Here is a 54,294-nt window from a genome sequence, read left to right as displayed (position 1 = left end):
AGTTTCCCGTGACGGCCTTTACCTGGGCACGGGTGTAGGTGGTCAGGAGCGCCAGGCGCACGTAGCCAAGGCCAAGCAAGTCTTCGAGAATGGCCGGGCTGTAGGTCACCGGCTGACCGTTTTCGTCCGCCAGGTCGTCAAGGGAGACGATGATCTCGCGCAGGAAGGCTTTCACATCTTCGGTGGTGGCCAGGTCAAACGCATCGCGGTCCGTGTCGGAGAGCACGCTATAGGTCGCCTTCAGGCTCTCTTCTTTGAAGCTGTCCCCGGAAGGGACAGAGACGGGCACATCGCGGGTAAAGGTGGGTTTGGTTACGACGTTAAACACTGGGAGCGCTCCTTTGGGGCTAGGTCAGGATGAGGGACCACTGGGCGTTTTCAGTGGCGGGGCGGGGCACCAGGCTCAACGGCCATTCCTTGATGTCCTGGCTTTGCGAGAGACTGGGCCGCTGCATCTGCGCTGTTGGCAGGTTAAGCGTGACGATCTTTCCGGCTTGGGTGCCATGAACCAATTCGACCGGCACCTGGGTCATGGACAGGGCCTTTTGAAACGGGTTGTAATCAGCCAAGGGCTTGGCCTCGACGGTGGTTTCAAACAGTTCCGATTTATCCACGATCAACACGCGTTCAGCCCCGACCAGGAACCGGGTTTCCACCTTGTTCCCGAGGTTCAGCTTGGCGGTCTTCATCACAAAACCCACGCCATCGATGGTGAAGGTCGGCGTGTTCTGATGGGAGACAACCAGCGGCTCGACCCAGCTCACCAGATCGACGGCTGGCGCGGCCACGTCGGTCGGTAGAGTGAACAGCCCGGTGAAATCAAACTTGATCTTGGGCGTCGCCTGGGCATCGAGCATCAGCTCGGCCTTGCCCCGCGCGCCCCGGATCACATAACGGGTGCCGGAAATGTTGAGGTGGAAGGTTCCGGCCTCGTGGTCTTTGCCGACCGGCGTATAAGCAACCGAGGTGGCCGGAGTGATGGTCTCCGCAACTCCGCAGGCGCGCAGCAGCGGCCCCCAAGCGGGGGCGATCCCTGCCGCGCCAGAGGCGCTTAAGTCGGTGGTGAAGGACAGCGTGGAGTGAACTTCTGTCGGAATGGAACCGTTGGCTCCCATGCCGGGCTGCTCCTGGTCGCGCTCCTGGTCCTGGCCTTCCATCGGCTTCAAGGTGACTTCCTGAGCCAGGATCGCATTGGCCGCGCCGGTGGGGCCGGGGTCAACGCCATATGTGGCCTCAATGCCAAACAGCAGGCGCTTGTCTTTCCAGTAGAGGGGAGCGGACATTTATGCCTCCTGTTCTTTGGCGGGTTGCGGTGCGGCCGCAGCGGGTTTGCGGTCTTCCTGGGTAGGCTTTTCAACCTGCTTCAGGCCGCCGTTCTTCTGGCGCTCAAAGCTGCCGCCGCCGGTGGGTGGGGAAAGTTTGGTCATGATGCGGTCCTCAGACTTGCTTCAATTGAGAAGGCCAGCTCGTAAAAGGCGCGGCCGTTATGGATGGACAGGAGCTTGCGGCGCTCAAAGATCAGGACGCCTGGGCCGGGTTCCGGCGACCAGCCCACCAAAGCGAGCGTCACTTCGGTCAACAAAGGATGCAGTCTCCCCAGGGCTTTGCGCCCCGTGGGGTCATTGGCATCGAGAACCAGATAAACGCCGATGCGCTCGGTGATCGCCTGGCGGTAAGCCCCGGTGCCGGTGTCTGCCTTGCCCCCTTTGGCATCCAGGGGAACGACCAAAGCAGTGGCGTTTTGCGGCAAGCGCCCGTCCCGCATCAGTTTGGCCATCTCAATGACTGGCTCGACCCGTCTATTCAGGTCGGGAACGTCGTCCTTCAGCTTTTGAATGATAGCGTCCAGCATCAGATAAACCCGGTGGTGCTTTTGGCTGTGATGGGGCGCTCCCGCTTAGTGAAGCGGACGTCATTGGCCGATTTGGTGGCCGGTTCGTTTCCGGCAATAGGCAGGCCGATCTTCCCTTCGCCGATCTGGGCGAGGGTCTTACGGGCAGATTTTTCGGCACTTTCGATTTTCTCGGGGGTCTCGTAGACGTGCAGGTCATAGATGACCAAGGCCTCGGACAGGCTCGAGATCAGCTCCGGCACTTCGTCGAGGGGCAGGGCGTAGTGATTGACCAGGAAGCCGTCGATCAGAGCCTGGGCCGAGGCGATGGCGCTGTCCACGATCTGCGTATCGATCTCCCCAGTCGGGGCGTCGGCGCGGTCTGTGAGGTCCACCAAAAGACGTTTGCCGAACCGGGTCACAAGCTGATCTTGAGAAGTGTAAGGCATCGTGCCCCCTAGTCAGACGGTGGAGATTTGGGCCGCGCCAGAGGGGCGCGGCCGCTTGGCTTAGCCGATGGAGACGATAAGCTCGGGGTCGTCTTCCAAGGCCTTCAGCTCGCCGTCGCCCAGCTCGTCGCGGGGGATTTCAACCGCTTCGCGGGTGAAGTGCCGACCAATCCGCCAGCGCCCCCGTTCCGGGCCTTTGACGACAACCAGGTCAACCCGATCTGCTTCGCCATTTTCAGCCGCGTCGGCTTTTGCTTTGGCGTCCGCGTCGGCTTTTGCTTTGGCGTCCGCGTCGGCTTTTGCTTTGGCATCCGCGTCGGCTTTTGCCTTCACTTCGGCTTCCGTTTCAGCAATCTTTGCCTTCAGCTTGTCGTCGCCAATATTGGCCGGGTGGGCGATGTTGAGTTCCTTGGCGCGGGCCAGGAGGGTTTCACGTTCGTTCATGGGATCTGCTCCTTAGGCCAGACGCGAAACCATCAGCACTTCTGCAGTGCCTTTCCACTCGTTGTCCGAGCCGTCGATCTGGTCGTTTTTCATCAGACGGTTGGCGGCACCTTCCAGAGCAGGGGGCACCATCAGCACGTCGGGGGAGAGGTTCAGCGGCTCGCCATAGTCGCCCTTCATGGACTGCACAGCGACGCGGGCAGCTTCATAATTGGCGGCGGTCAGGGGCTGGCGAGACACGAAGGCGGTTTGCCAGAAGCCAAAGCCGACGTTGCAACGACCGTCTGTCCCATAGAGGAACTTCTTGTTGTTGAAGACGTTCGGGTCATTCGGGTTGTCCAGGGCCACGAAGTCAAAAGCTTCGCGTTCCTGGTAGATGATCGGCTTGATCACTTCGCTGGTGCACAGCAGATACCAGGGTGTGCCAGCGCCGCCACCGTCGTTTGACACGGTGTAAACTTCGCCATCGGCGTCCAGAACCGGGTGGTCAGTATCGAAGAAGTTCTGGCCGTCATAGCACTTCTGGTTTGCGCCGTCCTTCAGGAGGCCAAAGACCAGCTTGTCGGGATGAGCGGCAACCTTGCGCCCAAAACCTTCAAAGACGGGCTTATAGACGCCGATATTGTCGTCTTTGATTTTGTTGCGTTCGACACCGATGGTCAGCTCATAGTCTTTGTTCTTGATGGCGTAGTCGTGTTCTTTCAGGCCGTGAACATGGCGTTCGCCGATCCATTCGCGAACTTCGGGCATTTCCCCGAGCCAGCCATAGGTTTCTTCACTGGCCGAGGACAGAACCGTAGTGGCGATCCGCCCGTAGCGGGTTTTCTCCTGGCCGATGCCGCTTTGAAAATGGGCTTTAAACCCCTTTCGAAGAGCGTTCAGCGCTGGTGATGTGATAAGCATGGCGGGGTTCCTTAGCTCGCGTTGGTCAGCGCTTCGTCGAAGCGGACCCAGACGCCCTGGGCGTCAACATTGTCGATAAAGCCTGCGCGGGAGCGGGTGCCGGTTCCGTCGGTCTTGGCGACAGTCTGGTCATCCACCACATAGGCGAGAGAGCCGATATCCGCTGCGGTGATCTCGTCACCGGCTGCAGAGTTGGCATAGCGGAACAAGCCCGCGTTGAAGGGCACGTCCAGGTCGCCATCAACGCCCAGGCGGTTGTCCACGTGGTCGCCAGCGCGGCCTACTGCCACCAGGCCAACAGCAGTCTGGCCTTTGGTCAAAAGCCCGGCTGCGTTGCGCATGACGATTGCCCCGGCAAAGATCCGAACCCCGGCGACTGCCTTGCCAACCCGGTTGTCACCGATGGATTGCGGGGTGTTACGGTTGTCGGTCAGAGCAGTCATTTGCTTGCCTCCGATTTCCCGGCCATTTCCTCGTCGGTAAGGCCCAGAAGGGTTGCAACGCTGGCTTCTTCAGCATTGAGAGAGGTTGCCCCGTCGCCACTGGCGGGCGGGACAATGGCGGTGTGGGTTGCGTCGAGCTGGGGCAGTTTGCCGATCAGCGTCTCGGTGCCCTCCGGGTCCCGCTGGTGCAGCGTGATAAAGTGATCCCGGCTTGCCGAGACGCCGACGCGTTTTTCTTTGATGGCGGAATCGACAAAGGTTTCGGCAGCGGACAGCTTGGTCCCGGCCTGCAGGCTGGTGACCGTGGCAGAGAGTTCGGTGACGGTGGACTGCAGGGCCGTGATCGTGGCCTGTTCATCCATGCCCGCGCTTTGGGCCGCTGTGACGATTGTGGCCGCGTCGGCGTCGCTGGGGCAGCCGAGGGCCGTGGCGATCTCGCCTAGCTGGGACTGCAGCGCATCTTCGCTGGTCTCAAGTCGGGCGTTCAACGCAGTGGTGATATCGCTTTCGCTGGCCCCGGCGGCGAGGCCGAGCAGCTTGGCGATGGTTTGCTGAAACATGGGGTCTGTCTCCTGGTTGAGGGAAGTCATCCCGCGCAGGTTTGGCCGGTTGACCAGGCTGGCACGGCGAATGATGACGATGGCCTTGTCCGAAGTGGAACGGTGGCCAATGACCGGGGAAATTCCGCTATAGGCGCGGTCTTCCAAAAGGGCGCGCCCGGTGGGGGTCCACTCGACGCGGCCATAAATCCCGTCTTCGCGGGCTTGCATTTCAACGATCCAACCGCGCGCCGGGGCCGGGCGGCCTTCCTTTGCAGCCAGATCCATTGCGTGGTCCTGGTCGATGGGCAGTTTGTCCGCCTCGGCAAAGCTGTTTTGGATGATCAGTTCTGGGTCGGCTACATGGTAAGGACCTCGCGCATCAAAGGTCTGCACCGCGCCGCTCGATGTTGGAAGAAGCTGCACCCATTCCGGGACTACCGCTTCCTGGGAAGAGGGCAGCTCGGCATGTACGGCGTTAATTGAAGTGAGAAGGTGCTTGTCCATGACAGGCAACATCGCAAAGCTCGCAAACAAAAAATGCCCGCAACGATTTGCGGGCATGTGTCAGGGCTATGGTTCGGGCAGGTTGCCGGGGTCTGGCTTGCGGGTCAACCCCGACTATCTGCAGCGCGTTCCAGCCATTCTTCCAGCTCGAGCGCTAGGTTGGTTTCGTCTTCTTCGGAGATCCCGATGAAAGGCCGGGCCGGGATATTCCCCCAGGGGATTGAAGACCCATTGGAAGCGGTGCCAAACGCGCCCTTGGCCGCACCGAATTGCATCACCGCCGATTGGATTGCGTTTGAGCCGTACTCAACACTGTCTTTGTCGGCCTCATAATGCAGGTGGTTCCTCATGTCGCCAGTGACGTTTAGAGGGGCACCGAAGCTCAGCCCGAGCTTGGCGTAGCGTTTTAGCGTCGCGGGGGATCTCGGCGCGAAGGATGCCCCGTCTGGTTGCTGCCCGCGCAAAACTCGGTCTTGGGTGGAGGAAAGCAGGAGTTCGCCCGCGTCTTGCATGAAGCCTGTCATATCGCCGGTCGCCTCTAGGAGGGCGAGCAGCAATGGGTCAAGGGTGTCTGTGTTGAAAACTAGGCCGTTCATGGCTATCTTCTCCTTGCAGGCGTGACGCGGTGATATTCTCCCGGCCGTAGCACAGGTCTTTGGCCTGGAGCGCTATGCGGGGTTTCCGGTTTCGACCGGGTGGGAGGCCCCGCCGCCTGCGTTACCTTCCCTTTTTTTCCAAGCGCAATAATTCGCGGTCCCGTTTGGCGGCTTCTCGGCTTAGCCGCCTAAAGCTGGTGACAAAGAGGCCTTGGCCGGTTTGCGTTGCTTTCACGATTAGGACGTGGCCCCCATCTGTGGCTTCGCGGACGAAAATCAAATTCTGAGGGCCGTCTTGAATTCTCCGCGTGGCTTGGGAGACCGTTGCCTGAGCCTGCGCATAGTCTGCAGGTAGCAGCTCCGGGTGCTCCCTGATTTGTTTTGCGGCTGTTTGGGGCGAGACGTCCGCGACCAGGCGTTGCGAACCGATTGCCTTGGCGTCTTCCTGGCGGAGGCGGACCAAGGGGAAATTTCCTTTTGGATCTTTGAACCAGGTCTCGAAAGGCCCTCCGGTGATCCAGCTTTGAATGAGGTCAGAGGACGGACGATCGTTCAAGGCTTCAAGTTTGTCGCGGAGCTGAAGAACGGTTTCGCTGACGGAATTGCCCGGAGCGTAGGCCCAACCTTTGCCAACCCCAGGAGGGGTGCCGGTTTTAGGATCCGGCTCGTTCCAGTTTGGCTGCAGCTTCACCGAGGGCTTGCCGCCGCGACGGATCGCAGCCTTTAGGGAACGCGCGCCGAAGACCCGGCAGGAGCAGCCCCATTCGTTGGGCGGGTAGTGCGTTTGCCAGAACAGGTGAGCCGCTTCCAGAATGAGGCCGTCCCAGGCCAGATGCTGCGGGCGTGGGTCAGCGGATCCGCCGTGGCGGTAGACCCAAAGAGGAAAATTGCCGTCGCGCAATTGCGCCAGGCGACCCGCCATGTAGCTGGTGCGCATGTTGGTTCGGTAGATGGTGCGCATCCGCCAGGCTTCGCCTTTGGGAGTGCCTTCGCCCGTCCAGCCGTGCCAGCCGTGCTTTTCCACAACGGCTCTAAAATCCCGTTTGAAGGCTTCCAGGCCCGTGCCTTCAGAAATGGCTTTATCAACGGCGTTTGCCAGATCCTGCAAAAGATCCGCCTTGGTGGCCCCTGCAACCATGAAGGCCCGGTCGTGGGCGCTGTGGAGTAAATCATCCCAGGCGCTGGTCGGTACCAGATCACCAAGTCGCAAACGAAACGCCGCAACCTGCTCGGCAAAGGGTTTGCGAAACGTGGCAGCGAAGGCATCAGCCATCGGCTTCTTCCTCGACTGCGGCGCGGCCGCCGGCGGAAGCCGCAAGGATCGCGGCGGCCATGACACCGGGCAATTCCGGGGTGTTCAGTTCCGGGAAGGCAGACAGGAGGTTTTCGCGCAGCTCTTCCAATGAGGTGGAGGCGTTGACCATGACTTCGACGCTCCCCAGGAGTTTGTGCATTTCCGGCAGGGCGCTTGCTTCAAAACGGGCCGTCAGCGCTTCAATTGGCGAAATCGCCTCAGAGGGGGGCTGTGGCGCTGTTTCGGCCTGTAGTGCGGCAACGGGCGCGGGATCGGCCTTGACCCCCTTTAACCCCCCTTTAAATTCAGTCTCAGAGGTGTTCTCGTCAGTATCCGGGGCAGCATTCGTCTCTTCGGGGGGCTTCTCAGAGGAAATGCCCACAATCACGTCCCCTTTTTTGGGTGAAGACAATCCCAACTTATTGAGGACTTCATCCTGGGAAACCCGCAGCCCGGCTTGAACCCATGGAACCGTAGCGTCGCTCCATGCTTTCAAGTCTTCTGCCTCGGGCCGGGCGATGACCAGCTTGGGGTAGGTTCTTTGCGGCCCGAAGTTCATGATCACGAAAGGACGAACCAGGCTCTGGTTCAAGATGGCCGAAAGCAACCGGCCGTCTGCGCGCTCGATGTCTTCCTGGACTTCTCGGTGCTCCTTGCCAGAACCCATGCCCCCGGTTTCTGCGTCCGTGGTGGCGGTTTGTCCCAGGACGGCCTTGGAGGTCTGCTGATCCAACCAGACGCAGCGCTCTTTGTAGTGGTCGGTGGAGGATCCGACGTTGTCGGCTGAGATGAATTCAATGGCCATGCTGGCGGGGATGATCGCGGCGCAATCCCCTGCGATATCGGCGACAGCGTTGAACAGGGTGTCTTTCTCGGCTTCAGACGTCCCCGGACCATATTTTCCGACCCGGATAGGTTGCCCGTAGGTTTGCGTGAAAATTGCCCAGTCCCGCTGGGTGTAGGCTTTGAACAACCAGGTCCAGGTTGCGACGCGGGCCAGGCCGGAGCGCAGGTAGAGGCCAGACTTTGCTTTCATAGGGGCAAAGATGAACTTGAAGTCGGGCAGGGGTTCTTCTTGCCCGCTGGCGGATAGCATGACGGGTGTCTTCAGATCCTCCCGCTTGAAACGGAACCAGCGTGGGTCTCGCCATTCCAGGCGGCTCGGGTAGGTGAGGCCTCCGTCCACATCCCAAACCATTTCTGTGAAGCTGTAGCCCTTGCCGACCGCGTCTAGGATCTCGAACAGCTCGGCCGTCAACTCATCCCGCTTCAACCAATCCCGGAGCATATCGGCGTGGCGTACCTCCTCGGGGCTTTCGCCGCCGGGCTCGACGGTGATCTCAAGTTGGCTGACCGCTCTTTTGCGGGTGCCCAGGACTGCGAGGTAGTGAGGGTCTCGTTCTTCGATCTGTTCTGCCAGTTCCAAATAGGCCACCGGATCGCCCTGGTCAGCCTGGCGCAGGATATTGGCCAGGCTGACCGGATCAAGCCCGTCTGCTGGATAGGCCGAAATTGGAGAGCGAACCGTGCCGATCTGGGCGGCAGAAATTTCTTCCTTCAGGAGAGAGACTTCAACAGGGGCACCGCTCGGGCCGAGAACCTTGGTTGTTCGTTTCATCAGATCTTTCCTCTCAGCCGTGCGCCCAAGGGCTGACGCCAGGCGCTTCGCTTTTTGTCCGCTGCGCGGTTACGGTTCAGTCGGTCCTGCGCGGTCAGCGCCGGTCGGGTTGAAGCCTCAGGGGATTTGACCGCCCGGTAGTCGGTTTCGGAGTAGTCCTGGCGGCTGGCAAAATAGCCGAGCGCGCTGGCGACCGCGCTGTCACCGTGACGGTTCAGCCCGTCGGTGCCTTTCATGCGGAAGTCTTTGGGAACCTTGATCACGCCGTCCACGAACTGGAGGGACTGATGATCCTGGACAACATCCTCATGAGCACAAAGGACAATGGTTTTGTCGCCAAAGGCCTCGATGTAAGCGGCCATCTCGCGGGCGTACCATTCGCGGCTCAAGCTCACCTCGATGATGCGCTCGCCGTACCGCTGGGCCGCGACTTCGGCGAGGTAGGCGCCATTGCCTGTTTTGTCCAAAGCCCCTTTGATGAAATTCGGCACCCGGTCGCAGATGTAGTAGAGAATATCGCGCTGCTGATCGAAGGGGATATTGCGCAGCTCGACCAGGAGCTTGGTTTCGCGCACCAGGGTCGGCGTGATCTCCATAATCACGATGTCCGTGGCATCGCCGTTGCGCGCAAAATCTTCTCCCATGATGTGCTTGGCGTTCTCATCCAGCTTGTCCAAGACCGGCTTTAGGTGCTTTTCGCACCATTCAATTGCGGTGCGCTTGCGGATCTCGTCACTTGCGTTCTTGAACTCGTCCGGCTGGTGCCAGCGATGGAAGGGGATGCCTTGCTTGGTGCAGGCTTCAATTTGAACTCGGGTCAGGGCCGCGCCTTCTGCCTCGGCCGCGACGGCGTCCAGCTCCTGACGCATGGCTGCTGTGCGTGAACCATAGGCCCCCCGGATCTGGGCTTCCCATTCGTCCTGGGCCTCCTGGCTCCATTCCATTTCTCGCATCAGACAGACGCGGCGATAGAGGCCGTTCTTGACCGCGTCTCCGAATGGAATGTGGTGGACTTCGTAGGGGGTCTTTTTTGCTCTAGCTTCCCGGATCAGCTCGTTGAACGGGTTGAGAACCCCGTTATGGGTGGAGATGATCCGAACCTTGCCGCCCCAGATCAGCATGGCGTTCACAGCGTCAATGACCTCGCGGACGTCCTTGTGGAAGGCCGCCTCGTCAATGACAACAATGCCCTGCAGGCCGCGAATGTTGGCGGGATTTGAAGACAGGGCTTCAACCCGAAACCCGCTGGCGAACCGGGCGCGATAGGCGCTGATGTGCTTGGTGGTGCCGTCTGGTTGCTTGTCCTCAAAGAGATACTCTTCAACCTCGACCAACTCTCCAGCGACCGCCTTTGCAAAATGCGCTACGTAGCCAATGAACTCGCGACCCTTTTCCTTGGTGTCACCGATGTAGAAGACATTGTCGCCGCCTGCGGATTTCTTGCTGGCCGCGATGATCGTGTCGCCGAGTGCTTCGGCAAATGTGATCCCGGTACGGCGGCCCTTTTCGGCGATCTTCAAATCGCTAGTGTCTTCCAGCCAGGTCTTTTGATGTTCCATCAAAATCCCGTCTGCCAGAGGGTTGAGATCCTCCGGCAGATCGGTGCCCAGGTTCAGGGTTTCTGGTAGCTTTTCCGGGTCACGAGAGAGGACCGGCGTTTTTGGGGCGACGTCAGTTTTTTCGCTCACCTCTCAAACTCCAGACCAGGCGCGTTCGTAACGCGATTGAAGCGTATCAGAGGCCGGGGCGCCGCCTCTTAGATCTGGACAAAAGTCGTGCTCGCCCAAACGCCAGAGATGACGGATTGTCTTGTTGTTCACGACGCGGCTTTGCGGGGGGTAAACTTCAATCGCAGCGGTCTCGCTCCCCCACACCTGGTTCTTGATCTCTTGAAGCTTATCCCAAGAAATTGAGCCGTCGTGTTCGACCCAGAGGTGGCCAAGGGTTTCGTCCACGTGGACCCGGTAGCTTTCGAATAAGAAATTCCTGATGATGTGACCGCTCATTTTCGCATTCCCAAGATCTTTTTGCGCAGGAAGTCGGCGGCTTCGGGCGACAGCCCGGCCTCTTCTGTGGCCGCTTCTAGGTTCTCGGCCATCTCAGCGGCTGCAGCTTTGCGGGCGGCGGCTTCAATACGACCCCGCTCGTCTTCCATGAGTTTTTCGCGGATGCCCGAGCTGGCCATCACGTCTTTCATCAACTTGCCAATGAAGTGCAGGTCTTTGGGGTCAATTTCTTCGCCGCCCTTGGCCATCTGGCTCCGCATGACCTTGAAGGCGAGCGTGGTGATCATTTGGAACAGCACGTTGTGGCGCTGCGCTTCCTCTTCCAGACCGTTGTCGTTCATCCACCCTGCTGCCCAGGCGCTGGCTTCGTCCTGGTGTTTGACGAACTCGGCATACTCGGTGCCGTAACTATGGATTGCAGATTTCTTGATCCGAAGCTCGTAGCCTTCTTCTTCCAGGCGGAAATTCAGATCCTCGGCCAGATCCTCATAGCCTGCGAAGCCACGTTCTTTCAGAGCGTCTTGCAGCCATTTCTTCAGCTCAGCGGGGAGCAGGTCAACCTTGCGGGGGGGAGGCATGATCAGGAACCTGGCCGGGGGCGCCGGACGCCTGCATTGCGGGCCTTGCCTGTGGCAATGTCAACGCCCCGGCTGGTGATGGTCGCCACGCGGAAGGAGCCGTTGTCTTCAAAGGTCGCCAGGCCTTGTTCCTGAAGCCAATCGAGCTCTCCCATGACTTGGTCGCGGGAAGACGCTATGCCGAAGTCATTGCAAACATGCTCCAGAATGGAGGCATTGGATGTGTATCCTGGGCTGTCTGCTAGAAATTTAAGGATGGTGAGGCGGCGGTGCTGGGAAATTCTGTCGATGTATTTGGTCATCTGCTCTTAGCCCCCGATAAGGTGGTCTTCGTGGCGGCTGACAATGGTTTCAAGCCGCGCCATTATCTTGGCGTTGCCTTCCATCACAGCACGCATTTCTGCTAGCGAGCCGGTCTGTTTGACCAGCTCCAGTTGCAGGGCGTGGATGTCACCGGTTCCGGGCATGGCCTGCACGGTTTGTTCCAGGGCAACAATCCGCATGTCGTGTCGGTCCATCCGCTTTGAACCGTCCTTGAACCGTTCGTCGGTGTCTTTTCTGCGACTGGATATGAACGCAAAAATGATCGCTCCAACGGACAGCAGGAAACTTGCAAGCTTCAGCCCTGTATCTAGATCTAGGGCCACTCTTTGCCCTCCTGCCACTCGGTCACAGCGGGGTTTTCGCTTTGCTCTGTGGCGGATTGGGTCAGGCCCGCGTCAGTGCCCGTATCGGCGGCTCCGGGGCTGTCGTGGCGCAGAGCGCGGATCTCCTCAATCCTGTTCAACACTTGAGGCACCATGGCGGTTCCCTCAGCCAAGGATTGTCGGAATTGCTGCGATTTGGCCTGGAACCGACCGCCAAAATAGAAAGCGACAATTGTGCCGGCCAACCACCAGAGAGGCTCAGGAACCAAGATTAATCCCTGCATCCGTTCGGCGAACCAAAGAGGGTCAAACATGGCGCTGGCAAACAGCGCAAAAACAGCGATGACGATCAGGGGGCGGGGCAGGCGGTTCAACCCATCCATGAAGCGGTCAAACCAGCCGTTGCGGGCCACTTGGAATTCGGCTGTGAATTGGCCGAGGGTAGCCTGGTTGTAGTCTGCCCGGCGCTGCGCGCTCGCCTCGGAATTTTCCCGAAACACTTCGGCGGTTTCAACGATTGCGTTACCGCCACCGCCACCGAAAATTAGGCCAAGCAACTTTGCTAGTTTGCCCATTTTGAAATCCTTCCCTGAAACTCTGCGTCGCTCATGTGAAAGCGCGGCGAGATGAACTCCTCGGCGCGCTTGATCCAGCCGCCTTTGCCGCCTGCACGGGTGCGGGCATACTTGCGGGACGCGCGGCGGCGATCAGCGAGGCGGAAGTAATAGTTGCGCCGGGCAATGCCGTAGGCATCGACGAAATAGTCGCCGGCCTTTTTGAACGCGCGGTGCACCGCCTGCGCGGTCTTCGGGCCAAGTGCCCCGTCGACTGCCACAGGTTCTTGAAAATCAGCCAATAGCTTTTGCAGGATCTTAACCGCATTGCCTCCGGCGTTGACGTACATATCAAAGACGGAGGCTTGCAGCGTGGCCGGCAGCAGGTTGATCCGGGGCTTTTCAAAGTAGTGACGAATGAAGATTTCAACGGCCTGGGCGCGGGTCAGTTTGCGGACGTCCTGCGTATCGATGTCGCCGTCGCGGTCCAGGTCCAACCCGAGGCGGCGCATGGTGTGGATTGTCACGCCGTAGTTGGTGGCCCCGCCCGGATCGTCGGGGTCATTCACATAGCCGCCTTCACGGGCGACAATCTCTTCTGCAATTTGCTGAACTGACTTCATCGCGTGGCCCTTCTGAAAACCCGTTTCGGTGGGGTTCAGATTGCCGGGGTTTGCACAAAAAAAATGCCCGCAAGCATTTGCGGGCGTTTGGTCAAAAGAGGGGCATCTGGTCGGGGTCGTCCGGCGGCTTTGGCATTTCGCGCAAATAGTTTCTGACCATAACGTCGGTGACGCCAAGTCTGGTGGCAATCTGAGAAATTTTCAAGCCCTGCGAACGGTAGACCTGGGCGCGCCACTTTTTGGCCAGTGGAACGCGGCGCTGAAGGCGCGCAGAAATCTCCGACAGCATCCGCGCTTTGGGATAGCCGACACAGGCCGCAACACGGGAACGGTAGGAGGGGTGGCTTGCGATATAGATCTCATTGCCGCCAAAGGTCTCTAAGAACTTCAAGGTGTCTTCCAGGCCGAGCGCCTCAAAGTAGGGCGCGACCTGGGCGGTGGGTTTGGGGTGGGGCAGAGAGGGTGAAGCAGGATCAGGCTTTGCCATTTCGCTTGCCCTTTCCAGACTTCTTCCGGTTCCTACGAACAGGCAACACCGTGACCACGGTGCGATTGCGGATCCGGTAAAGATATCCCCCGTGGAAGACACCGCGCGCGTCGGGGAATTCGTCTCCCAGGGCTACCGCCTTACCGATCTTGCGACGAACGGCGTTGATGTTGATGCCCTGGACCCGCTCTAGGTAGCGCAGGATGGCATGGTCTGAGATTTCGCAACGCGGGTTGTTCATTGCTGATGGTCCCCCCACTCGAAGTCGATATCCACGCGCTGGCCCCAGCTCTTGAGAGCTTGAATGACCTGGTCGATCTCGGCGTGGTCGCGCATCATATCCACGTCAGCGGGCACGTTGCTCCAAGCGTTCTCAAATCTGGCGCGGATGAACTTGTTCAACCCTTTGCGGCTGGGGTCGCGTAGCTGACCGGCATCGCCAAGTTTCGTCCAAAGAACGTGGACCAGGCGCAGATCGGCGCGGGATGCCTTGGCGCGCTTTTTCTTGCCAGATCTGGCCTTGAAACCGCTGTCTTGAAGGCGCTTTAAAACCACCTTTAAGTCGGCTTCACTCATGTCCTTCATGGACGCTTTGCCGGTCGCCGCAAGCTGGAGATCCCGGCGGGCGTCACTGTCTAGGCCAAGCTTGCGGCACCCGACGTGGATCTTTTGTTGCAGGGCGCGGCTCATCACGAGACCTCCTGCAGGAAAGATGTTACCGGGTGGCAGATCTGGACGTTGGCTCGCATACGCCGGTCGGCCACTTCCATTTCTTCCCGCGCAACCTGGTCAAAGCGGCCGTCTGGAAGTTTGGCCAGGTCAGCCTCCTGGCGAAGGACTGCGAGCCGGTTGCCCAGCACCAGATTGGCGCGGTGCAACCTGGTTGCGTAGAGGCTCATTCCCTCTTTGAGGCTGGCGCGGATTTCATCTTCGGTCAGTTCCATGATCGCAGCCTCCTACGCCTTTGAAAGATCAATGGTGATCGCTTCCCATGCGGCGGTCTGAGAGGCCCGCTCGTAGAAGCGGACATAGGTTTTGGAACCGACCACCCGCATGGCGTCGCGGATAGCCTGCATGGCCCGCTTCCAGCGCTCGTCGGCGATGTCCAGGTTCAGGAGCATGAAGATTTCAGAGCGGTTGATTTGCCCCTCTTTGTCGGTGTTGAACGCCTTGGTCACGATGGCGCGCAGCTCAGGGCCAGAGTCTGCGGCCCACTCATTCAGGCACTCGTCCACCAGCCCTTTGGCGATCTGCAATTCAGGGCCAAAATCAAAGGACTCGGCGATCTGCACCTGGACCTTGTACAACCCGTCATAGCTGAACAGGGTCTTGTTGCCTTTCTTGCCACCGACAGTGGCGTCGTATTCTTGGGCCAGCAGCGCTTCGAATGCGCTGATATCGTTGAATGTATGGGCCTTGAACCGGGCAATCTGTTCGCTAAGGGCCTTGCCATAGCCGATCATCTTGCGGACCGTCTCGTCCTGGAGCGCGTCCTGGGCTTTCACCAGCTCAGCGGGCACCAAAGAGCCTTTGGCATTGGTGCGGTATTTTTTGCCTTTAATCTCGACGACCCCATCGGGGATCTTTGCGGGCCTTGAGGTTGTTTCGGGAGTCGGATTCTGGGCGTGTGTCATGAGTGGTTTCTTTCGAAAATCGGGGCGTTTGGCTGCTCATCAGACCAGGACCGCCACGCCCTGGTGACCGCGCCCGGCTAGACCGGGCGGGTTTCGCGTTGTTGGTTTAGGCGTTCAGCTCATCCTTCACCGCCTGCGCCTGCTTGAAGCCCAGGGAGGACGAGGCCGCGATGTCGATAGCCTCGCCGGTCGCTGGGTTGCGGCCCTTGCGAGCCGAATTCTCTTTGCGCTTGAACGTGCCAAAGCCGGAAAGGGTGACGTCGTCCCCATTCTTGACGGTCTGGATGATTTTGTGGGTCAGCGCCGAAAGGGTCTTGTCCACCGCGTCCTGGCTTTGGCCGGTTTCCTCGGCAACGGCGCGAATGAGTTCTGCTTTGGTCAGTTTAGGCATGGTTCAGCTCCTATGGCTGGTTGGTGCGCTTACTGGCGCGGGTTGATCAGGCTCCGGTCGGGTCCAGCCGGTCGGCTAGACTGCGGAGCCAGATGGCGAGTTTGGTTTTCCGGGGCAGGATCACTCTTCGGCCTCCGGCTTGAACTTGGGGCAGGCCCGGCAGGCGTGAAACATCATCACGCGCATGGGGCTTGAAGACGTGAGATCTTCAGCCCGGCGCCGCCAGGTGAGGCAGGTCGCGCTTTCAATCTCGCCGCCCAGGGCACCGCACTGCACGGGTGCGTTCATGAAGGTTTCGCGAACAATGGTTTCCACATTGGCCATGTTGCCTTTGTATTGGTTGCGAATGGTCTGGCTGACCAGTGCCGAGCTGACGTTCAGCTTTTTGGCCACGGTCGCCTGGGAAGATTGGTCGCATTCGGTGACAAGAACGGTCACCCAATCGGGAACGCTGCCGTTCCAGCCGTCATCGGCGAGGATTGCTCGGTTGCTCATTATACTTGCCCTAGTGGTGAGTAAGAAATTCTGTCTTCGTTGGGGTCAACAATCACGGTCACGCGCTGAGAGTGAGGGGGGAGCGGGCCGGTGTTGTTGACCAGATTGAACGGAGTTTCACAGGAGATCTTCTTGGTTGGCTTCGGGGGCTTGATGTAGCCCGCCTTGTTGAGGGTACGGCAGTACCGGGTCACCTCGTCTTGGCTGAGTTCGGGGCGCGTTGGGAGAAGGGCCTGGTGCAGCTCAAGGGGGCGGAAACGGCGCTTGATGCGGATCGCGGACCAGATTGCGCCCTCGGTGCTGCTGCGCAGGTCTTTTGCCGCTACACGCTGCTCTTTGGGGGAGTGAACCGTATAGAAGGCCGTCGCCTTTTCACGCCCCCAGAATTTGACCACTTTTGCCGCGCGCAGCGCGCGCAGAAAGCCCATCGTCTCAAGCGGGTTCTCTGGAAAGGCTGCCATGACATCGCCGTTGGTGAAGTGGCGGTGTGCAGAGATGAATTGCCAAATCTTGCGCTCGTGGTCTGTGCCGGGTTTCGAGGTGGGGATATCAACCGAAACGCCCTCTGCTGCTGCCCCTTCGATCAGCTCAAGCAGGTAGGAGCGGGCGCGTTTTGCTGTGAGTTCACCAGCTTTGTCCATGGCGTCGATCTTGGCCGCTTCCTGTGGCCCCCAGGCGGTGAGGTAGCGAAGGCCGCCCGAGACGCCACAGGGAACCACCGCGCCAATGTCCCGCAGCCGTTCCATAAAGCGGGACATTGCTTCCGGCCTGGCAGAGCAATGGGCGGAAATGTCCATTTCGACAAAGCGAAGCTGGGAACGGATGAACTCCAGCATTTCCCGTTCCGGGCCTTTTTTTACGGGGACCTGCATCATTTCAGGTCACCCCGCGGTACAGGCGCAGTATCGCGCAGGAACTCAAGGCCGCCCCAGCTTTGTTTGGTGATTTCGCTGGTGGCGTTGAACCGGGCCTGTTTGCAAATGTGGGAGACTTCTTTGACGATCCAGCGGGCGTTTCCAGTGTGGCGGGCGCGCACTTCCTCCAGGATCTCGTCATCAATTCTGATGCCTTCGGGGGACACCATGTCTGCCAGTTCTCGCGTGTCTTTGAGATCGGCCGGCAGCGCTTCTGCGTAGGCAAAAATTCGGCTGTCGAATTGAGTGAACCGCCGGAGCTTTTGGGGCAGATCTTCTTCACCGACCAAAAGGATAGGCGTTTGAGACCCGTCGTGCAGGTCACGGACAATGCCGGTCAGCCCTTTGGCGACGAGGTAGTCGGCTTCGTCAATGATCAGCGGGCGGCTCTCAATGGCCAGAGCTTGTGTCGCGGCTTGCACAAGTTCTGGAACGGTTCCTTTACCAGAGTGCCCGAGTTCGCGCAGGAGTTGCTGGAGGAAGAATTTCTTGCTCCACTCGCTTTGCACAAGCAGGTGAATTGCATCCAGCTCAACCGCGCAAAAGATCGCGCCGAAGGTCTTTCCGTAGCCTGGAGGGCCATGGAACACCCCAAAGCCGGGGGCACCAAAGACGCGGCCTTTCAGCTCATCGAGAAGCCCAGCCATTCTGGCCACATTGGTCAGAGGCCTAACAGCGTTGCCGATTTCAGAAAGATATGCCATGCTCACTCCTATCAAGTCTTATGCCGTCGCCTTGGGGTCCAGCCAGGCGGCGGCTTTTTCGTTTGGTGCTATCCGGCGGTGTCGCCGCCAAAGCGTCGTTTCACGGCCAAAAGGCCCTTGTATTCGGGGTGGTCCACAAAGCCTTCCATCCAGCTCCGTTCCCGGTCACCGACTGGTTCGCCCGCGTTGATTTTCCGCCGGATCTCGGCAACCTGGTCAAAGCGCCCGTCGGGGGTGCCGGCCACCTGAAACTCGGTGGGAGTGGCCTTGGCCTTCGGCTTGGATTTCATCTGCAGGACCAGAGCGTCCCGTGCCGCAGCCGCGTCGGGATCTGGCCGAGACGAGGCAACACGGGGTTGTGGCTTCGGAAAGACCGGCGAAACCACCTTTGCTTCCATCAGGGCAGGGGGTTCTTTGCGTCCAGCGTTCATGTCCGCGCCGAGCCGTTCCGGTGCAAATGGAGCATGAAGCTCAGCGAGCTTCTTCTGAGCCTTGGTAATTTGGCTGCGGCGGCGAGCTTTTGAACGCGCGCCTTCTAGGTCGAAGAACCCGACCTTTTGCTGGCATTCCGCAAAGCCCATGTATTCGCCGCTCAAAGCATAGATATGGACGCCGCTGTGCAGATCCTCAGGGTCGAAGCGGGCAATGACCTTTGCTCCCGCCTCCTGGCTCATCCAGTCGCAGTGATAGACGTTGCCATGCAGCTTCAAACCACCATTTTCCTTGTGCAGCTTTGCAGGGGCCTGGCCCATCAGCCAAAGACGGCGCTGGTCTTCGGTTGCTTTGCGGATCGGAGCGGTCGCGTAGCTCTCTTCAAAGGTCTGGTCGAAGGAGCGCCCGTTGGCGGTTGCGGAGCGGCGACCAGGGCGCGCGTTGTGCTCTGCAATACCCTCGGCCAGAATTTCCACGAAATCAGCCGCCTTGATGGCACGGCTGCCGTAGTTTTCAGGTTTCGCATCGGGCCGATTGCCGACATAGGCCCCGGCAAAGCGCGGATCTTTCGCCACGTCACTGGCGAGATCCCGAAAGGCCCGCTCGATGGGCTTGGCCTGGCCATGGGCCGGGGTGGCCCAGTGCATCTGAATTCCAAGGTGGGGCAAGACCCCGATTGGGTCGTCTTCGCGGATCTTGAACCGGAACCGGGTTGGCGCGCCGGCGGTCATCCACTTGTTGGCAAATTCCCGGCCATTGTCGAAGAGGCAGCGCTTGGGAATACCCCAGTTTTCGACCAGTTCACCAAAGGCGGCCATGACCATGACCTTGTTGGGGTCGTGATCGACGCGCCAGGACAGGATCTTGTTAGAGTAGAGGTCCTGAAACGCCACGATCTGGGGGCGGTTTATAGTGCCGTCTGGCCATTCCACAAAGACGTCGATCTTGTGGCAGTCAGCGTTGACCGCTTCCAGGGCAGACAGGCATGAGCGGTCGCGGATCTGGGCAGGAAAGCAGCGCATGAGGCCGTTGGCCCCCTCCCGCTTGAAGACCTGCACGGTACGGGGCACTTCTGCGTCGACCCAGCGTTTCGCGGTCTTCTCTGGGGGCGTCGGCCATCCTTTACGCTGGGCCTCAGAACTTGCCGAGCGGTAGCTCTGGGCAAAGGTCGGGCGTTCCAGGCGGAGGTATGCGCTTTTCAGCCAGTCCAGGAACGGGGCAAACTGCGCCCGGTCTTCGGCCTTGGTGCGTTTCTTAGGCGGGCGCGGTGCAAGATAGGCCAAACGATCCTCAGGCGCGACGCTCTCAACCAAGGCGATCCAGTTATAGACCGTGCGAGGGCTGACGCCCTTTTCCTTAGCGACAGCCTCAACCGCGACCACATGGATGGCGCCGCTGGTGTGTAACAATCCAACCTTATCCAGGGCGTCCAGCCGGTCGGCTGCGGTGTCTTTCGCCTTCTGGCTCAGTGCCTCATATCCGGCCCAGGCTTGGCCTCGGTCCTGGTGTTCTTCGGGGCTGGCCTCTTTGTGCTGCGCTTCCCGTTCAATCAGCTTTAAACGGGCGTTAAAGGGCAACACGGACCAGTGGTAGAACAACCCGCCACCGCGCCCAGGCTTGCGCATGATAGCACCGGGGGTGGCGCGCCAGTTTTCCCGCAGGGCAAAAGCATTCACCCCCCGCGCGGACCCCGGAAGGCCGGGCAGGCAAGCCTCTGCAATCTGCTCGGCAGACCACCACTCTTGGGATGGGGCTATGTCGCCGCTCATTGGGCTGCCTCCCGTTTGCTGGCAAACGAGACCACCTCGGCGGCGTCCTCTTCCTCGGCGCTGATTTCATGGATCAGTTCAATCAGCTCGTCACAATGCAGCCGGACGAACTCCCGGCGGGCGCTTTTCTGAGCGCGGGAATAGGCGTCTTTGAGCTTCGCAATCTGCTGATCAAGCGGCGACAGAACCGCCGCGCCTGGAGCCTTTTTGCGGTCCAGAACTTCCTTTGCGGTTTTGGCTTCACCCGCTCCCAGGGCGGCACAGATTGCACTGCGGTCGGCTTGTGCGCCGCATTTGGCGATGTGTTCCAGGTCTTTGAACTGCACCCGGTTTGGCGCTTTGCGCAGGAGGGCGATTTCAGCTTTGGACAGCTTTTCGCCGACGCTGATCAGGCGGCGAATGTGGCGGTCGCCTTTGCCAAATACCTCAGCAGCATTGGCAGCAAATGATTGTACGGACATAATGTCCGTACATTCGCCACGGCGCACTTGGTTGGCTTTGAAAGCCCTCTTCGCCTCGGGGTGATCCCGCTCGTACAGCTCTTTGTGAGCGGCCAAAAATACCGCCATATCCAAAGGTGTGAGCGGTGCGCCGGCCACGTTGGCGTCAACCTCAATCCTGATGGCCTGGTCATTGGTGCATTCGCTAACCTTGACCGGCACTTCTTCCAGGCCGACCTGCTTCGCTGCGGTCAGGCGGTGCAGCCCGTCCATCAGGCGATAGCCGGTTTTGACCCGGCGCACCAACAAGGGTTGCAGGATGCTGCCGACTTCCTGAATGGATGAAACGATACTGGCGACTGCCGTGTCGGAGGCGATGCGCAGGCGCTCTTCTATTTCAATTTCTGCGACCGGCAGGGATTGAACATTCTGCCAATTTGGAGGGGTCATTGTGGATGCTCCAGTTAACTTGGGTTCAGTTGAAGAAGGCCCGCCGTTCTGTGCGGCGTGACCGGAAAATTCGGCGCGCTCCGGGGCCTGAAAACGGCCCTCGATGATTTGCGCGCCGGGCATCAGGTTTCGGCCCGGTCTTGGGTTGAAACAAAGGCATAGAAATTGGTGAGGGCACCTGTGGACTGCAGGGTAACCATCAGGTTGGCGACCTTCTCTTGTGCTGCGCCCATGGCTTCGACTGCTGCATCAGATTTTGCCGAAATTTCGTCTAGGTTGGGGGCGTCCCACAGGCGGGCACTGCACAGATCCATATGGACGTCTTGGACCTCCTGGCGGTGTTCCGCATACTCAGAGGTCGCTCCCGCTAGTGCGGCGGCTATGGGGGCCAGGGACGTGCGCCGGGTTTTAAATTCTTCGGTCACTTCATAAACTCCAGAAACAAAAGAAGCAGGGGGAAGATGCAGACGCAAAGTCCGCCAATGAGGTCGTCCCAAAACTCAGAAAAGTTTGCCCAGGGCAGGTGGATAATGTGGCCCCAGATCAGCCAAAATAAGGCTGCGCCGGGGCCGGTCTTCGCCGTGAGCGGGCGTGGGGTGTCAAAAGCCCCCAGCGACGCATCCACGGCATCGCTGGGGTAGTGGCTCAACCGCATACAGGCCTCGGATGAAGCACGGTTGAGCGTGGGAGGGTCCAAGTTCCTCGCCATTTTAAGTTCCCTCAGCCAAACTGGCTCGAAACTCTTCGAGCTGTTCTAGGCGCTCAAATGCGGCGTGGATTTTTCGTAGCTTTTGGGCTGAGGGAAACATGAATTGCCCCGCAATCCAGTGGCCATAGTAGGAGGGTTCTAGCCCGGCCTCTTTAGAGAAACCCCGCAAAGAAATTTCCAGCTTCTGACGGCGCTTTTCGCAAGATGCGACCATGCGCTCGCGCTCGACTTCGTTTTTCTTTTGCTCTGTCATGGCGTTCCTAAACCGCATATATTCGACTTATAGTGAGCATTATCGCGATTAAAATCGCATTGTCAATTCGACTAATAAGTCGTACTGTCGCGCTTAATGCTGCTTGGTTTGAGAAACGATGGAAGAAGACTGGCGTACTAGGTTGAAAGCTGAACTTGCCGCTAAGAAGGCGGCTGGGGCTTTCTATGTGACTCAGCTATCTGAGGACCTAGGGTGGAGTCGGGATCGGGTATCCCGGATGACGAAGCCGGGTAGCAATCCAGGTATGCAAGACGTGATTGTCTTGTGCGAAGCTGCTGGAATTTCAATATCTTACGTTCTAACGGGGCGTCGAGAGGAACCCATATATGATGGGGTTATCAATGAGATGTCGAAGCTGACCCAGGAGGAACTGAAGTTTCTCCACAAGCATTTACAGGCCCAGCCTTTGTCTTCCGAGAGCGGCGAAGAATCTGACAAGTAATGACGACCCGAGCAGCGTCTCGCGGGCTTCTATTCAGAATTTTGATGGCCAAGTCATAGAGTGGATCGTTGTTCATATTCGGTACTTTTTCGAGAAATTTGTATAATATTGGAACATTTGCATGAATTCTGGAACATGGCAACAACTCAAGGGAGAGCTAACTTCCTATGGTGAACGTGTAGCTAGTCATGGGTTCACCGCAGGCTTTGATTTCATTCAAGGTATTCCAAGCGAGATCATCACGACATTCCCAAACAGTTGGTTGGAAGAGTACCAGGGCAATAGCTACATTCTCAGCGATCCCGTGGTCATATGGGGGAGCCAATATGAGGGATTCAAAAATTGGGATGAGCTGCTAGAACTCTATCCGGCTAACATGCCTGATGTAATTTCGGCAGCTAGGTCCTCAGGGATGGTGAACGGTTCTGTGCTTTCGATATCGGTAAACAGAAGCCGAGCAATCATTGGCATAACCCACTATGAAAGATCGCTTTCTGAGACCGACCGGCTTGAGCTCTTCGGGTTGCTGGCAAAGATGTGTATTGAGTGCGAAAAGAGGAAGGCTGGCCCCGAGATCTCAGAGCTAGGTCGCAGGTATCTACAGCAAGTCTCTGAAGGGTTGACCGATAAAGAGATTGCAGAGCGCCAGGGGGTCTCCCAACGCGCAGTTAGCGCTTTGCGTGAAAGGGTCATGGCCAAGCTCTCCGCTCCGACCTTAGCGACAGCGTTGCTCTCGGCATATAAGTACCGAATTATAGACTAATAAATCACTCACAGACCCTACGTGAAACGCGCATAGTCTGCCGCGTAAACACGTTGGAGCTGAACATGATCAATGCAATTGTCGTCGATGAAAAGAACTCTGGTCTTTATGGAGGGCTTTTGCAGGCCCAGTTTCGGAGGCGATATGAACTCTTCGCTGAGAACTTGGGGTGGGATATCCCCCGTTCCACAAGAATTGAGAGGGACCAGTATGATCGTGCTGAGACGGTCTACATCCTTTTGGAGGAAGATGGAGTTCTTTCCGGCTATGCTAGGCTTTTGCCGACCACCGCCCAAACGCGATATGGAACAGCGGGATTTAGTTACCTGGTCAAAGATGCCGAGGCGGGTCTTCTTCCTGGCATTCCAACAGGCATCCTGAGCGGTGCGGCTGCGCCAGTGTCATCAGAAGTTTGGGAAATGACGAGGGTTGAGGCTAATGATCGCCGTAACCTTGAGGCTCTCTTTAAGGTCGCCAATAGATACCTCAAGTCCGTTGGAGCAAGATCTACAATAACCTTTACCCGGAAAAGCTTCGCAGGGATCCTCAATCGTTTGGGATATGCGACCGAGATCTTGGGGCCGGACTGCAGCTATGCTGGTAAGCCTTACTGTGCAATGGCCACGCAGTTGCAGCTTGGGCAGTAAGCGGCCTCTTGTGTGTCTGTTCCTAGTTCTAAACATAGTGGGAAGAGAAGCACCTGTCCCAAAACGAGGGGAGGGTGCCTGTGGCGAGAGGGGATCAAGGACCGCTCCCAGCCCAAAGCAGACCGGTGCGAAGCGGGGTTGGTTGCTGTTGCCGCACATGCACAAATCGCGCCTCGACTTCCTGAAAGCGGACATTCAAGCTGTCAAACGCGGATTTTTGCCCTCAATGTCCGCTAGGAGCCCATTGCAGCCATCTTATATTTCTGAGAAATGCTCAACGCATGATCGAAATTCAGCTACCTCCGTCCTTTGCAGCGCTCTGCAATACCTGCGAGACAATTTGCGAAAAGGAATGTTGCGGTATCGGAGCATTCAACTTCTCCCCGTTCAACATCATCTACCACCTCACTAAGTGGGAAGCGCGCATCCGTGACAGCGATGTTGAAGCGCTCCGCACGGAACTGTCTGATTTGGCTAGGGACCTTCGGAATTCAGATCAGCGTGCTGAGAAGGTGGTTCTGGCTGAACTCAATGCGATACTGACCAACGAACAGATGCTTGCTCTAATCAGCGAGATCAATTCTGCTCTCGCCGAAGGTTGCGCCATCTATGCCGGTCAGGAAAGTCGGATCGACGAGAGATATCGGAACTTCTTGCGGATCATCGAAGTGCCAAAATGACTGCAAAGTCCGCTAAGCCGACCTTGATCTCCGGTCTCAGTGTCAGTTTGGTATGCTTGCGCGGCGAACGGCAGCTGTGAGCCCATTTCAACCAATGCTGCACAGCGCATGAGCGGCCGCTTTGAACAATCTCACGGACAATCGAGATCAAGGTTTCTTGGAAATTCTATGGGCAGGCCGATAAGAGCTTGTAGTTCTTCAAATCGGGCAATCAGTTTAGATTGTGCCTCTGCATACTGTTTTGGATTTGTTGGCTGAAAACCGCGTCTGTCCATATCCATGTCAACTTCGTCCCAATCCGAGAATCCACGTTGATACCAAGTTCGGACTGGTAACTGGGGTTCGATACCAAGCCACAATTCCCCATCCAAATCATATTCAAAAACGATGTTTCGCACTTCGTTATCATTTCCACATGGCGGAAGAGCAAAACGGATAAGCGGCCTTGTTTGATCAGGAAGATAACTCTGTCGAATGATCAGGTTTTGGCCACCCAAGTTGCGTTTTGGGATTGCCGAAAGCCTTTCACGAATAAAGCGGTAGTCGTCATTTGGAGAGCTGTCACTTGCTTCGATAGCGACCCTTTCAAAGATACCTTGGAAAAACGAATAGGGCGAATTTATTGAACACAAGCTGAACTGCTGCCAGTACATATATGCACCCACATGGCGTTCCAGCAAAACTTCAAACCTTAGAGGGTCGCCCAGAAGGAGTTCCTTGATAGGCTCCATTGTCTCATGGAGGACGACGGGGCTCATAAATTGCGCAACGACAGCAGCCCGCATTTGCGGTGTGAACGTCGGACCGAGTTCTCGGTCAAGGAAAGATAACGTGAAAAGCATATCGTCATAGCGGGCTTGTGCAAATGGCGCACGCCATGCCGTGCCATTGAGCGCGTCCTCGATTTGGGTACGTAGAATATCCGCTAATATGTCGGACAGATTGCCAAGAACCTCGTCCTCCTGTGCAGACCTAACTACTCTTCCGTCGGTACTATAGTTGGCTATGCAAGCATGTTGAGCCTGAACAGTTTGTGGAGCTGTCAGTGCTGCGAGAGCAATGAAAGCCAGTCCAAGAACGTTCGCAAAATTCATCTTAATTTCCAAACCGGTGTTATGGACGGGACGAGTCGCCTGCCTGAGTTCAATTGCCGAATATCGCCCACGTTTGTACCATGGCCAAACTTCAGTAGCCACGCCCGGCACCCAAGGCATTTCAGCAAACCGGACATTCCAGTTGCCGCAGCGAACGGCAGCGAAGTCCCGCATGGCCGTCATCTAGGCCAATTTTTCGCTGCAAAGATCTCCAATGTCCGGTGTTGACGCGGCGTTGCAGCGCGTTTGCGCTGAATTTTCAGGGTGTGGGCCAGACTTTGCAAACTCCGTTATCTGCACATTACTGCCGTTCGCCGCGCCAGCGTACCAAACCGGGACTGAGGCAGTAGGCCAAGGTCGGCTGAGCGGGACTTTGCTACCTTTCACCGCAAATGATTCAACGGCCGCTTTGCCAGAAATCGAGAAACAACCGTCACTCCGTTGTCATTCGCGTCTAGCTGTGAGCAGCTGGTCGGTGGCCAACTTGATTTGGTTCAAGTAGCTTTCATGCCCGTCGACAACTGACATTTCTAAGTCCGGTGCCCCTGTCCGTCCTGCAAGTGCAATCTGGGCGCAGAACCAATTGAGAACCGCGCCGCGCGGCAATGTCTCAGCAGGTGGAAAATTCTGCTCAACTGCGGGGGCTTTCGCGATCTCACCTTCGAGCAATTTTCTGGCAAAAGCCGGATCAGCAATAAAGGGACGCCCCATCCCGATCAGGTCTGTCTTTCCGCCTTCAATCGCATCGTTCATGACGTTGGAGGAACGAAACCCGCCGGTGACCATCAGGGGAATGTTCAATGCAGCTTTGATCGCAGCGGCATAATCCAGAAAGTAGGCCTCGCGTATCTGAGTTGATCCGCTTTTCGACGCATGTTGATACGCTGTCGGCTCTTCAAAATTGCCGCCCGAGATTTCGATGAAATCCACGCCCACTGTTTCCAACATGACAGCCACTTGAACTGAATCCGCGTGGTCGAACCCGCCTTTCTGGAAATCGGATGAGTTCAGTTTGACGGCAACGATAAAGCCCGGATCAACGGCTTGCCGAACCGCTTTGACGACCTCGATTGTCAGTCGCGCCCTGTTTTCCAATGCACCACCCCAACGGTCGGTTCGGGTGTTTATCCGAGGCGACAGGGCAGAACTAAGCAGGTATCCATGTGCGGCATGAATCTCGACGCCATCAAACCCAGCCTCCTGTGCAAGCCTTGCAGACCGCACGAATTTTGCGATGATCTGTTCAAATTCAGGCTCGCTTGCTGGGATCGGCTTGCCATAGCCGGGTAAATCTAGCTGGACGTCTGATATCGACGTTGGGTGGGCATTGATTGCTTCAGGGGTTTGCCGTCCGGCGTGGGCAAGTTGAGCAAGGATTTTCGCTCCACCACTCTTGCCCGCTGCGGCAAGTGCTGAAACGCGTTCCATGTCCGAACTTGAGTCTAATACAAAGTTGCCAGCATGTTCGAGATGCATCCGATCAACGGGTGTGTTCCCTGTGATCAAAAGCGCGGCACCACCTTTGCTCCATTGCGCAAAAAGGTCAATCTGGGCTTGCGTGGGATTGTTGTATTCGTCTGCAAGCGCTTCCGACATTGCGGATTTAACGATGCGATTTTTCAGCGTGACACCGTTTGGCAGTATCAGTTGTTGACCGATATTCATTGCTACAGTTCCTCCGCCAGTATTTTCAGTGCTGCTGCGATTGCGTCTTCGTCCCGTCTGTAAAACGTCCATTGCCCATGCCGTTCTGACGTAACAAGCCCAGCGTCTTTGAGCAGGCGCATGTAGGTCGAGATTGTCGATTGTGAGAGGTTTGCCCTCTCCTGAATGTAGCCAACGCAGACCCCGCTAAGGTCAGCGTGTTCCGGCAGAGCTGGTGGAAAATTAGAGCGATCCTTGAGCCATGCCAATATCTGGCGGCGAACCGGGTTGTTGAGGGCCGATAGTGTTTTATCAATATCCATATATCGTCATATCGCGATATGCAGTTTAAGAGTCAAGTGATCTGATTAAGGTTTTTGAAAAAGCAGCCGTTAGCCACGATGCAGCAACGCGGTAGGTGTGGGCTCATAGCTGCCATTCTCCGTGCCGCAGCACGGGAAGGCAAGCCTGAGACCCGTTCCAAAATCTGTTCCTAGTTCGAAGCGCGGCTGCGGCATGCGGATTTTGCTCAACTCTTTGTCATGAAAAGCATAATCCCATTCTAGGAACTGGGCCGCCTCAGTCGGCGCTAATTCCTGGTTCGGAATTGAACATAAACAGCCTTATCGGACTCGAGGCGGCCGTAAGCGCTTGTTTTTAAGGGCTGCAGTGGGGGAGGGGAGTTTGAAAGGCGAAATGTCCGAAAATCGCGTTTTAGCCCTGTATGGGCCATTCTGGCCGGGTTTGAAAGACAAAACCTATTCGCCCTTAAACCCAAGTTAAACAGCGCTGATTGTCAATAATTCTGATGGTCTTGGCGAAACCACCGAGATCCTTATTGTCGGCCAAGATAATCTTGCCCGCACCTCGTTGCGGTTTGAGGCGGGGTATCAAGTTCTGCAGCCCTTGCCTGCAAGCGACCACGTTGGCACAGCTCAGGCGGGCGAGCGAACCTATGGTGCTGACAATATCGGCATACAGGGGCAACACGTAGCGGCCTATGCCACCCCCCTGGATCTTGGCTATGCTGATTGGGTCATTGTGGCCGAACAGGATGTTGCTGAGATCATGGGGCCGGCAACCCAGAAGCGTAATATTTTGTTGATACTTGGAATGGGCATCACGCTGATTTTTTCGCTGTTTGGTTGGATGTTCGCACGTTCGATCACCAAGCCGATTGGCCGGATCTGCCAAAACATGGAGGCGGTTGCTTCAGGGGTCTTGGACACTGATGTTGCTGATGCTGACCGGGGTGACGAAATTGGCCAGATCGGCAAAACACTGGTTTCGATGCAGGGTGACTTGAAGCATGCGCGCAGCGCTGAAGAGGGGCGAGCCAAAGAGCAACGGCACCAGCAACATGTCGTGGAAACTCTCAGCGCCAGTCTATTACGTTTGTCCGAAGGGGATTTCACTAGAACCATCGAAGAGGCTTTCACTGATGAGCATGAAAAGCTGCGGGCGGACTTTAACACCACGGTTCAAACACTGAACGATACACTGGCTCAGGTGGTTGATTCTGCAAACAGTATCGGAAATGGAGCCGCCGAAATCAGCCAGTCGTCGGACGACCTTTCGCACCGTACTGAAAGCCAGGCCGCAACCCTCGAAGAAACGGCCGCGGCTCTGGAAGAGATGACTGTAAGCGTGAAATCCGCAGCTGAGGGAGCCCGTAGCGTAGAACAGATCGTAGGCGAAGCCAAGAAAGAGGCCGAAATCAGCGGCTCTGTGGTGGAGAACGCAGTTGCAGCAATGACGGAGATTGAGAAGTCCTCGACCCATATTTCCCAGATCATTGGTGTGATTGATGACATCGCCTTTCAAACCAACCTTTTGGCGCATAATGCAGGAGTTGAAGCCGCGCGTGCTGGCGAAGCAGGGCGTGGATTTGCGGTGGTGGCCTCTGAAGTGCGGGCTCTAGCACAGCGATCCTCCGACGCAGCAATGGAGATCAAAACCCTGATTGATGATAGTTCCAAGCAAGTGGAGCGGGGCGTTGATTTGGTAGGTCGAGCAGGTGGTGCTCTGCAGAGCATCGTCGATCGGGTCGGTCACATCTCGTCACTGGTGACAGACATTGCCAAAAGTGCGGTTGAACAGTCCACTGGATTGGGTGAAATCAACACTGGCGTCGTCCAGTTGGACCAAGTCACTCAGCAGAATGCCGCAATGGTTGAAGAAGCCACAGCAGCCGGGCATTTGCTCAAGAGTGATGCGTCTCAACTGACAAAGCTGGTGAATAAATTCCAAATCTCCGGACGCTCCATCAAGGCTTCTGAAACTACGGAAAAATCATCCCCCCCCCCGTCGGCGCATGGCGCTGACGACTGGGGCCTAGAAGGGTCTGAACAGCCACAATTTGCAACTGGAACCCATGGCGCAGGCTCCGATACTTGGCAGGATTTTTAAAGCGCTTGTGCGGCCTGAGCCATTGGTCGGGAGCCCCCTCCCAATGGCTCACTATCTCGTCTGTCATGGTTTCTCCACTTCATCCGCACGCGCCGCGATGATGTACAAATGTGCGAATGAACGCAACGTTCCGCGACCCGGACATTGATAGAGCCGGAATGCTGCAAATTCGATCAACGTCCGCTTCAGGGAAGCTGCAGTGCGGCGTTGACAACTGAGATGAACGTCAGAAATGGGCCGGGCTTGTCGTGAAGGGCTGCCATAGTTTGCAGTTTTGCGAGGTCTGCTTCCTGCGCATTACTACCGTTCGCCGCGCCAGCGTACCAAACCGGGACTGAGGCAGTAGTTCAAGGTCGGCTGAGCGGACGAAGCGGGCCTTCATACCCATCTGTCCAAGGTCCGTTTTAGGATTGTCTGCCAACAATAAACTGTGTTCTCTTCTATCAAGTTGGGAGAGGCATCATGGATTTTTCAGCATTTAGAGAAGGCGAACGCAGGGGATGGTCAGCACGGGCACGGCTGTATGGTGACGCTACTGCACGCGTAACACTTCAGACCATTCCGAAGTTGCTAGACCATGCAAGACTTTTCCCCGCCGCGAAGGTGTTGGACGCAGGCTGCGGTCCCGGCTTTGTCGCAGCTAATGCCAAACTTCTTGGCGCTGACGCCGAAGGCATCGACTTTTCGGAAGGGATGGTTGAGCAAGCAAGAGATCAGTTTCCCGACATCAATTTCTCTGTCGCTGACGTTGAAGATTTGCCTGCACCGGACGAAGCGTTTGACGCTGTCCTGAGCAATATCGTTCTGTTCCATGTAACCGACCCGGAACAGGCGATGTCCGAGGCCCGCCGTGTTCTCAAGCGGAATGGAAGATTTGTGTTTAGCCAATGGCTCGGACCTGATCGTTCGGAACTCTACCGGCTCTTGTTCGACGTTCTGGGACGGCATGCAGATATGTCACGTGCGGACCCTGCACCAAATGCATACCTTTTGTCCGATGAGGCCGACGTTTCTGAAATGATGAGACGCACGGGGTTCACTGACATCAAGGCGGAGATTGTCGAGAATGTTCTGCATGCTCCGGGTCCCAGCTTTTTTGACTTCTTCATGAATTTCGGTGTTCGCGTGCCTCTTATTTTGGAACGTCAAGAATCCGATGTGCAGAACAAAATTAGAAATGAAGTCAATGAGGTGACTGCACCGTATCTCTCGGATGGAGTTTACAAGTTGCGTATGCCGAGTGTCGTATTCTCAGGTCAGGCAGTTTAATTTGCCGAGCGTCGTAGCAGACCTTTGTGCACCGCGCAGCATTCTTTATATCGGGTTCTCACCCGCCGTTCGCCTCGCCAGCACACCAAATCGGCACTGAGACCGGAGGTCAAGGTCAGCTGAGCGGATAAAAGCGTGCATTCGCTGCAAGTGCGCCAGTGACAGCTTTTGGGCGGCTGGCCAAAACAAACGATTTCGACGCTGCAAAAAGCTTATGATGTACAGTGCGTGTTGATGGCTACTTCTTTCGTGCGCTTACGACGAAATGTGTCAGCGCATAGAAAAAGCGGCCTTGGGCAGCCAATGTCTTTTGCACCGCCAGCCACGCCGCGGCTTCCTCGGCGGGAACGTGGCTATTGTCGACAGCATATCGGGCCATCAATTGCATCATCATCGTCGCAAGCCCGTCCGGCTTCAGCTCGTGATCACATGTCGTTAGTGGAGCGACACCCTCGACGATAAAGCCTGCGTCTCGCGCGATAGACGGCAAAATTGCCGGAACGTCGCGTTGTGTGAAATGCTGATCCCAAGACGCGATCATGCGGTCCATACGATCCTTCTCGTCGCTGAACCACACCAGACTGTCGAGATGGATGTCGCCGATCACAAGTCTGCCGCCGGGTTTCAGCACTCGGCTAGCTTCAGCGATTGCTCCGGGGATGTCGTCAAGATACTCGAAGACCTGAACCGAGACAGCCTTGTCCATTGTTCCGGTCTCAATTGGCAAACTATTGGCGGTGCCGGTCAGGATTTCAACACAGTCAAACGCCCTACACCGCTCCTTGGCCGGGCCAAGCATGTCGCGACTGGGATCAACTCCGATTGCCTTGCCCCCTGATCCAACCGCTCTGGCAAGCTCTAATGTCAGCAAGCCATTCCCGCAGCCAATGTCGACAATTGTTTCGCCCGCTGCGGGACGAAGAGCGTCGAATGACGCTTGTCGTCTGCGCGTGATATCCGCACCCTGATAGACGATATCCAGAAGCCGCGTCGTTTCCTCGTCAAACCTCAGCATTGGGCACCCGGCGACAAATACACATGGGCTTTTGCTCTATCCATCTTCGGGAACAACTGCATCAACTTCGATCTCGACCAACCATTCCGGGTTCACGAACCTCGTGACCGCCATGATCGTATCGACTGGACGGGCATCGACGCAGTATTTCTTTCGCGCCTCAATGGCCGCCTTCCAGTTATTGATATCCGTCAGAATGACCCGCGTTCTCACAATGTCATGAAGACCAGAGCCCGCCTGTTCGAGAGCGGCCTTGATGATTTCAAAGCACTGGGTGGTCTGGGCGAATACATCTCCGACCCCAACTGTCTTGCCCTGAGCATCTACAGGCGCGGTTCCCCCTACCGCAATGAAAGGACCAACACGAACCGCGCGACTGAAGCCAACGACTTCCTCCATGGGATTTCCGTTTGATATGAGCTGGCGCATTTGGTGAGCCTCCTCCCTACTGGAAAGCATACACGCATCTGATCAATCGTGACAAAGTTTTCGGAATTGCGGACATTCCAGCATCGTGCAGCATCGGTCAAACTGGGCTCACAGCTGCCATTCTCCGCGCCGCAGCAAGTGAAGGCAAGCCTAATGGGAGGGCGATCTGATGATTTTTGAACGCGCACACCTTTCTGGAATGCCGCTACGCGATCCTCACAATGCGCCTTCGGGCCGCGAGGTCGATCATCAACGTCTCGTCCCGCTCGGGCCTCATGGGCATTCCGGCCGCTACGGCATATGCCTCTTCCAAGGCCAGCCGGAAACCGACTTTTCAATACAATCCACCGCAACCGGCCAATAGGTTTTCGCAAGAAATCGGAAACTTTTGTGGATCATTCGCTCACTTTACAAGTGTACAACTTGTTGGCCTTCGCCCAGAGCAGCGCATTCAGACAGTGGCGGAGCGCGTCGTTTCCGGATCTTCATCGCGTTTTGCCAAGAGCATGGCCAAAGTCGCCTTATCTGACACATTCAGCTTGGAATACACGTTGCGCAGGTAGTGCCGTGCGGTCGACGGGGCAAGATTCAACTCTCTCGCGACTTCCTTATATGTGCGTCCGGCGGCAAACAGCCGGGCAACGTCGGCCTCGCGTTTCGTGAGGTCGTCGAACGGGTCCCGCTCGGACAGGCGCAAAAGAAAGAGCTGTGAGACAGCATCAATTTTCACCTGAATATGGGTTCCGACGAAGCGATCATTCTGGCTCAACGCGTCCTCCAGCGTCTTCGGCAGACGTGGCCCTTGCCAGGAAGGCCATTCACGGCGCAGGACGTCACTCAATGCCAGATCGGAGGACAGCACCAGGCCGCGCCGGTCGCAAATGGCGGCGGCCCGAATATTCACCTGTCCATGCAGGCTTTGTAGGTTTTGCTCTAAGCTTCGGCGCCAACTTTGCCCCAACGCATGCAGAAGATGCGGCACCATTACCTGCTTGACCATGCGTTCCTCTTCGTTGAAGGGGTCTTCTTTCCGGTAAAGAGACAAGAACGCATAAAGCCCAAGGTCGCGTTGGCGGGTTGTCGTACACAGGACGTGGCGAATTCCGTAAATCCCGAGGAAGCCTGATATCTCCGGGTAAGGAGCCAAATCTTGTTGGTTGAACCGCACGGTCGCAAATGGCGCGCCCAAAGCCGCACTTGCGATTGGATCACGCTCGCGCACGTTGTCCCAATGCCGCTTATACCCTTCTGGCAGCCCAAACCGAGTGGCTGAGTGAATATCCAGTCCTGTGATAAGCCCCCACCAGGCCGCGTCAAACGACAACACCCCTTGCACCGCACGTAGCGCAGCGTCCTGAAACTGGTCAAAAGGCACCTTTTCGGGCAGTTCGTGGATCTCCATCAAAACGGCACCCACTTGGTCGAGCGTTGGCATGGCCCCTCCACATGAACGGGTTCATCTGAACGATTACCCCGTGCACAGTCAAGCCTAGGCTTTGATTAGGGAACAGGGCCAACCGGCCCGAAAAAAGGAGGAAACCCAACATGAAACGCAATACTGGCTACGTATTTCACGAGTCCTATCTTTGGCACAACACTGGCACCGGAGCCGCCTTGCTCCCCTCGGGCGGGCCGATCCAGCCCGACCAGCCGCATGCTGAAAATTCGGAAACTAAACGGCGCATCGAGAACCTGCTCAGTGTTAGCGGCATCAAGAAGCACCTGCATGTGTTTGACGACATCACCCCCGCGACTCGCGACGAACTTTGTCTGTTTCACACGCCCGAATATGTCGACGGCATCAAGGCGATGAGCGATGCTGGCGGTGGAGACGCAGGCGAGTTGACTCCATTTGCTGTCGGTGGCTATGAAATTGCCTGCTTGTCGGTTGGCGGCGGGCTGACAGCGGGCCGCGCGATCCTGCGCGGTGAGATCGACAACGCCTATGTGCTGAACCGCCCGCCGGGGCACCACGCGGAGGCTGACATTGGCCGGGGTTTTTGCATCTTTGGCAACGGAGTGGTTACCGCAAAAGCACTGCGCCGCGAATTTGGACTAAAGCGGATCGCCATCGTCGATTATGACGTGCATCACGGGAACGGTGCCCAAAAAGCCTTTTACAACGATCCGGATACGATGGTGATTTCGATGCACCAAATCCAGTTCTATCCGGCGGATTCTGGCTTTGTCGAAGAATCCGGCGAGGGTGCGGGCAAAGGATACAACATCAATATCCCGCTGCCCCCGGGATCCGGCCATGGCGCCTACCTTCATGCAATGGACACAGTCGTCGTGCCAGCATTGGAGCGCTTCGAACCTGAACTTATCATCGTGTTGTCGGGCTTTGATGCCGGTGGGATTGACCCACTGGGCCGAAACATGGCCCATACCGACACCTACCGCGAGATGGTCGGCAAGATGCAGCGTCAGGCTGAGAAGCATTGTGATGGCCACATGTTGGTGCTTCACGAAGGTGGCTACTCTGCAGCCTATGCTCCGTTCTGCGGCTTGGCAGTTGTCGAGACCCTGAGCGGCATCAGCAGCGGCATCGAGGACCCGTTCCTGCCCTTCCTCGCCGGCATGGGCATGCAGGATCTGCAGCCGCATCAGGCCGAAATGATCGCGCAATCCGCCGAACTTGTTTCCGGTATCGCCCCACCAAAGGTGTTGGAGAAAGCGTGACACTCGACGACCGAAATGCCTCTGTGGGGCCGCATACTTTGAGAACGAGAAGCAAACGACCGACTAAGACCGGTGCGCTGCCTATCTAAATTGACACTGCCCTGCTACAAAGGCCCCGCCGCAATTGGCGGGGCCTTTTCGTTATTTGCCCTGCGGGCAGCAGCCTTTCACTGGCAATACAGGAGGGCGGTTGCAGGACAATCCGCGTTGAGGCAGAAGTTTCTTGAAATCCACCAAAGTCCGCTTTGAATCGGGACCAGTCCCCCCAACAGTCATTTGATCGAACGACCGGAAGTCCTGCAGATTCGACCTCTTGTTGCCCAAAATGCTGCGTGATGGGGCTAGCCGCGCGGCTGGTTTGAGGCTGCGGGGGAGGTTTGGGACACTTCCCGTTTCAAACTCCAAAAATCCGCCGCCCAAACCGTTTAAACCGTCGGGCGGCGGAGATCTTTAAAGGGTGTTTAAAGGCTTTTGAAGGTGCTCGGCGTCCAGCTCATCAGGGGCATCTTTCAAGGCCTCCCAGCATTCGGGTTTGAGTGCTGCCCTCAGAACGGCATCGACTTCCGGTAGGAACGAGCACCACATGGGCGCACCCTCCATTGTTATGTTTGGTTCGAGGCCTTCTAACCTACACAGAGCGCAGGCGGCGCGCTCCCGGACGGGTTTCACTTTGGGCATGGCTGGGATTTCTTGCCGGGTGTCACCGCTACAGATAGCATCTCAAACTCGATTGGCGCTAGCGTCCGCTGCCAGCCCAAAGCAGACATGGTTCCCGATTCCGTTTCGCTAAAAGCGGACCTTTAGCAGAGGTGCGAAACAATGGTTTTGGGTCTAGTTGCCCAAATGCCTGGCAAATTTCTTTTCATGTGACCCCAAATTCAATGCACTGTTCATCGTCTGATCGGTTCAGAGTTTTCCTTACAAGGATTGCCCCACAGCAGCGAACTGCTATGGAACATGATAAAGCTAAGTAATCTGTAGGCCTGTTTTGCCCTAGCCGGTCTTTATTGCGGCAAGATGGCTTAGGCCTAAGGCATTGATTGTATTGGTCTGCAAAGGAGTCATTGCCGCATTTGCCTCGTCCGCACCGAAGCTTGTTCCGACCACAACCCTCGCCGGACGTGTACCTGCAGACTGTGAAACCAAGCCAGAAACCGCATCGGCGACATCTTGCGGGGCTGGCGCCTCCGGGCCTGAGAGCATGGCCATGAATTGTTCAAACATCTCAGCAGGAATTTTGCCCGTATCCCCGTATTCGCTCACGGTCTTCTGGTCCACAGGTTGCGCCGCACTCGCGTACATTTGGGTGGGGAAAGCGCTAGGTTGTACTAGGCAAACGTCAATGCCGAGCTGGGATAGTTCATAACGATAACTGTCGCTTAGGGCCTCCACAGCAAATTTGCTAGCGCCATAGATACCGAAAAACGGAAAGGTAACACGTCCGAGAATCGAACCGATGTTCACAACGAGACCTTTTCCTTGCTGGCGCATCGATGGGAGGACCGCGCGGGTAACGCGGTGTACCCCTACGACATTTACATTGAACAGCTCTGCCACCTGTTGATCTGAAAAGGCTTCGGACACTCCCGCAGATGCAACGCCGGCATTGTTGACCAACACGTCGATCTGGCCTTGAGTGGATAGGATTCCGGAAACAGCCGCCTCGATGGATTCTGCTTGCGTGACGTCCAGGTCGACAACATTGAGGCCTCGATTGCGCAGAGATTTGGCATGGTCGCGGTTCTTCCCAGCCGTGTCGCGCATTGACGCAAAGACTGTGTGACCAGATCCGGCCAGTGTTTCACAAATGAGCCGTCCAAATCCGCTGGAGGCTCCGGTAACTAAGATGGTTTTGGGCATAGAATACTCGTTTTTTGCTTGGTCGTTTCGGGCGTTGCGAAACTTGGCACCGCCTGCAAGCTTGGTATCATTTGTGATATGGGTGTATTAAGTTCCAAAACTGGAACAAGATTTATGCGGGTTTTGCACAAATGGAAGATCTGAATTTGCTAAGGTTGTTCGTTCAAGTCACGGACCAAGGGAGCTTTTCGGCCGTCGCACGCTCCACACGTACAACACCCTCGGCAATTTCGAGGCAAATCTCACGGCTTGAGGAAAACCTGGGTACGCGTTTGTTGCAACGCACGACACGCCAGCAAGAGTTGACTGAAGCTGGCGAAATCTACTTGCGTCACGCCAGACAGATCATTGAAGATGTTGATGCTGCGCGACATGCCGTAACGCGCCTTAGCGGAGCACCTTCGGGCGTGTTGCGAGTAACAGCCGAAGCAGATTTGGCCCTTACTCTATTGTCTCCGGTATTGCCGGAGTTTCTGGAGACTTACCCAAATCTACGGGTTCACGTTCATACATCCTCAGTCATGGAAGATCTGATCAGCCGGGGGATTGATGTAGCAATTCGCGTGGGGCACCTTGCCGACTCGAGCCTGATAGCAAAGCGCCTGACAATGAGCCGATCTCTGCTTGTGGCAAGTCCAGAGTTTTTAAGACGTGAAGGCGCTCCTCAACATCCAGAAGATCTAGCCAGGTTCTCATGTCTCTCATTCAGAGTTGAAACGGAACAGGCCACTTGGCGTTTCAGGTCAAGCGAAGATGTCGCAGCTGTTTCCGTGACCGGGCCCGTTCAGGCGAGCAGTCTCGTTCTCCTGAAAGAAGCTACCAAATCTTGCCTCGGCATAGCAATGTTACCGATCTGGATGGTGCGCTCCGAGCTGGAAACTGGCACGCTTGTTCCTGTCTTACCTGGCTTTCCTCTAGAACCTCCCGCGACCCCAATTAGTGCAGTCTACCCAAGCGGGAGGAACCTTGCGAGCAAGGTCCGGGTGTTTGTCGATTTTCTCGCAGCCAAGATAGAGCCAGCCTCGACTGACGTGATTGATCCGGATGCACTCTAAAACCAGATATTGATTTGACGTGCGGCTTTTAGAATTTGGGGGGCAGAGTGGTACATCTATCATCCTGAGAAATGACTGCTTTGCGCTGGGTGCCTGGATTTGCAAAGGTCGCAATCTTGCGCATTGCGGCCTTCCATAGTGACATTTGACAGTTGTGGCTCCTGGCCTAGGCCAGGAACTCCTTTTAACTGCTACCCGGCTGAGGGGAGCAGGCGCGGGCTGCTTGCGTTTCGACATCTCTGATCTCCTTTTCGTCGAAGATCAGCAGACTGCAAGTCGTAGCTTATGTCAGTGTCCGAATTTCGAGGAGTAGCTCATCTGCCTGTGTTGCCCAAACATCATACGAAGGCTCCCTGATGCAGAAATCGGCGCGCCTGTTTACATTATCCACCCACAGCCTGTTTGCATTCCTCTCCCACAGAAGGTTAGGTTCAGTATTACGGTCGAAAAATTATCGGTTCTGAGAAAAACGCGGGCTTGTGTGGCCCTTAGGAGTGAGAAAATTCCGCCAAGCCACGCACTCGCAGGGAGGTGACAATGTTTAAGCGAATTATGACACCTGTCGATCTGGCGCATGTCGAGCGGCTTGGCACCGCGCTTGACTGCGCGGCGGATCTGGCAAAACACTATGGTGCGCCGATTGTTTACGTGGGGGTCACGTCGTCTGCCCCAAGTAAACTTGGGCATAACCCGGAAGAGTTTGGCCAAAAGCTTGCAGCCTTCGCCGAGTCAGAGGCGGCAAAGCATGGCATCGAGGCGTTGGCGCATACCGCTGTTTCGCACGATCCAACCGCCGAGATCGACGATGCGCTTATGCGCGCAATCGGTGAAACCGGCGCCGACCTTGTCGTAATGGCGAGCCATGTGCCAAACGTCATGGACTACATCTGGCCGTCAAACGGTGGAAAGCTGGCAGAGCATGCAAAGTGCTCGGTAATGGTTGTGCGCGCGTGATACGCCGGACCGCTAAACGAAAATGACAGGGGGAGTGGAAACTTGGTAGATAACTCAGAAATAGACGAAAACACAGGGATACCGGCGCCCGAGGGCGCCTCAGATATCATCGATACTGATTACGAAATTGGCCAAGACAATATCGAAACGCAGTTCGGGCCCTTTGGCATGGACATCCACAACCCGGTCTTTCTGATTTCCAGTCTGTCGGTGGTGGCCTTCGTGCTCTACGCGCTGCTGGCACCGCAACAGGCGGCTGATTTCTTTGGCTGGCTCCGCCCGGCACTGACATCAACCTTCGACGGATTCTTTTTGTCGGCGGCGAATATCTTTGTTGTGTTCTGTCTTGCCCTCATTGTGTCGCCCTACGGGGCGGTCCGGTTGGGCGGCGCTGACGCGACCCCGGATTATGGCTATGCGGGCTGGTTCGCGATGCTGTTTGCAGCCGGTATGGGCATCGGGCTAATGTTCTTTGGCGTTTTGGAGCCGGCCTATTACTTTGGTACCCCCTGGGGGGATGAACCATTGGGCGCGCTGCGGCCCTTCACTGAGGATGGCGTCTTGATCGCTGAAAACGTCGAAGCCGCCCGGCGCATGGCACTGGCAGCGACGTCTTATCACTGGGCTCTGCACCCCTGGGCAATCTACGCAATTGTCGCGCTCGCCCTTGCACTGTTCAGCTACAACAAGGGGCTGCCGCTTTCGATCCGTTCGGCCTTCTACCCGATTCTGGGTGAACGTGTCTGGGGCTGGTGGGGCCACACCATTGATATCGTAGCGGTCTTCGCAACGCTCTTTGGTCTTGCGACCTCACTTGGTTTGGGGGCGCAACAGGCCAATGCTGGTCTGGAGTATGTCTATGGCATTCCAAACAGCGTAACGGTTCAGGTCATCCTCATCGTGGGCATCACAATCGTGGCGCTGATCTCGGTGCTACGTGGTCTTGATGGCGGGGTGAAAATTCTCTCCGAGCTCAATATGATTGTGGCCATCGCGCTGCTTCTCTTTGTGCTGTTCACCGCGGGGGCCGTTGGCATCTTTACCGATTTCGGTAATACGCTCGTGGCCTATGCGCAGGAGGTTATCCCGCTGTCCAACCCGTTTGGTCGCACGGATGACGGCTTTCGCGAAGGCTGGACTGCGTTCTACTGGGCGTGGTGGATTTCCTGGTCTCCTTTCGTTGGCATGTTCATTGCACGTGTTTCGCGTGGTCGCACCGTTCGCGAGTTCATCACCTGCGTGCTGATCATCCCATCGGTGGTCTGCATCTTCTGGATGGCCGTGTTTGGCGGAACAGCAATCAACGACATGATCGCCAATCTTGGCGACAGCGCAGTGAAGGCCAACGTGATCGACGCCTACGTGCCGGAGCTGTCACTCTTTGCGATGCTTCAAAGCCTGCCACTGGCCTCGGTCACTTCGACCGTCGGTATCGTTCTGGTGATCGTGTTTTTCGTGACATCCTCCGACTCCGGCAGCCTCGTGATCGATACGATCACAGCTGGTGGTAAGGTCGATGCGCCGGTGCCGCAGCGTGTGTTCTGGTGTACCTTCGAAGGGTTGGTCGCCATCGTGCTTCTGATTGGCGGTGGCCTCGGATCCTTGCAGGCGATGGTCATCTCGACCGGCTTGCCTTTCACGGTCGTGCTGCTGTTGATGTGTTGGTGCATCCTCAAAGGGCTGATGCAAGAACGCAAGCATATCTGATACTATAAACGTGAACGGGCGCGTCGCCGCGCCCGTTCTTATGCCTGCTTTACGTAAACCTGACCTGCGCGCGGTCGCAGCCAAGAGTTTGCCCATCCCTCCAGTTCATGTCTTGTTTCGGCGCAGTTTTTCGGAGCTCGCTAAGAGCGCAAAGCACAATTGCGTTTCTGACTGTGGTGATCGCCGCTTTCAGAATGGCCCCTGCGCTAAAGCGCCAGTGTCGCACTGCGGTATGGCCGAGAGTCTCAATCAAAACTTTCAGGTTTCTTCAATGCTGCGGATGCATGTGTGCAGGCGGTAGGGTGTCTTGAGGCGGCCTGCGCCGCCTTGGCTGATGTATCGCAGGGAGAGCTAGCTTTCGGGTTCAGAAGTGGTCTGGACCACCTCGCGGCGGCGCATTTTTTGGCGTTTTACGATGGCAACGGTTCTGCGTGAGATCGAAATGCTGTCGATCCAGGCGACCAGACGGCTTTCCTGGAGGCTGAGCTCTGGGCCATGACGTTGGGCGCAGACCAGGGCTGCCTGCAGACGGCTGAAGTAGCTCCAGAAGGATTCTTCATGGTCGGCATATTGCGCCCCTTCTTCCTTGGCCAGGAAGCTGGTGTGCACGTCCTCAACGATATAGACGCCGCCTGGGGGCAGCATCGGAAACAGGGTTTGAAAGCCGATGATCTGATGCGACCAAAAGTGAGAGGCATCGTCCAGGATCACCGAGGGCTGATAGGTGCGAAAGACCCGCTTGAGGAACCTTGGCTTGGCGGCATCTCCGATCTCGATATGGATGCGCTCTTCTTCAAAGCTTTTGGAGATGCCTTTGATGTCAACGCCGATAATCCGCGCCTTTGGAAAAAACGACTTCCAGGTGCGCAGCGAAGGCGCGCGGCGGCTGGGCAGGCCAACGCCGAGTTCCAGCATGGAAAATGACTTTTCTTTATAGGGTGTTAGAAGGTGCTCATAAAACCGCATGTAGTCATGGCGTTTGGAGCTTTTGTCGGTTTCAGCGGCAATGGCCAGCCTGTCCAGCTCACCCAGAGGCAGCAGCTCGGCAACCTCTGCCGGGTGGCTATCCTCTACCGGTGCTTCGGGCGCTGCCACAACTGGCGTGTCACTCTCTTCAGCCAGGACATTGGCTTTTGTCGACGCAGAGGTCTTGGGTTTAGGACTTCTCAGGGGTTTGGGTATGTTTGATGATTTTGTCACGTTCTGCGCCTGTCATTGTGTGTCAAAACGCTAGCAGTCCAGGGGGGTGATTGCAAAGTCAAACCAGGCCGCAGGGTCAACCCGGCCACACAGCAAACTCGGCAGCGCCGGAAACTAGACTGCTGATACAAAACCGCTCCCGCCCAGGGCTGAGGCCGGGCGGGAACGGTAGGGGCGGGCTGTCAGGGCGGTGTTGCGATCAACGCAGCTGGTGCAGCATCTTTTTCTCGTAGGCCACCAGTCCGCCGGTCTGCCCGGCGGCAACCTGATTGGCCCAGTCCGGGTTGGCAATCAGGGCGCGGCCAACGGCGACAAGGTCAAACTCGTTCCGGTCTGCGCGTTCAATCAAACGGTCCAGGCTGGCGGGCTCGGCGCCTTTGAAATCAGCGGTGCCGTCTTCGGGCAGGAAGTCGGCGTTCAAGCCAACGCTGCCGACGGTGATCGCGGGCTTGCCGGTGAGCTTGCGGGTCCAGCCGGCCAGATTCAAATCGCTGCCCTCGAACTCGGGCTCCCAAAAGCGGCGGGTGGAGCAATGGAAGATATCAACCCCGGCTTCGGCAAGTGGCGTGAGGAAGGCCTGCAGCGCTTCGGGGGTGTCACACAGCCGGGCAGAGTAGTCCTGCTGCTTCCACTGGGAGTAGCGGAAGATGATCGGGAAGTCTTCGCCGACGGCGGCGCGGACTGCGCGGATGATCTCCAGGGCAAAGCGTGAGCGCTGCGCCAGATCGCCACCGTAGCCGTCCTGGCGCTGGTTGGTGCCATCCCAGAAAAACTGGTCAATCAGATAGCCATGGGCACCGTGTAGTTCGATCGCGTCAAAGCCGATGTCTTTGGCGTCCGCCGCAGCCTGGGCAAAGGCGGCGACAACATTATCGATATCTTCCTGTGTCATGGCGTGGCCGGTCACCTTGCCGGGGATGGCCATGCCGCTGGGGCTGTGACCCGGGGTGTCGCCACCGGGATTGACGCCGGGGCGACGAATGGCGCCCACATGCCACAGCTGTGGCGCGATCTTACCGCCTGCTGCATGGACTGCCTCAACGACCTTTTTCCACCCTGCTAGCGCCTCTGCGCCATAAAAAGCGGGCACATTGGGATAGCCGCTGGCGGCCACGTGGTTTACAAAGGTGCCTTCGGTGATGATCAGGCCAACGCCGCCTTCGGCACGGCGCTGATAGTAGGAGACCACGGCCTCATCGGGAACATTGCCGGGCGAAAAGGTGCGGGTCATCGGGGCCATGGCAATCCGGTTCTTCAGGCTCAGTTTGCCAAGGTCAACAGGGGTAAACAGGGTATCGGCGCGTTCCATTGGGCGGTCCTTTTAAAATCAATAAGTCGATCAGCCGCTTGGGCGAACTGTATCTTTTGTCAGCATCAAACAGCACTGAGCCCCGGCACGATAGGTTTTACTTTGGGTCAAATCGGCAGTGACCCAGCGTTCTGCCGATTTCGCACTATGCCCCCAGGTTTTAGGCAAGCGGTGTCTCCCATTTTCTACATTCGGTGAACTAGCCCAGTGGGGGCGGTGGATATGCGCTGAGTGTGGTGCACTGTGGCTTGACCCTGCGCCCAGGAAAGCCCAGTTTGGCGAAAAACTGCGAGCAGGAGCCAGCATGGCCAGCACCCCCCCGCCTTTTGCGCGATTTGAATGGATGATTGCCTGGCGGTACCTGCGGGCGCGCCGGGCCGAGGGCGGCGTGTCAGTGATGACCTGGATCAGCCTCATTGGCATTACCCTGGCGGTTTTTGCCCTTATCGCGACCCTGGCGGTGCGTTCTGGGTTTCGCTCGGAATTTGTGGGCACCATCCTGGGCGCAAACGCCCATGTGACGCTCTATTCCCACGGCGCGCTGAACGCGGCTGGCCAGATGGAGCGCAGCATCACGGATTTTGACGCCATGGCGGCACGGGTGGCCACGGTGCCCGGCGTGATCCGCGCAGCGCCGCTGATCAAGGGGCAGGTCATGGCCAACGCGCGCCAGCGCAACGCCGGGGTTGAGGTCTTTGGCATCTCCAAACCCGGCATCCTGACCATCCCCGGCGTTGCCCAAAGCGAGGGTGCCATGGGCGATCTGGATCGGTTTGAGGACGGGGTCGCAATCGGCTCTGGCGTGGCGCGGGAACTGGGGGTCAGCCCCGGTGATCGTATCAAGCTGATCTCGCCCAATGGGGTCAAAACCCCCTTTGGCACCAGTCCACGGGTCAAGGCCTACGAGGTGGTCTACATTTTTACCGCCGGGCGTTATGACATTGATCGCACCCGGCTCTATATGCCCTTTGCCGAGGCGCAGAGCTTTTTCAACCGTGAAGGTGTGGCGGATGAGATCGAGGTGATGATCACCGACCCGGAAGCGGTGGACCTGAAGATCCTGCCCCTGTTGCGGGCGGCGGATGGCGCGGTTGGGGTTTGGACCTGGCGCGATGCCTCGGGTGGTTTTCTGCGGGCGCTGGAGGTTGAGGACAATGTGATGTTCATCATCCTGTCGATCCTGGTGCTGATTGCGACGATGAATATCGTCTCGGGGCTGATTATGCTGGTTAAAAACAAGGGCCGCGACATTGGTATCTTGCGCACTATCGGGCTCAGCGAGGGGTCGGTAATGCGGGTGTTCTTTATCTGTGGTGCCTTTACCGGCGTGTTGGGGACGCTGTTTGGTGTCATCCTGGGCTGTCTGTTTGCCAGCTATATCGACCCAATTTTCTCTTTTGTGAATTTTGTGATGGGCGGCGGCGTCTGGGATCCCTCTATCCGTGGCATCTATGCGCTGCCGGCCGAGCTGAACCTGCCCGATGTGCTGTCTGCGGTGGGGCTGTCGCTGGGGCTGTCCTTTGTGGTGACAATCTTTCCCGCCCGGCGTGCCGCCCGGCTGAACCCGGTGGAGGCGCTGCGCTATGAGTGATGCTGTTTTAGAGCTGAAAGCTGTGACCAAGTCCTATAATCAGGGTGCGGCCAACCAGATTGACGTGCTGCGCGGCGTTGATCTGACCCTGAACGCCGGGGAGATGGTGGCACTGGTGGCGCCCTCGGGCGCAGGCAAATCCACCCTGTTGCATATCGCGGGCCTGTTGGACGTGCCGGACAGTGGCAGCGTCACGGTGGCCGGACAGGACATCAGCGGCAAGGGAGACAGCATGCGCACCAGCCTGCGTCGCCAGGAACTGGGCTTTGTCTATCAGTTCCACCACCTGCTGCCGGAGTTCACCGCGCTGGAGAACATTATCCTGCCGCAACTGGCCAATGGGATTGCACAGCGCGCCGCCGAGGCCCGGGCCGAGGAGCTCTTGGCTCTGGTTGGGCTTTCAGCCCGCGCCCAGCATCGGCCTGCGGCGCTGTCGGGGGGCGAACAGCAGCGGGTGGCCTTTTGTCGGGCGCTGGCCAATAGGCCCCGCGTGTTGTTGGCGGATGAACCCACCGGAAACCTGGATCCCGGCACCTCAGATCAGGTCTTTGCCGCGCTGATGGATTTGGTGGCTGGCACTGGCCTGTCGGCGCTGGTGGCCACCCATAATCCCGAACTGGCCGCGCGGATGGACCGCCGGGTCAAGCTGGAGCAGGGCAGGCTGGTCGATCTTTAGGCGGGCGGTGGAGCTGGTTGGCCGAGTGCCCCATTCACAGTCGCTAGAACCGAGATGCCCAGCATGAAAACCGTATAGCGTCGCATGGGTTTCTGCTCTGGTGGCTCCTCCTCTCGCGGGGGGCAGGCTGCTGTGTGAGCGAGAAGCGGCCACCGCCGACAGGGACTAAGCCGTGATCTTGTGACATCCCCTGTGCATTATTATCGTCGCTGTAGTGAAATGGTGCTTAAATGCAGCCCATGGCAGACAATTTTTGCTCTGATCTGGTGCCTAGGTGGCCGTTTCAACGGGGTGGAATTATACTGTCGCTGCGCAAGAATAAGGAAGCATGTTGATGAAATCCCCAGTTGTGGTGTTAAGCCTGATCGCTTTGTCCTTTGGTCTATCAAACTGCGCCCCTGGGGATGTTGATATGCCAGAGCCAGCCGAAGGCGCGGCGCTGTTTAATCAGAACTGCTCTGCCTGCCATGGTGTAGATGCTGATCTGGCCACACGAGAGCTATCCGTGGATGCCCCTGATCTGAGAGATATCACATCCCGAAACCGCGGTGTTTTCCCGCGCGCAGCTGTACTGTCGCAGATTGACGGATATGGCCGTGGTCGCGTGGGGGCAGAGGCAATGCCTGAATTTGGTGCCCTGCTCGAAGGAGATCTGGTCCCGGTTGCAGTGGATGACGTCTTTACGCCGACACCGCGCCCTCTGGCGGCGTTGCTGGCCTATCTGGAAGATATCCAACGCTGATCCCGCCGCAGCTGTGCCATGTGGTGCAGGGTCTGATACAGCACCTGGCGTGTCAGGTGCATATTCCCGCGAGGTCGGCGTCTTTCCACGGCAGATAGACATCGCTTTGCCGGGCCTGTGGCAGGTCCGTCACCGGCATCACCGCCTTGAGCATCTCATGCAGGCGCTTACTGCGGGCGGCCTGTGGTGCCAAGGCGCGGCAACAGACGTATTCTTCGACAATGGCGCCCTGCTGTTCATAGCCATAGCTGAGAAAATCCGGGCTGCTCTCAAGCGCAAACAAATAGGGATCCGGGCTGGCACTGTGTTCGGCCGCTGCCCGCAACGGGTGATAGCCAGTGATATGGCGGTTCTGCCACTGCCAGACATGGGTCATCTCATGGGCCAGCAACATGGCCTCCACCAGATACAGCCGATCTGGATAGGCCGGCATATAGTCTTCGGTGTACCAGTCTTTGACAAAAAAGATCCGGTTGAACAGGGTGACGGCTGCTGGCGAGGAGGTGACAATCTTTTCTTCCTTGACCGGTGGCAGGATACGTTCGCGGCAGGTGACGCGGGGGCGGGGTTTGCGCCGAAATGTAACAGCGGCCACGGGCGCGCCACGTACCAGATGCACCTGGTTGGTATTGAGGCTGTCGCCGTGAATATCGGACAGAAAACTCAGCTCTGCCTCGCTGAGCGGCCGACCGCAGGCGGCAAGCAAAGAGCAGATCAGAACAAGCCGCAGGATCATAAGACGCCTCGGATGGTGTGCTGCAGGCCATGGCTGCATTTGCATATCTTGCGCATAAATGTGCCCCGTTTCTCTCGCTGTACCCTTAGCCGCAACTCAAAGCCAGAACCCGGCTTACTTCCATCAAGGATCGGCCCGATTGCTCTTGCCAACGGTTAAAAGCCGCCTGAACCTGGCGCAGAGCGGTTTTAGAGGTGGCGGGTTTGTCGATCACCCCTTCGGCGATCAGCCGTCCGGTAACATCCTTGGACAGGACAAAGCCATCCCGCCCGGCAAAGCGCATCACCATCTGGCCGCTGTTGCCACCCAAGCGGCTGCCGCGCTTTTTCAGCATCTCCAGCAGCCCGACGAAATCCGATGTTGGCCAGTCGGTAAACACCTTGGCGGCGCCCCCCTCCTGGCGCAGCTCCATCAGAAAGGCCGCATTGTCGCGCACCGTTTGGATCTTGGCACCATTGCGGACAATTTGGCTGTCGCGCAGCAGGGCATCAAGTTTTTCATCATCCATAAAGGCGTTCTTGACCACATCAAACTGGTCAAAAGCGGCCTCAAATCCTGGCCATTTTGTCTCGATCACCTTCCAGCTGAACCCGGCCTGAAAGACGCATCTGGTCATCAGGGAGAGCCAGCGATCCTCTGCCAGGGTCGCAACATCGGGGTCCGGGCGCAGAAGCTTTGCTTCCAGCGCCTGGGCGCCGCCGTGACGGTCAGCTGAAATGTCAAAGATCTGTTCAAAACTGCGCAAGCTGCTGTTGTCCGATCTATCAGGGGGCGTAAAAAGTTGCAGTAGCGGTAGAGATCAATTTGCCGCTGGTTTCCTCGTGCATTTCGGCGCGGGCAAAGACCAGCGCCTTGCCTGCGCGCACCACTTCGGCCCGGCATAGGATGGCAGTGCCAACGCCGGGGCGCAAAAACTGCGTGTGCAGATCAGTGGTGGCAAACATCCGCATCTCGCCGGCATGGGCAACGGCGGCCAGAACCATGGCCGTATCCGCCAGCGCCGCCAGCGCCTGACCCGACACAATGCCACCCACCCGCGCCAGATGGGGGGCAAGCGGCATATGCAAGACCGCTGCTACGGGAGAAAACGCGGTCACCGTCAGGTCCAGGGCCCGGACCCATTCGGCAAAATTCTCATCCAATAGGGCCTGGGCGTCTTTGACGCTCATCGCTGGTGTGGAGTTCATCTCGGCCTCTTTTGCTGCTCTGTCTGGGGGGAGCGTAGCGGTCTGGTTGGCGCAACTCCACCACAGATTTGCCCAAACGAAACGGCGCCGCAAATCCGACCAGACAAAGCGCAAAGAGTTGCAACACCAGGATATGGGCGTTGTCCTGCAGATAATCCCATTCCTGTTTGAGCCGCTGGATATGGGCGATCAAATCGTCATAGGCCCGCGCCAATATAACAAAGTCAGCAGCAATGGTTGGCTCTCGGCGGCGCAGGTTTTCCACCGATGCCTGGGTTGGCTGATCCAGCGAGGAGAAAACCAGAAAGCTCTCCGGGTCAAAAGCATCGGCGCTGGCGGCCTTGGCCGTTATCTCCTGGGCTGTGGTGCCGGATCCGGCAAGAAAGGCGATGCCCTGCAGCGGTGCGACCTCATCCGTTACGGCGATGAACAGGGGCAGCTCTGCATTGCCCGCAGTCGAGGCCGACAGAAATTCGATCTTGTCACAGAGCACTGCAATATCGGTGTCATCGGTTGGGTCGCAAAACCGCAGGCGAAACCGGGCCGCATCGCGGTCAAAGGCTGCGGTGGCGGCATAGGCGAGATCAATCTGGCGCTCCAGTTGGCTGCTGTCGGATTTGTAGATCCCGGCGATTACCGCCGCCAGCGCGCCAATGCCGCCCAGCAAGACCCAGACCAGATCGGCATATTTCCAGGCCTGGTGGCCCTCTGGCTTGCGCAGCAAAAAGCCGGTGCCGATGGCGCCCAGGCCAAAACAGATGAGGATCAGCAACAGCTGGTTTTCGGCGACAAAGATCATAGGGGCTCCTGGCGGCGGCGGGGCGTGCGTCTTGTCAATAGAAAGACTGCGACGGCGGGCTTGCAACAGGGCTAAAGCAAATGTGACCGTTTACTACAGATCTGCTTAAACTGTTTGCAACGCTGGTCTGCTTCTATGGGCCCGTGGTGGAATGACGTTACCGGAGAAAACATCATGATGCGTTTTGTGGGTGGATGTGTGGTCCTTGTGGCAAGCTTCGCTGGCGCGGCAGTGGCGCAGCCGATCACCTATGAGGTGCGCGGCGGGATGTATGAGCAGGAGATCATTGCCTATGTGAATGGCGCGCCGGTTCAGGCTCTGGTGCCGGAGACCGGGATCTCCAACAAAATCCTGGAGGCGGATTTTGATGGCGACGGTCAGGTGGATCTGTTGCACAGCTGGAGCGGCGGCGGCAATTGCTGCGCGCCCAGCTACGCGGTGTTGTCTTTGCAGGGCGGTCGCTTTGTCAACGTCACCCATCCGGAGTTCTACGCCTGGGGCGATCCCGAGGTACAGCAGACGCCCCAAGGTTATCGCTTTTTGGTTGAGACAACCGAGTCCGGAGTTGGTCAGACCGATCTGAACGGGCGTTTTGCAGCCTTTGCCTTTACCGGCAGCGCCCTGCAACTGGTCGAGAGCCGGGTGCTGGACCAGATGCTACCCTCGTTGGCGCAGCTCTCGGTGCAGGACTATGACCGCCCCGGTTTTGACAAACGCTACCCACTGAAGATGCAGTATGATCTGGATGGCTCAGGCAGCCTGGATCTGCTGCACTGCAACTGGTGGGAGCGCTGGGGAGTGATCAATTGCGAGATCCAGTTGGCGACGGGGCGCAAGATCACACTCAGTACCGGCTGCGTGCGCCTTGGCATCCTCTCAAGCCGCACCGCTGGCATGCCCGATCTGGTCTGCGGCCGCGAAACCGTGCTGCGCTTCGACCCGGCACGCGGTAGCTATCAGTAGCCTGGCTTGGCGGAGCCCTTAGCTGGTGCCCGCAGCTTTGGAAGATGGCAGTTGTGAGATGTTTCCCTGGGCCGTCACGCCCGCGCCTGACCTTCCCCCGTGGAGTTGGAACCGGTCCGCATAGCGGCAAACAGTGCGGGGCACTGTTTGAGGTTCAAACGGGCGGAGCCCTGCGCCTTCAACCGTGCAAGTCTACGTGCAGCGCTTGCAGGAATTCCCTGGGGCGTGGCGCGTAGCGGCACGGCCCGCGCCTGACCTTCCCGTCTTGCCGGAGGCATGCTTTCAGCATGACGAAGGCGCATTCGCGCCCTCCCAAGGTCAGGCGCGGGCCTCGGGAGGCGATTGGGCTAACCTTTAATAACTATTTGTTTTAATTATTTTTTTGAAATTGTTGTGATTTTAAGGCTCAACAAGAAAATCCCGATAACTGGCCAGATGGCGTACTCTAGAATGCCGCCTAGCTTAGAAAATGAGCTTGTGAGAAAGTGATCAAACCACGATAAATCTACTGTAAGCGAGTGATAGTCTCGTTCTACGTCTGAAAGCATTTCTATCTCAGTTGGGGATAGGATAGATCCATCACTTCCTATCAGGTATTCGACAAAGTTGCTTACAGTCAGTGATTTGGATGTTACCTGTAATGGAAAGAAAAAATGCAAGTTTCTTTCTATTTCTGAAACATGAACGATTTCGGAAAATGGTATATCTTCAGAGTGAAAATTGGCCAGCTGGCCATTCTTCCAAAAATTTAAAAGACTGCTGGTGATGGGCGCTCCGCCAAATGCCTTTTCACACTCTTTGGATACCTTTATCGGGGCATCTAAGTCTAAGCTCATGCTACCCCGAATGATAACGCCAAAGCGGTCCTTGTAGGAGATGCCGGTATGGCCGTCATGTAGACCATACTCATGTATGCATGCAGATTGAACGGGGGAGCTACCCAGTTTCTGCAAATATTCATTTGCTGCGTGAACGAGCACTTTTGGTTCACTGAAGAATAGGTGGCTAAATCGCTTCGCTGCTTCTAGTTCTGTGAAGTTCTCAGCGATCGCTTGCTTTAGATCTCCTCTCGGAAGGTGCAGTTCACCTACCTGTTTCGAATTGATCCATGTAAAAAGTACTACGCTAACGATACCTGTTGAGTAATAAACTAAATCCACAAGTTCTTTGCTTGGCTGACATTTGTGCCTCACATAGAGAGCAAACAGTACTGCTAAGGGCGCATAAAATGCCAAGGCGGCGAGGTAGTGATTTTCAACTTTTATACCGGAAACAAAAACATAGACAACCGGAAACAAAAGTAAGCCAAACCATAAATGGACTATATGAAGCCCGGCTTTAAACATCCAGCTCCTCAACAAACCTAGCGTTTTCCTGAATATACTGGTAGCGCAGCTCGGGTTTCTTGCCCATCAGGCGCTCGACCAGATCTCCGGTCTCGCCGGGTTCGTCCTCATCAATGGTCACCCGGATCAGTTTCCGCGTGCTGGGGTCCATGGTGGTCTCTTTCAGATCCTTGGCGTCCATCTCGCCCAGACCTTTAAACCGGCTCACATCAATCTTGCCTTTGCCGCCCAGGCCCTTTTCCAGCCACAGATCGCGCTCGGCCTCATCCAGGCAATAGACGCGCTTGGCGCCTTGGGTCAGGCGGAACAGCGGCGGGCAGGCGAGGTACAGATGACCGCCATCAATCAAGGGCCGCATCTGGGTGAAAAAGAACGTCATCAGGAGGGAGGCAATATGGGCACCGTCAACATCCGCATCAGTCATGATGATGATTTTGTCATAGCGCAGATCATCCAGCACAAATTTGCTGCCCAATCCAACACCCAAAGCCTCGCAGAGATCATTGATCTCGGCGTTTGAGCCCAGCTTGTTTGAGGCCGCGCCCAACACGTTGAGGATCTTACCCTTCAGCGGCAGCAGCGCCTGATTGACCCGGTTGCGCGCGCCCTTGCCTGAGCCCCCCGCAGAGTCGCCCTCGACGATGAACAGCTCGGTGCCCACGCGGTCCTTGGAGGTGCAATCCGTCAGCTTGCCCGGCAGGCGCAGTTTCTTGGTGGCCGATTTGCGCTGGGTCTCTTTCTCCTGCTTGCGCCGCAGGCGTTCCTCGGCCCGCAGCACCAGAAAATCGAGGATGGCGCCAGCCGATTTGGTGTCTGCCGCCAGCCAGTTGTCAAAATGGTCGCGCACCGAGTTTTCCACCATCTTGGCAGCGCTCTCGGTCGACAAACGATCCTTGGTCTGGCCAACAAAGGCAGGGTCAGCGATGAAACAAGACACCAGCCCACAGCCCCCCGCCATCAGGTCGTCGCGGGTAATGCTGGCGGCCTTCTTGTTGCCGACCAGTTCACCATAGGCCTTGATGCCTTTTAAAATGGCAGCCCAGAAGCCCGCCACATGGGTGCCGCCCTCGGGCGTGGGCACGGTGTTACAGTAGCTTTGGGTGAAACCATCGCGTGAGGGTGTCCAGTTGATCGCCCATTCCACATAGCCCGGCTCGCCAAACTTCTCGCGGAACTCCACCTTGCCGGCAAAGGGCGCATCGGCATAGACCGAGGCCTTGCCCAGCACCTCTGTCAGATAATCCTTGAGCCCGCCGGGGAAGTGGAAGGTGGCCTCAACCGGGGTTTCCTTGTCGTCGATCTCTGATTTCCAGCGGATCTCCACGCCCGAGAACAGATAGGCCTTGGAGCGCACCAGGGTGAACAGGCGCTTGGGCTTGAACCGATGTGAGCCAAAGATCTGTTCATCCGCATGAAAGGTGACAAAGGTGCCGCGTTTGTTGGGCGCTGCGCCGACCTTTTCAACCGGGCCCAAGGGCAGGCCACGGGAAAACCGTTGTTCAAACAGTTCTTTGTTCTTGGCGACCTGAACCACCAGACTATCTGACAGGGCGTTTACCACCGAAGAGCCAACCCCGTGCAGACCGCCGGAGGTCTGATAGGCCTTGCCAGAGAATTTCCCCCCCGCGTGCAGGGTGCACAGGATCACTTCCAGCGCGGATTTATCCGGGAACTTGGGGTGCGGATCAATTGGAATGCCGCGGCCATTGTCGGAAATGGTGACCGAATGATCCGCATGCAGGGTGACTTCGATGCGGTTGGCATGACCCGCGACTGCTTCGTCCATCGAGTTGTCGAGGATTTCTGCCACCATATGGTGCAGCGCACGCTCATCCGTGCCGCCGATATACATGCCGGGGCGCTGGCGCACCGGTTCCAGCCCTTCCAGCACTTCGATTGAGGAGGCGTCATAGATTTCGTCGGCGGGCGTGCTGAGAAGGTCGTTTGCCATTGGCGGGAGCTGCTCTTTGGTTTGTTTTGGTTGCGGCTATTATGTCAGGTGTTGTGGTGTTGCGAAAGAGGCCCGCTAGGGGCTGTGGATAACCAAGCCTCCCAGAGACCACCACAGCCAGCCAAAGACACGAACCCACAGGCCAGAGGTCGGCTCTTGATCAACCGCTCGCGCAAAGGTGACAGGTCGTGGTGGATTTTTGCTTTCCCTTTTGGATTGCCCGGCTAGGCTCCGGCTCCTAACGTGCAGGAAAAGCTGGACAGGGGAAGAAAAAGGCATGGCATGGATCAAGACAGTTCCGTTCGAAGCGGCAACCGGCAAGCTGAAAAAGCTGTATGAGCGGGTCACGGGACCTAACAACAATGTCGACAACATCATGATGGCCCATAGCCTGCGGCCCCATTCGATGGAGGGCCATATGGCGCTCTATAAAAATGTGCTGCACCATACTGGCAACAGAATCCCCAAGTGGTTTCTTGAGGTGCTGGGCGTCTGGGTCTCGTCCTTGAACAACTGTGACTACTGCGTTGAGCATCATTTTGCCGGCCTCCAGCGGCTGTTGGCGGATGCGGATCGTGGTCTGGCCATTCGCGCTGCGATCGAAGCGCGCGATCCGGCAGTAGCGCCTCTGGATAAGGCACAACAGGCCGCCATGCAGTATGCGCGCAAGCTGACAGAGGCCCCGGCCAGCCTAGTTGAGGCAGACATAGAAGCCCTGCGTCAGGTGGGATATGACGACGGCGAAATTCTTGAGATCAACCAGGTCAGCGCCTATTTTTCCTATGCCAACCGAACGGTTCTGGGGCTTGGCTGTTCAACCAAGGGCGATGATCTGGGGCTTAGCCCCAACAATTCGGAAAACCCGGATGACTGGGGCCATAGCTAGGGGTGCGAAAGCGACTTATGCGACGCCTTGGGTCAGGGGTTCCAGTTAAGAATAGCCTCGGCCAGGTCTTTGGGTTTTTGATGATGCAGCCAGTGATCACAGCCCGCAATCGTGATGCGGGTCAGCTGCGGCGCAAACTCTTCCAGCCCAAGGGTGGTTTCCGGCAACAAGGCGGTATCCCCATCCCCCCAGAGCAACAGATGGGGCTGGGGCACCGTCAGGCGCGCAAGCGGTAGTGCTGGCATGGCAATGGGCTGCCCGGGTTTGGCGACCTGTAGCGGTGAGGCGCGATACCAGTTGACCATGGCCTGCAGCCGACCCGGGCGCGCCCATTCCGCTTTGTAGGCGTGCAACCGTGCGCCAGAGAGCCAGGACATATCCATATGGGTTGCAAACAGGGCCTGCAGTTTCTCAAACCCATTGGCGCTCAGCTCGGCTTCTACCCCTGGTTGGCGCAGCCAGGGAATATATTGCGACGCGGCTGACTGCTCGCCGCCACTGGCCAGGGCCTGCTGAAACGGCACCGG

General features: G+C 57.3%; 63 protein-coding genes and 1 other RNA gene (2 of these 64 cut by a window edge). 14 read left to right on the top strand and 50 right to left on the bottom strand.

Features of this window, described 5'->3' with window-relative positions; all coding sequences use genetic code 11:
* The 34 genes from N1037_14710 to N1037_14545 all read right to left on the bottom strand — a co-directional run.
* Positions 1-328 carry the 5' portion of a hypothetical protein gene (locus N1037_14710; protein ID UWS78517.1) on the bottom strand. 2 nt of this gene lie to the left of the window's left edge, so 328 of the gene's 330 nt are visible here — the first part of the coding sequence; the start codon lies at positions 326-328; its stop codon straddles the left edge of the window (only 1 of its three bases is visible, at position 1).
* 19 nt (positions 329-347) lie between these two features.
* Complete coding sequence (locus N1037_14705; protein UWS78516.1) at positions 348-1,283, bottom strand: phage tail tube protein; 936 nt, start codon at positions 1,281-1,283, stop codon at positions 348-350.
* Positions 1,284-1,427 (bottom strand): hypothetical protein, encoded by a 144-nt coding sequence (locus tag N1037_14700; protein UWS78515.1) that lies wholly within the window; start codon positions 1,425-1,427, stop codon positions 1,284-1,286.
* Positions 1,424-1,852, bottom strand: coding sequence for a hypothetical protein (locus N1037_14695; protein ID UWS78514.1), 429 nt, complete (start codon positions 1,850-1,852; stop codon positions 1,424-1,426). The genes N1037_14700 and N1037_14695 overlap by 4 nt, the downstream gene beginning before the upstream one ends.
* Positions 1,852-2,280, bottom strand: a complete 429-nt coding sequence (locus tag N1037_14690; protein ID UWS78513.1) for a DUF1320 domain-containing protein — start codon at positions 2,278-2,280, stop codon at positions 1,852-1,854. Before N1037_14690 ends, N1037_14695 begins: the two co-directional genes overlap by 1 nt.
* 60 nt (positions 2,281-2,340) lie before the next feature.
* Positions 2,341-2,724: a hypothetical protein gene (locus N1037_14685; protein ID UWS78512.1), complete on the bottom strand. Its 384-nt coding sequence runs from the start codon at positions 2,722-2,724 to the stop codon at positions 2,341-2,343.
* A 12-nt stretch (positions 2,725-2,736) separates the two neighbouring features.
* Positions 2,737-3,627 carry a Mu-like prophage major head subunit gpT family protein gene (locus N1037_14680; GenBank protein UWS78511.1) on the bottom strand — a complete coding sequence of 297 codons (891 nt, stop codon included), beginning with the start codon at positions 3,625-3,627 and terminating at the stop codon, positions 2,737-2,739.
* An 11-nt stretch (positions 3,628-3,638) separates the two neighbouring features.
* Positions 3,639-4,070 (bottom strand): hypothetical protein, encoded by a 432-nt coding sequence (locus N1037_14675; GenBank protein ID UWS78510.1) that lies wholly within the window; start codon positions 4,068-4,070, stop codon positions 3,639-3,641.
* Complete coding sequence (locus tag N1037_14670) at positions 4,067-5,116, bottom strand: phage protease (GenBank protein UWS78509.1); 1,050 nt, start codon at positions 5,114-5,116, stop codon at positions 4,067-4,069. The genes N1037_14675 and N1037_14670 overlap by 4 nt, the downstream gene beginning before the upstream one ends.
* 104 nt (positions 5,117-5,220) lie before the next feature.
* Positions 5,221-5,712, bottom strand: a complete 492-nt coding sequence (locus tag N1037_14665) for a phage virion morphogenesis protein (GenBank protein ID UWS78508.1) — start codon at positions 5,710-5,712, stop codon at positions 5,221-5,223.
* A gap of 121 nt (positions 5,713-5,833) precedes the next feature.
* Entirely contained in the window at positions 5,834-6,985 is a 1,152-nt protein-coding gene (locus N1037_14660; GenBank protein UWS78507.1) for a phage head morphogenesis protein, read from the bottom strand.
* A complete protein-coding gene (locus N1037_14655; GenBank protein UWS78506.1) occupies positions 6,978-8,624 on the bottom strand; it encodes a DUF935 domain-containing protein in 1,647 nt (548 codons plus the stop codon). The genes N1037_14660 and N1037_14655 overlap by 8 nt, the downstream gene beginning before the upstream one ends.
* Positions 8,624-10,312: a hypothetical protein gene (locus N1037_14650; GenBank protein ID UWS78505.1), complete on the bottom strand. Its 1,689-nt coding sequence runs from the start codon at positions 10,310-10,312 to the stop codon at positions 8,624-8,626. Before N1037_14650 ends, N1037_14655 begins: the two co-directional genes overlap by 1 nt.
* Before the next feature lie 3 nt (positions 10,313-10,315).
* Positions 10,316-10,630, bottom strand: a complete 315-nt coding sequence (locus N1037_14645; protein UWS78504.1) for a hypothetical protein — start codon at positions 10,628-10,630, stop codon at positions 10,316-10,318.
* Positions 10,627-11,208: a DUF3486 family protein gene (locus N1037_14640; GenBank protein ID UWS78503.1), complete on the bottom strand. Its 582-nt coding sequence runs from the start codon at positions 11,206-11,208 to the stop codon at positions 10,627-10,629. Before N1037_14640 ends, N1037_14645 begins: the two co-directional genes overlap by 4 nt.
* A gap of 2 nt (positions 11,209-11,210) precedes the next feature.
* Positions 11,211-11,510: a hypothetical protein gene (locus N1037_14635; GenBank protein ID UWS78502.1), complete on the bottom strand. Its 300-nt coding sequence runs from the start codon at positions 11,508-11,510 to the stop codon at positions 11,211-11,213.
* A gap of 6 nt (positions 11,511-11,516) precedes the next feature.
* Positions 11,517-11,855 carry a DUF2730 domain-containing protein gene (locus N1037_14630; GenBank protein UWS78501.1) on the bottom strand — a complete coding sequence of 113 codons (339 nt, stop codon included), beginning with the start codon at positions 11,853-11,855 and terminating at the stop codon, positions 11,517-11,519.
* On the bottom strand, positions 11,846-12,430 hold the full coding sequence (locus N1037_14625; GenBank protein ID UWS78500.1) for a holin family protein: 585 nt from the start codon (positions 12,428-12,430) through the stop codon (positions 11,846-11,848). The genes N1037_14630 and N1037_14625 overlap by 10 nt, the downstream gene beginning before the upstream one ends.
* Positions 12,418-13,032, bottom strand: a complete 615-nt coding sequence (locus N1037_14620) for a holin-associated N-acetylmuramidase (protein ID UWS78499.1) — start codon at positions 13,030-13,032, stop codon at positions 12,418-12,420. Before N1037_14620 ends, N1037_14625 begins: the two co-directional genes overlap by 13 nt.
* Positions 13,033-13,123: 91 nt before the next feature.
* Entirely contained in the window at positions 13,124-13,519 is a 396-nt protein-coding gene (locus N1037_14615; GenBank protein UWS78498.1) for a helix-turn-helix domain-containing protein, read from the bottom strand.
* On the bottom strand, positions 13,506-13,760 hold the full coding sequence (locus tag N1037_14610) for a hypothetical protein (GenBank protein UWS78497.1): 255 nt from the start codon (positions 13,758-13,760) through the stop codon (positions 13,506-13,508). Before N1037_14610 ends, N1037_14615 begins: the two co-directional genes overlap by 14 nt.
* Positions 13,757-14,209 (bottom strand): regulatory protein GemA, encoded by a 453-nt coding sequence (locus N1037_14605; protein ID UWS78496.1) that lies wholly within the window; start codon positions 14,207-14,209, stop codon positions 13,757-13,759. The genes N1037_14610 and N1037_14605 overlap by 4 nt, the downstream gene beginning before the upstream one ends.
* A complete protein-coding gene (locus tag N1037_14600) occupies positions 14,209-14,463 on the bottom strand; it encodes a hypothetical protein (protein UWS78495.1) in 255 nt (84 codons plus the stop codon). The genes N1037_14605 and N1037_14600 overlap by 1 nt, the downstream gene beginning before the upstream one ends.
* A gap of 12 nt (positions 14,464-14,475) precedes the next feature.
* A complete protein-coding gene (locus tag N1037_14595; GenBank protein UWS78494.1) occupies positions 14,476-15,153 on the bottom strand; it encodes a DUF3164 family protein in 678 nt (225 codons plus the stop codon).
* Positions 15,154-15,179: 26 nt separating this feature from the next.
* Positions 15,180-15,252, bottom strand: an RNA gene (locus tag N1037_14590) — hammerhead ribozyme type II.
* A 7-nt stretch (positions 15,253-15,259) separates the two neighbouring features.
* On the bottom strand, positions 15,260-15,544 hold the full coding sequence (locus N1037_14585) for an HU family DNA-binding protein (GenBank protein UWS78493.1): 285 nt from the start codon (positions 15,542-15,544) through the stop codon (positions 15,260-15,262).
* Positions 15,545-15,664: 120 nt separating this feature from the next.
* Positions 15,665-16,039: a hypothetical protein gene (locus tag N1037_14580; protein UWS78492.1), complete on the bottom strand. Its 375-nt coding sequence runs from the start codon at positions 16,037-16,039 to the stop codon at positions 15,665-15,667.
* Positions 16,039-16,914, bottom strand: a complete 876-nt coding sequence (locus tag N1037_14575; GenBank protein ID UWS78491.1) for a hypothetical protein — start codon at positions 16,912-16,914, stop codon at positions 16,039-16,041. Before N1037_14575 ends, N1037_14580 begins: the two co-directional genes overlap by 1 nt.
* Complete coding sequence (locus N1037_14570) at positions 16,911-17,657, bottom strand: AAA family ATPase (GenBank protein ID UWS78490.1); 747 nt, start codon at positions 17,655-17,657, stop codon at positions 16,911-16,913. Before N1037_14570 ends, N1037_14575 begins: the two co-directional genes overlap by 4 nt.
* 68 nt (positions 17,658-17,725) lie before the next feature.
* On the bottom strand, positions 17,726-19,858 hold the full coding sequence (locus tag N1037_14565; GenBank protein ID UWS78489.1) for a Mu transposase C-terminal domain-containing protein: 2,133 nt from the start codon (positions 19,856-19,858) through the stop codon (positions 17,726-17,728).
* Entirely contained in the window at positions 19,855-20,748 is an 894-nt protein-coding gene (locus N1037_14560; GenBank protein ID UWS78488.1) for a ParB N-terminal domain-containing protein, read from the bottom strand. The genes N1037_14565 and N1037_14560 overlap by 4 nt, the downstream gene beginning before the upstream one ends.
* A gap of 122 nt (positions 20,749-20,870) precedes the next feature.
* Positions 20,871-21,173, bottom strand: a complete 303-nt coding sequence (locus tag N1037_14555; protein ID UWS78487.1) for a hypothetical protein — start codon at positions 21,171-21,173, stop codon at positions 20,871-20,873.
* Positions 21,170-21,397: a hypothetical protein gene (locus N1037_14550; protein ID UWS78486.1), complete on the bottom strand. Its 228-nt coding sequence runs from the start codon at positions 21,395-21,397 to the stop codon at positions 21,170-21,172. Before N1037_14550 ends, N1037_14555 begins: the two co-directional genes overlap by 4 nt.
* Before the next feature lie 61 nt (positions 21,398-21,458).
* Positions 21,459-21,710, bottom strand: coding sequence for a helix-turn-helix transcriptional regulator (locus N1037_14545; GenBank protein ID UWS78485.1), 252 nt, complete (start codon positions 21,708-21,710; stop codon positions 21,459-21,461).
* Positions 21,711-22,294: 584 nt separating this feature from the next.
* On the opposite strand from N1037_14545, the gene N1037_14540 reads away from it, so the two are divergent.
* The 3 genes from N1037_14540 (at position 22,295) to N1037_14530 (ending at position 24,263) form a co-directional block, all read left to right on the top strand.
* Positions 22,295-22,936 (top strand): LuxR family transcriptional regulator, encoded by a 642-nt coding sequence (locus N1037_14540; protein UWS78484.1) that lies wholly within the window; start codon positions 22,295-22,297, stop codon positions 22,934-22,936.
* A 65-nt stretch (positions 22,937-23,001) separates the two neighbouring features.
* The gene (locus N1037_14535) at positions 23,002-23,583 is read left to right on the top strand and encodes a hypothetical protein (GenBank protein ID UWS78483.1); all 582 of its coding nucleotides are present in this window, start codon (positions 23,002-23,004) and stop codon (positions 23,581-23,583) included.
* Between the two features lie 281 nt (positions 23,584-23,864).
* A complete protein-coding gene (locus N1037_14530; GenBank protein ID UWS78482.1) occupies positions 23,865-24,263 on the top strand; it encodes a DUF6331 family protein in 399 nt (132 codons plus the stop codon).
* A gap of 131 nt (positions 24,264-24,394) precedes the next feature.
* Here the strand turns inward: N1037_14530 and N1037_14525 are convergent, their stop codons facing one another.
* The 3 genes from N1037_14525 to N1037_14515 form a co-directional block, all read right to left on the bottom strand.
* Positions 24,395-25,531, bottom strand: a complete 1,137-nt coding sequence (locus N1037_14525; GenBank protein UWS78481.1) for a hypothetical protein — start codon at positions 25,529-25,531, stop codon at positions 24,395-24,397.
* Positions 25,532-25,801: 270 nt separating this feature from the next.
* Positions 25,802-27,022, bottom strand: a complete 1,221-nt coding sequence (locus N1037_14520) for an NADH:flavin oxidoreductase/NADH oxidase family protein (protein ID UWS78480.1) — start codon at positions 27,020-27,022, stop codon at positions 25,802-25,804.
* Positions 27,023-27,024: 2 nt separating this feature from the next.
* Entirely contained in the window at positions 27,025-27,324 is a 300-nt protein-coding gene (locus N1037_14515; GenBank protein UWS78479.1) for a metalloregulator ArsR/SmtB family transcription factor, read from the bottom strand.
* A 583-nt stretch (positions 27,325-27,907) separates the two neighbouring features.
* Here N1037_14515 and N1037_14510 point away from each other — a divergent pair.
* Complete coding sequence (locus N1037_14510) at positions 27,908-29,410, top strand: methyl-accepting chemotaxis protein (GenBank protein UWS78478.1); 1,503 nt, start codon at positions 27,908-27,910, stop codon at positions 29,408-29,410.
* Between the two features lie 462 nt (positions 29,411-29,872).
* Positions 29,873-30,679, top strand: coding sequence for a class I SAM-dependent methyltransferase (locus N1037_14505; GenBank protein UWS78477.1), 807 nt, complete (start codon positions 29,873-29,875; stop codon positions 30,677-30,679).
* 238 nt (positions 30,680-30,917) lie between these two features.
* Here the strand turns inward: N1037_14505 and N1037_14500 are convergent, their stop codons facing one another.
* From N1037_14500 to N1037_14490, 3 genes are all read right to left on the bottom strand, one after another.
* The gene (locus tag N1037_14500) at positions 30,918-31,694 is read right to left on the bottom strand and encodes a methyltransferase domain-containing protein (GenBank protein ID UWS78476.1); all 777 of its coding nucleotides are present in this window, start codon (positions 31,692-31,694) and stop codon (positions 30,918-30,920) included.
* A 36-nt stretch (positions 31,695-31,730) separates the two neighbouring features.
* A complete protein-coding gene (locus N1037_14495; GenBank protein ID UWS78475.1) occupies positions 31,731-32,123 on the bottom strand; it encodes a RidA family protein in 393 nt (130 codons plus the stop codon).
* Between the two features lie 451 nt (positions 32,124-32,574).
* Positions 32,575-33,558 (bottom strand): LuxR C-terminal-related transcriptional regulator, encoded by a 984-nt coding sequence (locus tag N1037_14490; protein UWS78474.1) that lies wholly within the window; start codon positions 33,556-33,558, stop codon positions 32,575-32,577.
* A gap of 110 nt (positions 33,559-33,668) precedes the next feature.
* On the opposite strand from N1037_14490, the gene N1037_14485 reads away from it, so the two are divergent.
* A complete protein-coding gene (locus N1037_14485; protein ID UWS78473.1) occupies positions 33,669-34,805 on the top strand; it encodes a class II histone deacetylase in 1,137 nt (378 codons plus the stop codon).
* Positions 34,806-35,798: 993 nt separating this feature from the next.
* On the opposite strand, the gene N1037_14480 is transcribed toward N1037_14485, so the two are convergent.
* Complete coding sequence (locus N1037_14480; protein ID UWS78472.1) at positions 35,799-36,665, bottom strand: SDR family oxidoreductase; 867 nt, start codon at positions 36,663-36,665, stop codon at positions 35,799-35,801.
* A gap of 131 nt (positions 36,666-36,796) precedes the next feature.
* On the opposite strand from N1037_14480, the gene N1037_14475 reads away from it, so the two are divergent.
* The 3 genes from N1037_14475 (at position 36,797) to N1037_14465 (ending at position 40,381) form a co-directional block, all read left to right on the top strand.
* Entirely contained in the window at positions 36,797-37,720 is a 924-nt protein-coding gene (locus N1037_14475; GenBank protein UWS78471.1) for a LysR family transcriptional regulator, read from the top strand.
* A gap of 537 nt (positions 37,721-38,257) precedes the next feature.
* Positions 38,258-38,674: a universal stress protein gene (locus tag N1037_14470; protein UWS78470.1), complete on the top strand. Its 417-nt coding sequence runs from the start codon at positions 38,258-38,260 to the stop codon at positions 38,672-38,674.
* Between the two features lie 42 nt (positions 38,675-38,716).
* On the top strand, positions 38,717-40,381 hold the full coding sequence (locus N1037_14465; GenBank protein ID UWS78469.1) for a BCCT family transporter: 1,665 nt from the start codon (positions 38,717-38,719) through the stop codon (positions 40,379-40,381).
* A 351-nt stretch (positions 40,382-40,732) separates the two neighbouring features.
* On the opposite strand, the gene N1037_14460 is transcribed toward N1037_14465, so the two are convergent.
* A complete protein-coding gene (locus N1037_14460) occupies positions 40,733-41,581 on the bottom strand; it encodes a hypothetical protein (protein UWS78468.1) in 849 nt (282 codons plus the stop codon).
* 199 nt (positions 41,582-41,780) lie between these two features.
* Positions 41,781-42,890 (bottom strand): NADH:flavin oxidoreductase, encoded by a 1,110-nt coding sequence (locus N1037_14455; GenBank protein ID UWS78467.1) that lies wholly within the window; start codon positions 42,888-42,890, stop codon positions 41,781-41,783.
* 304 nt (positions 42,891-43,194) lie between these two features.
* Here N1037_14455 and N1037_14450 point away from each other — a divergent pair, with 304 nt between their 5' ends.
* From N1037_14450 to N1037_14440, 3 genes are all read left to right on the top strand, one after another.
* On the top strand, positions 43,195-44,481 hold the full coding sequence (locus N1037_14450; protein ID UWS78466.1) for a lipoprotein-releasing ABC transporter permease subunit: 1,287 nt from the start codon (positions 43,195-43,197) through the stop codon (positions 44,479-44,481).
* Positions 44,474-45,157 carry an ABC transporter ATP-binding protein gene (locus N1037_14445; GenBank protein ID UWS78465.1) on the top strand — a complete coding sequence of 228 codons (684 nt, stop codon included), beginning with the start codon at positions 44,474-44,476 and terminating at the stop codon, positions 45,155-45,157. The genes N1037_14450 and N1037_14445 overlap by 8 nt, the downstream gene beginning before the upstream one ends.
* A gap of 334 nt (positions 45,158-45,491) precedes the next feature.
* Positions 45,492-45,899, top strand: a complete 408-nt coding sequence (locus N1037_14440) for a cytochrome c (GenBank protein UWS78464.1) — start codon at positions 45,492-45,494, stop codon at positions 45,897-45,899.
* Between the two features lie 52 nt (positions 45,900-45,951).
* Here the strand turns inward: N1037_14440 and N1037_14435 are convergent, their stop codons facing one another.
* The 4 genes from N1037_14435 to N1037_14420 all read right to left on the bottom strand — a co-directional run bounded on the left by N1037_14435 (position 45,952) and on the right by N1037_14420 (position 48,621).
* A complete protein-coding gene (locus N1037_14435; GenBank protein UWS78463.1) occupies positions 45,952-46,635 on the bottom strand; it encodes a hypothetical protein in 684 nt (227 codons plus the stop codon).
* Positions 46,636-46,720: 85 nt separating this feature from the next.
* Complete coding sequence (locus N1037_14430) at positions 46,721-47,380, bottom strand: DNA-3-methyladenine glycosylase I (GenBank protein UWS78462.1); 660 nt, start codon at positions 47,378-47,380, stop codon at positions 46,721-46,723.
* A gap of 19 nt (positions 47,381-47,399) precedes the next feature.
* Positions 47,400-47,822: a PaaI family thioesterase gene (locus N1037_14425; protein UWS78461.1), complete on the bottom strand. Its 423-nt coding sequence runs from the start codon at positions 47,820-47,822 to the stop codon at positions 47,400-47,402.
* Positions 47,770-48,621 carry a hypothetical protein gene (locus tag N1037_14420; GenBank protein ID UWS78460.1) on the bottom strand — a complete coding sequence of 284 codons (852 nt, stop codon included), beginning with the start codon at positions 48,619-48,621 and terminating at the stop codon, positions 47,770-47,772. Before N1037_14420 ends, N1037_14425 begins: the two co-directional genes overlap by 53 nt.
* Before the next feature lie 174 nt (positions 48,622-48,795).
* Between N1037_14420 and N1037_14415 the strand changes: the two genes are divergently transcribed.
* Positions 48,796-49,584, top strand: a complete 789-nt coding sequence (locus tag N1037_14415) for a hypothetical protein (protein ID UWS78459.1) — start codon at positions 48,796-48,798, stop codon at positions 49,582-49,584.
* 374 nt (positions 49,585-49,958) lie between these two features.
* On the opposite strand, the gene N1037_14410 is transcribed toward N1037_14415, so the two are convergent.
* Both N1037_14410 and parE read right to left on the bottom strand, forming a co-directional pair.
* Complete coding sequence (locus tag N1037_14410) at positions 49,959-50,930, bottom strand: hypothetical protein (GenBank protein ID UWS78458.1); 972 nt, start codon at positions 50,928-50,930, stop codon at positions 49,959-49,961.
* Positions 50,923-52,881 carry a DNA topoisomerase IV subunit B gene (gene parE / locus N1037_14405; GenBank protein UWS78457.1) on the bottom strand — a complete coding sequence of 653 codons (1,959 nt, stop codon included), beginning with the start codon at positions 52,879-52,881 and terminating at the stop codon, positions 50,923-50,925. Before parE ends, N1037_14410 begins: the two co-directional genes overlap by 8 nt.
* Positions 52,882-53,158: 277 nt before the next feature.
* Between parE and N1037_14400 the strand changes: the two genes are divergently transcribed.
* Positions 53,159-53,767, top strand: coding sequence for a peroxidase-related enzyme (locus N1037_14400; protein ID UWS78456.1), 609 nt, complete (start codon positions 53,159-53,161; stop codon positions 53,765-53,767).
* Positions 53,768-53,799: 32 nt separating this feature from the next.
* Here the strand turns inward: N1037_14400 and N1037_14395 are convergent, their stop codons facing one another.
* Positions 53,800-54,294, bottom strand: partial view of an alpha/beta hydrolase gene (locus N1037_14395; GenBank protein ID UWS78455.1) — the 3' portion only. 375 nt of this gene lie beyond the right edge of the window; the window shows 495 of its 870 coding nt (coding positions 376-870); its start codon lies beyond the right edge, outside the window — the gene reads right to left on this strand; the stop codon is at positions 53,800-53,802.

It is taken from the genome of Phaeobacter sp. G2, from assembly GCA_025163595.1.
Taxonomy (GTDB): domain Bacteria; phylum Pseudomonadota; class Alphaproteobacteria; order Rhodobacterales; family Rhodobacteraceae; genus Pseudophaeobacter.
The sequence above is the reverse complement of the archived record's forward strand: the minus strand, read 5'-3'. Positions and strand labels throughout refer to the sequence as shown.

What these genes read in the sequence shown, in the direction of transcription:
- N1037_14705 (UWS78516.1), bottom strand. Translation starts at nt 1,283, where the DNA reads ATGTCCGCTCCCCTCTACTGGAAAGACAAGCGCCTGCTGTTTGGCATT.
- N1037_14700 (UWS78515.1), bottom strand. Translation starts at nt 1,427, where the DNA reads ATGACCAAACTTTCCCCACCCACCGGCGGCGGCAGCTTTGAGCGCCAG.
- N1037_14695 (UWS78514.1), bottom strand. Translation starts at nt 1,852, where the DNA reads ATGCTGGACGCTATCATTCAAAAGCTGAAGGACGACGTTCCCGACCTG.
- N1037_14690 (UWS78513.1), bottom strand. Translation starts at nt 2,280, where the DNA reads ATGCCTTACACTTCTCAAGATCAGCTTGTGACCCGGTTCGGCAAACGT.
- N1037_14685 (UWS78512.1), bottom strand. Translation starts at nt 2,724, where the DNA reads ATGAACGAACGTGAAACCCTCCTGGCCCGCGCCAAGGAACTCAACATC.
- N1037_14680 (UWS78511.1), bottom strand. Translation starts at nt 3,627, where the DNA reads ATGCTTATCACATCACCAGCGCTGAACGCTCTTCGAAAGGGGTTTAAA.
- N1037_14675 (UWS78510.1), bottom strand. Translation starts at nt 4,070, where the DNA reads ATGACTGCTCTGACCGACAACCGTAACACCCCGCAATCCATCGGTGAC.
- N1037_14670 (UWS78509.1), bottom strand. Translation starts at nt 5,116, where the DNA reads ATGGACAAGCACCTTCTCACTTCAATTAACGCCGTACATGCCGAGCTG.
- N1037_14665 (UWS78508.1), bottom strand. Translation starts at nt 5,712, where the DNA reads ATGAACGGCCTAGTTTTCAACACAGACACCCTTGACCCATTGCTGCTC.
- N1037_14660 (UWS78507.1), bottom strand. Translation starts at nt 6,985, where the DNA reads ATGGCTGATGCCTTCGCTGCCACGTTTCGCAAACCCTTTGCCGAGCAG.
- N1037_14655 (UWS78506.1), bottom strand. Translation starts at nt 8,624, where the DNA reads ATGAAACGAACAACCAAGGTTCTCGGCCCGAGCGGTGCCCCTGTTGAA.
- N1037_14645 (UWS78504.1), bottom strand. Translation starts at nt 10,630, where the DNA reads ATGAGCGGTCACATCATCAGGAATTTCTTATTCGAAAGCTACCGGGTC.
- N1037_14640 (UWS78503.1), bottom strand. Translation starts at nt 11,208, where the DNA reads ATGCCTCCCCCCCGCAAGGTTGACCTGCTCCCCGCTGAGCTGAAGAAA.
- N1037_14635 (UWS78502.1), bottom strand. Translation starts at nt 11,510, where the DNA reads ATGACCAAATACATCGACAGAATTTCCCAGCACCGCCGCCTCACCATC.
- N1037_14625 (UWS78500.1), bottom strand. Translation starts at nt 12,430, where the DNA reads ATGGGCAAACTAGCAAAGTTGCTTGGCCTAATTTTCGGTGGCGGTGGC.
- N1037_14620 (UWS78499.1), bottom strand. Translation starts at nt 13,032, where the DNA reads ATGAAGTCAGTTCAGCAAATTGCAGAAGAGATTGTCGCCCGTGAAGGC.
- N1037_14615 (UWS78498.1), bottom strand. Translation starts at nt 13,519, where the DNA reads ATGGCAAAGCCTGATCCTGCTTCACCCTCTCTGCCCCACCCCAAACCC.
- N1037_14610 (UWS78497.1), bottom strand. Translation starts at nt 13,760, where the DNA reads ATGAACAACCCGCGTTGCGAAATCTCAGACCATGCCATCCTGCGCTAC.
- N1037_14605 (UWS78496.1), bottom strand. Translation starts at nt 14,209, where the DNA reads ATGAGCCGCGCCCTGCAACAAAAGATCCACGTCGGGTGCCGCAAGCTT.
- N1037_14600 (UWS78495.1), bottom strand. Translation starts at nt 14,463, where the DNA reads ATGGAACTGACCGAAGATGAAATCCGCGCCAGCCTCAAAGAGGGAATG.
- N1037_14595 (UWS78494.1), bottom strand. Translation starts at nt 15,153, where the DNA reads ATGACACACGCCCAGAATCCGACTCCCGAAACAACCTCAAGGCCCGCA.
- N1037_14585 (UWS78493.1), bottom strand. Translation starts at nt 15,544, where the DNA reads ATGCCTAAACTGACCAAAGCAGAACTCATTCGCGCCGTTGCCGAGGAA.
- N1037_14580 (UWS78492.1), bottom strand. Translation starts at nt 16,039, where the DNA reads ATGAGCAACCGAGCAATCCTCGCCGATGACGGCTGGAACGGCAGCGTT.
- N1037_14575 (UWS78491.1), bottom strand. Translation starts at nt 16,914, where the DNA reads ATGATGCAGGTCCCCGTAAAAAAAGGCCCGGAACGGGAAATGCTGGAG.
- N1037_14570 (UWS78490.1), bottom strand. Translation starts at nt 17,657, where the DNA reads ATGGCATATCTTTCTGAAATCGGCAACGCTGTTAGGCCTCTGACCAAT.
- N1037_14565 (UWS78489.1), bottom strand. Translation starts at nt 19,858, where the DNA reads ATGAGCGGCGACATAGCCCCATCCCAAGAGTGGTGGTCTGCCGAGCAG.
- N1037_14560 (UWS78488.1), bottom strand. Translation starts at nt 20,748, where the DNA reads ATGACCCCTCCAAATTGGCAGAATGTTCAATCCCTGCCGGTCGCAGAA.
- N1037_14545 (UWS78485.1), bottom strand. Translation starts at nt 21,710, where the DNA reads ATGACAGAGCAAAAGAAAAACGAAGTCGAGCGCGAGCGCATGGTCGCA.
- N1037_14540 (UWS78484.1), top strand. Translation starts at nt 22,295, where the DNA reads ATGAATTCTGGAACATGGCAACAACTCAAGGGAGAGCTAACTTCCTAT.
- N1037_14535 (UWS78483.1), top strand. Translation starts at nt 23,002, where the DNA reads ATGATCAATGCAATTGTCGTCGATGAAAAGAACTCTGGTCTTTATGGA.
- N1037_14530 (UWS78482.1), top strand. Translation starts at nt 23,865, where the DNA reads ATGATCGAAATTCAGCTACCTCCGTCCTTTGCAGCGCTCTGCAATACC.
- N1037_14525 (UWS78481.1), bottom strand. Translation starts at nt 25,531, where the DNA reads ATGCGGGACTTCGCTGCCGTTCGCTGCGGCAACTGGAATGTCCGGTTT.
- N1037_14520 (UWS78480.1), bottom strand. Translation starts at nt 27,022, where the DNA reads ATGAATATCGGTCAACAACTGATACTGCCAAACGGTGTCACGCTGAAA.
- N1037_14515 (UWS78479.1), bottom strand. Translation starts at nt 27,324, where the DNA reads ATGGATATTGATAAAACACTATCGGCCCTCAACAACCCGGTTCGCCGC.
- N1037_14505 (UWS78477.1), top strand. Translation starts at nt 29,873, where the DNA reads ATGGATTTTTCAGCATTTAGAGAAGGCGAACGCAGGGGATGGTCAGCA.
- N1037_14500 (UWS78476.1), bottom strand. Translation starts at nt 31,694, where the DNA reads ATGCTGAGGTTTGACGAGGAAACGACGCGGCTTCTGGATATCGTCTAT.
- N1037_14495 (UWS78475.1), bottom strand. Translation starts at nt 32,123, where the DNA reads ATGCGCCAGCTCATATCAAACGGAAATCCCATGGAGGAAGTCGTTGGC.
- N1037_14490 (UWS78474.1), bottom strand. Translation starts at nt 33,558, where the DNA reads ATGCCAACGCTCGACCAAGTGGGTGCCGTTTTGATGGAGATCCACGAA.
- N1037_14485 (UWS78473.1), top strand. Translation starts at nt 33,669, where the DNA reads ATGAAACGCAATACTGGCTACGTATTTCACGAGTCCTATCTTTGGCAC.
- N1037_14480 (UWS78472.1), bottom strand. Translation starts at nt 36,665, where the DNA reads ATGCCCAAAACCATCTTAGTTACCGGAGCCTCCAGCGGATTTGGACGG.
- N1037_14475 (UWS78471.1), top strand. Translation starts at nt 36,797, where the DNA reads ATGGAAGATCTGAATTTGCTAAGGTTGTTCGTTCAAGTCACGGACCAA.
- N1037_14470 (UWS78470.1), top strand. Translation starts at nt 38,258, where the DNA reads ATGTTTAAGCGAATTATGACACCTGTCGATCTGGCGCATGTCGAGCGG.
- N1037_14455 (UWS78467.1), bottom strand. Translation starts at nt 42,890, where the DNA reads ATGGAACGCGCCGATACCCTGTTTACCCCTGTTGACCTTGGCAAACTG.
- N1037_14450 (UWS78466.1), top strand. Translation starts at nt 43,195, where the DNA reads ATGGCCAGCACCCCCCCGCCTTTTGCGCGATTTGAATGGATGATTGCC.
- N1037_14445 (UWS78465.1), top strand. Translation starts at nt 44,474, where the DNA reads ATGAGTGATGCTGTTTTAGAGCTGAAAGCTGTGACCAAGTCCTATAAT.
- N1037_14440 (UWS78464.1), top strand. Translation starts at nt 45,492, where the DNA reads ATGAAATCCCCAGTTGTGGTGTTAAGCCTGATCGCTTTGTCCTTTGGT.
- N1037_14435 (UWS78463.1), bottom strand. Translation starts at nt 46,635, where the DNA reads ATGATCCTGCGGCTTGTTCTGATCTGCTCTTTGCTTGCCGCCTGCGGT.
- N1037_14425 (UWS78461.1), bottom strand. Translation starts at nt 47,822, where the DNA reads ATGAACTCCACACCAGCGATGAGCGTCAAAGACGCCCAGGCCCTATTG.
- N1037_14420 (UWS78460.1), bottom strand. Translation starts at nt 48,621, where the DNA reads ATGATCTTTGTCGCCGAAAACCAGCTGTTGCTGATCCTCATCTGTTTT.
- N1037_14415 (UWS78459.1), top strand. Translation starts at nt 48,796, where the DNA reads ATGATGCGTTTTGTGGGTGGATGTGTGGTCCTTGTGGCAAGCTTCGCT.
- N1037_14410 (UWS78458.1), bottom strand. Translation starts at nt 50,930, where the DNA reads ATGTTTAAAGCCGGGCTTCATATAGTCCATTTATGGTTTGGCTTACTT.
- parE (UWS78457.1), bottom strand. Translation starts at nt 52,881, where the DNA reads ATGGCAAACGACCTTCTCAGCACGCCCGCCGACGAAATCTATGACGCC.
- N1037_14400 (UWS78456.1), top strand. Translation starts at nt 53,159, where the DNA reads ATGGCATGGATCAAGACAGTTCCGTTCGAAGCGGCAACCGGCAAGCTG.